Origin of the sequence: Pseudomonas sp. VE 267-6A (assembly GCF_024126555.1) — a bacterium.
GTDB lineage: Bacteria > Pseudomonadota > Gammaproteobacteria > Pseudomonadales > Pseudomonadaceae > Aquipseudomonas > Aquipseudomonas palmensis.
The window spans coordinates 170,557-226,301 of record NZ_JAMYBY010000002.1 but is presented as its reverse complement, the minus strand read 5'-3'; the positions used below and the strand labels follow the sequence as shown (position 1 = coordinate 226,301).

Here is a 55,745-nt window from a genome sequence, read left to right as displayed (position 1 = left end):
GCTGATCTGGTAACGCGCCATCAGGTCCACCAGCCAGTAAGGGTCCTGGGCAAACTCTTCGTCGCGCTTCTTGACGTTGTTCGACAACACCTGCCAGCCCTTGCCCTGCCAACGCGCACCACCGCCGATGGTCAAGCGGTCGAGCGCCCCCTTGAGCTTGTAGCTGGTGTAGAAACTGACCTGGTCCTCGGGCTCCCAGGTCGACACCTTCTTGCCCTGGTCATCGCGGATCACCTTGTGGGTGTACCCCCCCTGCAGTTGCCAGCCCTCGGCCAGTTCGCCGGAGATCTCTGCCTCATAACCCTTGGTCTTGGCCTTGATGCCTTCGTAGGCATACTCGACCGCCGGGTTGGTCGGGTTGCCGTTGTAGGCCCGGTCCTCTTCGCCCCGGCTGCTCTGGTGAATCTCGAAATACGCCAGGCTCGCATTCAGGCGCCCGTCCAGGAACTCACCCTTCAGGCCCACCTCGTAGTTCTGCCCTTCATCCGGGTCGAGCAGGCGGTTGTTGCGGTCGCGGTACCAGGCATCCTGCGGCATGAAGATATCGGTGTAGCTGGCGTACAGCGACAGGTAGTCATTGAGGTCGTACACCGCCCCCAGGTAGGGCAGCAGGCGATCGTCCTCGCGACCGTTGGCGGTCACGCCGTTGATGCGGTAGTTGGCCAGGCGTGCACCGAGCAGCAGCGTCAGATCGTCGGTGGGGTGCAGGCGGGTGGTCACGTAGGTGCCGGTCTGGCGCACGCGGTCATCCACGGTCTGGGTCTGCTCCCCCCAGTCCGGTTCGGGGGTGTTGCCGTTCCAGCTGCCGTAGTCGACGGAGTTGCCATTGGGGTACCGGGCGCTCCACCAGCCCTTGCCTTCCCAGTGAGACTGGGCAAACGAGGTACCGATCACCAGTTCGTGCTCACGCCCCAGCAGCTCGAACGGCCCGCTGGCGTAGAGGTCGGCCGAATTGCTCACGGTCTCGCCCGTGTATTTGGCCGAATAGAGGCTGGCGGTGCCGTCGGCGCGCGGGTAGTAACCCTGGATCGAGCCCAGCGGCGCGTCATAGCCGTTGATCTTGTGGTCCAGCTGCGCCTTGGCAACCCAGCCGTTGGCCAGGTGATGCTCCAGGCTGGCAAACACGGTGCGGGTGTACTGGTTCCAGTGGCTCCACTTGGCGCCGTTGTTGAAGTGGCGTGGCAGGTCGTTGCGGTTGCCCTGGGCATCGAACAGCGGAATGCTGCCCGACCAGCTCGAGCCTTCCGGCTTGTTGTCCTGGTAGTCACCGCCCACGGTGAGCAGGGTGTCCGGGCTCAGGTCGAATTCGAGGATGCCGTAGTAGACGTTGGTCTTGCGCTGGTAGTGGTCCATGAACGAGTGCTTGTCCTGGTAGGCCGCAACCGCACGGCCGCGCACGTTGCCGCTGTCGGTCAGCGGGCCGCCCACGTCGAGTTCGCTGCGGTAGTTGTCCCAGCTGCCGGCGCCCAGAGTGAAATGCCCCTTGAAATCGGCAGTCGGCTTCTTGCGCACCAGGTTGATCGTGGCCCCCAGCGACCCCGCGCCGGTGAGCAGGCCGGTAGCGCCCTTGAGCACTTCCACGCGGTCATAGATGGCCATGTCGCTCAAGGTGTTGCCGGCCGAATAGCCGACGTTGCGCGCCGTCGAGGGGATGCCGTCGTACTGGAAGTTGTTGATCGAGAAGCCGCGGGCATAGTAGCTGGTGCGGTCGCTGTCGAAGGCCGACACGGTGATGCCCGGGGTATGGCGCATCACATCGTCGATGTTGTTGAGCCCGAAATCGTCCATGTGCTGACGGGTGACCACGGTGATGGTCTGGGGCGTTTCGCGCGGTGTCAGCACCAGCCGTGTGGCGGTGGCGATGGTGCCTGGCGTGTAGGAGCCGCTGTCTTCGGTGATGGTACCCAACTGGTTGCTGGTGACTTCGGTCACGCCCAGGTTCAGCGCCCCGGCAGTTTGCGGCAGCGGGGCCAGGCTGTAGCGCCCGTCGTCTTCACGCACGGCCATCAGGCCATTGCCCTCGAGCAACGCCTGCAGGCCCTGCTCGACACTGTAACGCCCGTGCAGGCCGGCGCTGGTCTTGCCCGCGGTCAGGCTCGGTGCGAACGACAGCACCACGCCGGCCTGGGCGGCGAAGCGGTTCAGAACCTGACCCAGGTCGCCCTGGTCGAGGTTGTATTCGGTCGGTGTGGTGCTGTCGGCGTGCGCCATGCCCGGCATCGCCAGCGGCCACAGCAGGGTGGAGCACAACAGCGTGGTACGCAGCCTTGCCGCGACCGGTGATCGGGTATTCATCGGTTCTTTTCTCTTCTGGTTGGCAGTCAGGCCATCACGCCTGCATGCCTAGAAGTCGAACGAAGGAGCGAATACCTATCATTTACGAAAAATATTTTTCAGGTGGTGAGGGGTTCGATGCTTACCCAGTATTTTGTGCGCCGCTCGACCCGCACTGGCAGGGTCTTGCCGATGGCGCGCAGAATCTGCTCGGTGTCGTCGAGCTTGAAGGTACCGCTGATACGCAGGCTGGAAACCTCGTTGGCACAGTTGAGCCAACCGGGGCGATAACGCCGCAGCTCGGCGATGAATACCCCCAGCATCTGGTCGTTGGCAATCAGCAGCCCCCTGCGCCAGGCATCGCGGTCGGGCTCCAGTGGCGAGCCAAGCACGAACTTGGGGTGTGAAAACCGCACCTGATCCCCGGCATCGACCACCGCCCCCCCATGCCATCGCGCGGCATCACGCCCACCTGGCCCTGGTACACCGCCAGTTGCGTGCTGCTGGCGTCGCTGTCGCGGCGCACCAGAAAGCGCGTGCCCAGCGCTTCGACGGTGCCGTTGACGGTCTGCACCCGCAACGGGCGCCCGGCCTTGTCGGCGGCGCTGGTGATCATCACCTCGCCCTGGCGCAGTACCAGCAGGCGCTGCTGGTTGTCGTAGCGCACATCCAGGGCAGTGTCGGTGTTGAGTTCGAGCCGGGTGCCATCGGCCAGGGTCAATGCCTGACGCTTGCCGACGCGGGTATGGTAGTCCGCCGTCCACGGCCCGCTGCTCAGCTCTCGGTAGCCGGCCCAGCCCAGGCCGCTGGTGCCGGCCAGCACCAGTATGCCCTTGAGCACGCCGCGCCGCGGGATCGCGGCAGGCTGCCCGGCGATGTCCAGGGTACGCCCGGCCAGCCCGCCAGATAGCTGGCCAAGCCGCTGCTGAACCTGGACGACCTGTTGCCAGGCCCAGCGATGCTGGTCGTGGGCGTCCAGCCAGGTCTGCCACGCTTGCCGGTCGGTATCATCCGCGGCATCAGCATTGAGGCGGGCGCGCCAAAGCGCAGCCTGTTCCAGCGCGGCGCGCTGGAGAGGGTCGAGAGTAGCCATGGGGTCACGAGTCGGCTTGCAGGCTGTACAGCGTACAGTGGTGAAAGGCCTTGGCGATATAGCGGGTGACCGTCACCTCGGAAACCCCCAGCTCCTCGCCGATCAGCCTGTAGGTCATGCCATCGAGCTGCGACAGCAGAAAGGCCCGGCGTATGCGCGGGCCGAGCCCCGCCAGCATGGCATCCAGCTCGCACAGGGTCTGCAGCAGGATCAGCCGCTCCTGCTCGGATATCTCCACCGCTTCGGGCTGCTCGGCCAGTGCCTGCAACCAGGCCCGCTCGAGGCGGGCACGGCGAAAGTAATCGATCATCAAACGCCGCGCGATGGTGGCCAGGTAGCCGCGTGGTTCGCGTACCGCGCCTAGCCGGTCGCTGGCGTCCGGGGCGCTGAGCACCCGCACGAACACGTCCTGCATCAGGTCGGCCGCCAGGTGCCGACAGGCCACCCGCGGACGCAGCCAGCCCTGCAACCAGCGGTGGTGGTCCTGATAGATACGGCTGACCTGTTCGCGCAACGCGGGATCGGGAGTGGACATGGGCGACCGGGGGTACGAATGAGAATTCCTATCATTCTATGCCTAGCCGACGCTCAGAAGCAAAGCATCGCGGGCCTGCACGACCTACACGGCGGGCGATACCTGTGCCGATGCCGAACTCGGCAGCCCGAACACCCGATCGAACAGCCAGTTGTAGAGGAACGTGTAGCACGGGATCAGGATGATGAACGCCAGGTCCACCACGAAGGCCTCCCACAGCGAAATCCCCAGCCACCAGGCAATCAGCGGGATCAGGTACACCACCAGGGTCAGCTGGAACCCGATCGCGTGCGCCACGCGCCGGGCCACGCTGCGCCCCCGTGTGGCCTGGCGGCTCTCCCAGTACTCGAACAGGGTGTTGTAGATGAAATTCCACACCATCGCGATGGTGGTGATCATCACGGCCAGCGGCCCGGTGTTGCTGGGCGCGGTGCCGGACAGCAGCGCCAGCCCGAGTGTCGACAGGCACAGCCCGATACCTTCATAGGCCGTTACATACACCAGCTTGCGTTTCAGACCTTGCACCTTTTCACCCCTCGGCAAATCAAATTCGGCCGGCAGGATGCGTCAATCTTCTTGACAGAAAAAGTCAGCAGCTATCAGATCTACTGAAAGGAGAGGCTGATGAATTTTTCCAGCGACACTATCGAACTGTTTCTTGCGGTGCTCGACCGCGGCTCGTTCTCGGCTGCCGCCCGGGCATTGGGGCGGGTACCCTCGGCAGTCAGCATGGCCATCGCCAACCTGGAGGCGGAGCTAGGCTTTGCCCTGTTCGAGCGTACCCACCGTGAAACCCGCCCCACCCCGCTGGCCCTGGCGCTGGAGCCCCATGCCCGGCTGATCGCCGACCAGCTGACGCAGCTTCAGGTGCACGCCATCGAGCTTTCCCAGGGCCTGGAAAGCACCCTGGCCATCGGCGTGGTGCCCGACATCGATCACCAGCCGCTGCTCCAGGCCATCGGCCAGATCAGCCAGCGCCACCCGCTGCTGCAGGTGGAGGTGCTCAGCGCCCCGCAGGAAGATGCGCTGCACCTGCTGCACGAGGGTCGCGTGCAGCTGTGCCTGGCGTTTGCCGGGCTGACGGTCGACCCGCGCCAGCGCTTCGAACAGGTCGGCATGGAGTCGCTGACCGCCACCCTCTCGCCCCATCACCCCGCGCTGGGCGAGCAGGTGCGCTACCTCGAAGACCTGGTCAACGTGCGCCAGATCGTGGTGGCCAGCCGCGATTTGCCGATGCTCGACCCCCGCGTGCTGATCGGTGCCTCGCACTGGCGCACCGACAGCCTGAGCATGGCCATCGAGATGGTCGAGGCCGGGCTTGGCTGGGGCGACTTCCCGCTGTCGCGCATTGCCCCGCTGCTCAAGGCCGGGCGACTGGTGCAACTGGATTTTCGCAACACCCGCAATGAACTGCGCCTGCCGGTGCATGCCTTCTGGCTCAAGCAACAGCCGCTGCAACGCGCTGCCCAGGAGCTGGTGAGGTTGCTGAGACAGACCGCAGCCCTGGCCGACTGACCCCGCGTCAAAATGGTACGTAAATATTTCGTGGTTTCAGCCGATACCTGAAAGGTCAGTCGCGTGCAATTCACGATGGCGGTGCTCACAAGGCTCCGACCCGTGACGCCGTCACTTCCCCTATCTGGCTAAAGGTCTCGAAACATGAACCTGAAATTTCGCCACAAGATCCTGCTCAGCGCCGGCGCAGTCGTCGTGCTGGCCTTTGCACTGTTCACCCTCTACAACGATTACCTGCAACGCAACACCATCCGCCAGAACATCGAATCGTCGGTCAACCAGGCCGGCGCGCTGACAGCCAGCAGTGTGCAGAACTGGATGAGCGGGCGCATCCTGGTGCTGGAAAACCTGGCCCAGAACATCGCCCACCAGGGCGCCAATGCCGACTTCCCCGGGCTGGTCGACCAGCCCGCCTTCACATCGAACTTCCAGTTCACCTATGTGGGCCAGACCAACGGCGTGTTCACCCAGCGCCCGGACGCGAAAATGCCCGACGGCTACGACCCGCGCCAGCGTCCCTGGTACACCGCTGCTGTCGCCGCCGGCAAACCCATGCTCACCCCACCCTACCTGGCGGCTGTCGGCGGGCTGGTGGTGACCATTGCGATGCCGGTCAAGAGCAACGGTGAACTGGTCGGCGTGGTGGGCGGCGACCTGAGCCTGGCCACCCTGGTGGACATCATCAATGCCGTGGACTTCGGCGGTATCGGCCACGCCTTCCTGGTCGACCGCGACGGGCAGATGATCGTCAGCCCGGACAGCGACCAGGCCATGAAGAACCTCAAGGACATCTACCCCGGCAGCAACCTGCAGGTCGCCGCCGGCCTGCACGACGTGACCCTCAACGGCGAACAGCGGATCATCTCGTTCGCCCCGGTCAGCGGCCTGCCGTCGGCCGACTGGTACATCGGCCTGTCCATCGACAAGGCAAAGGCCTACGCCCCGCTGAGCCAGTTCCGCACCTCGGCCATCATCGCCATGCTGATCGCCGTGGCCGCCATCGCCGGCCTGCTGAGCCTGCTGATTCCGGTGCTGATGCGCCCCCTCACCACCATGGGCCGCGCCATGCAGGACATCGCCCAGGGCGAAGGCGACCTGACCCGGCGCCTGACCGTGGAAAACAAGGATGAATTCGGCGAACTGGCCGGTGCCTTCAACCAGTTCGTGGAGCGCATCCATGCATCCATTTCCGAAGTGGCCTCGGCCACCCGCCAGGTGCACGACCTGTCGGAACGCGTGATGAGCGCCTCCAACGCCTCGATCATCGGCTCCGAGGAACAGAGCCTGCGCACCAACAGCGTGGCCGCTGCAATCAACGAACTGGGCGCCGCCACCCAGGAGATCGCGCGCAACGCCGCCGATGCCTCGCAACATGCCAGCGGTGCCAGCGACCAGGCCAACGATGGTCGCCAGGTGATGCAGGAGACCATCAGCGCGATGACGGCGCTGTCGCAGAAGATCAGCGAGTCGTGCGAGCAGATCGAAACCCTCAACGCCAGCACCGATGACATCGGCCAGATCCTCGACGTGATCAAGGGCATCTCGCAGCAGACCAACCTGCTGGCACTCAACGCCGCCATCGAGGCAGCACGGGCCGGTGAAGCCGGTCGCGGCTTTGCCGTGGTGGCCGACGAAGTGCGCAACCTGGCGCACCGTACCCAGGAATCGGCCGAAGAGATCCACAAGATGATCACCACCCTGCAGGTGGGGTCGCGCGAGGCAGTGCACAACATGAACGCCAGCCAGGTGTCCAGCGAGCAGAGCGTGCAGGTCGCCAACCAGGCCGGCGAACGCCTGACCAGCGTGACCCTGCGCATTGGCGAGATCGACGGCATGAACCAGTCGGTAGCAGCCGCCACCGAGGAACAGACCGCCGTGGTCGAGAGCCTGAACCTGGACATCACCCAGATCAACGTGCTCAACCAGCAGGGTGTGGCCAACCTCAACGACACCCTCAAGCACTGCGATGACCTGGCGCGTCAGGCCGGGCGCCTCAAGCAACTGGTAGACAGCTTCAAGATCTGACCCCCGCCCTCGCCCATCGGCCGCCCAGGCGGTCGATGGCACCCTCGCCTGCTGCGTTACGGTTATAAACTAATAACGAACAAGTCTATTTGGCTATAAAAAAACCTTTATGCTGGCGCCATCCGATCACGGGCTCGCTGGGTGTTTAGGTATTTATGGATGTAGGTTCTTTTGGTTTCACCATCGCAGGCCTGGTTGTTGGGTTCATTGTCGGCATGACCGGCGTTGGCGGTGGTTCGTTGATGACCCCGATCCTGCTCTGGTTCGGCATCAACCCGGCCACTGCAGTGGGCACCGACCTGTTGTATGCGGCCATCACCAAGGCCAGTGGCGTCTGGGTGCACAGCAAGCAAAAGAACATCGACTGGAAGATCACCGGGCTGCTGGCCATGGGCAGCGTGCCAGCGGCGGCCTTGACCCTGTGGTTTCTGAGCACCCTGCATACCGACACCCAGACGCTCAACGGCGTGATCAAGCAGGGCCTGGCGGTGGTGCTGATCCTCACGGCGCTGGCCATCCTGTTCAAGTCGCGGTTGCAGGCGTTTGCCAGCAAGCACGCCGGTGACCGCTACCACCTCAGCGAACGCAGCCTGAACGCCCTGACCGTGGTCACTGGCGTGGTGCTGGGCGTGATGGTGTCACTGACCTCGATTGGCGCGGGCGCCCTGGGCACTGTCGCGCTGTTTCTGCTGTACCCGTACCTGGTCACCCGGCGCCTGGTGGGCACCGAGATCGCCCACGCCGTACCTCTGACCCTGGTCGCCGGCCTGGGCCATGCGAGCATGGGCAACATGGACTGGTCGTTGCTGGGCTACCTGCTGCTGGGCTCGTTGCCGGGGATCTACCTGGGCAGCCACCTGACCGGGCGCATTTCCGACAACGTACTGCGCCCTTGCCTGGCGGGGATGCTGTTGCTGATCGGGTACAAGCTCGCGTTCTGAGCGCATCTTTCCGACAGCGCGTCGACGCCATTCGCCGGCAAGGCCGGCTCCTACCGTGATCATGTAGGAGCCGGCCTTGCCGGCGAAGCTTTTTGCGGAACCACATATAGTATTTATACTATACATCACAGGTAGTACTTCCATAACAACCCGACATTGTTATATAAGATGCCCGGAGCCATCTGCGCTGCCGCCACCGACAAGGGGGCAGCTGACATCAAGAGCTAACAATCAGCCAACGGGTGCCACACATGTCGAATTCTCACCAGGGCCTCGCCCCTGCCTGTACGAGCCTGCTCAACCTCGGCTCACCCCCGCGCACGTTACCCCGCCCCGCGACCTGATCGCGGCGCGCCGGCGCCTGCCCCACCGCATTTACCGTCTGGCTGCGAGCCCTGCCCGCCGCCCTGACGCCCCACACCCGCAACAAAGTCGATGGCCCGCCCCAGGCAATAAAAACAACAAAGGAGCCCCACCCATGACGCACGCCCCAACCGATCACGCGCAGAGTTGCGACCGCATCCGCGCCAACCCCAAATTCCAGCAACTGGTGCGCACCCGATCGCGCCTGGCCTGGTCGCTCAGCGCCGCAGTGCTGGGTGCCTACTACCTGTTCATGCTGGTGGTAGCGTTCTACCCGCAGGTGCTGCACACACCGCTGGGGGACGGTCGCCAACTGACCCTCGGCATTCCCGTGGCCTCGGCACTGATCGTGCTGTCGTGGCTGCTGACCGGCTGGTACGTGCGCAGCGCCAATACCCGCTTCGACAGCCTCAGCGCACAGGTACTGGAGGAGTCGAAATGAACCGCACCGCACTGCTAGTGCTGAGCAGCCTGCTGCTGACCCCGGCGGCTTTCGCGGCGCCGCTGGTGGCCGACAAACAACCGGTCAACCTGCACGCCATCGCGATGTTCTTCGTGTTCGTGCTGGGCACCCTGGCGATCACCTGGTGGGCCGCGCGCCAGACCCGCTCCACCTCCGACTTCTACACCGCCGGCGGCGGCATCAGCGGTTTCCAGAACGGCCTGGCGATTGCCGGCGACTACATGTCGGCGGCCACCCTGCTGGGCCTGTCGAGCCTGGTGTTCGCCAAGGGCTACGACGGCTTCATCTACACCGTGGCGTTCTTCGTCGGCTGGCCGATCATCACCTTCCTGATGGCCGAGCGCCTGCGCAACCTGGGGCGCTACACCTTTGCCGACATCGTGTCGTACCGCCTGGACCAGACCCGCATCCGCACCTTCGCCGCCTTCGGCTCGCTGACCGTGGTGTGCTGCTACCTGGTGGTGCAGATGGTGGGTGCCGGGCAACTGATCAAGCTGCTGTTCGGCCTGGACTACAGCACAGCAGTGATGGTGGTGGGCGCCCTGATGCTGGTGTACGTGATCTTCGGCGGCATGATCGCCACCACCTGGGTGCAGATCATCAAGGCCGTGCTGTTGCTGGCCGGTGGCACCACCCTGGCGCTGCTGGCCATGGCCGAGTTCGGCTTCAGCCTGGAAACCCTGGCCAGCCGCGCAGTGAACGTGCACAGCACAGGCTGGAGCATCATGGGCCCCGGCTCGATGCTGGCCGACCCGATCAACGCCGCGTCGCTGTCGCTGGGGCTGGTGTTCGGCATCGCCGGGCTGCCGCATATCCTGATGCGCTTTTTCACCGTGCCCAACGCCAAGGAAGCACGCAAGTCGGTGTTCTACGCCACCGGCTTCATCGGTTTCTTCTTTCTGGTGGTGATGGTGCTGGGCTACGCGGCCATCGTCATCGTCGGCACCGACCCGCAGTTCTACGTGGACGGCGACCTCAAGGGCGCGCTGATCGGTGGCGGCAACATGGTCGCCATGCACCTTGCAAAGGCGGTGGGCGGCAACCTGTTCCTGGGCTTCCTGTCGGCGGTGGCCTTCGCCACCATTCTCGCGGTGGTGTCGGGCCTGGCACTGGCCGGTGCGTCGGCCATCTCCCATGACCTCTACGCCACCGTGTGGAAAAAGGGCACCGCCAGCGAAAAGGACGAGATGCGCGTGACCCGTATCGCCACCGTCGGCCTGGGCATCATCGCGATTCTGCTGGGCATCCTGTTCGAGAAGCAGAACGTGGCCTTCCTGGTGGGCCTGACCTTCGGTATCGCCGCCTCCACCAACTTCCCGGTGCTGATCATGGCCATGTACTGGAAAGGCCTGACCACCCGCGGCGCGCTGGCCGGCGGCTTTGCCGGGCTGATCACCGCGCTGGGGCTGGTGATCCTGTCGCCGGCGGTGTGGGTGTCGGTGCTGGGCAACGCCCAGGCGATCTACCCCTATGACCATCCGGCACTGTTTTCCATGCCGCTGGCGTTCCTGGTCACGGTGATTGTGTCCAGGCTCGACCGCAGCGCCCGCGCAGCCCGCGAACGTGCCGCCTTCGACGACCAGTTCGTGCGCGCACAGACTGGCCTGGGCGCCGCCACCGCCGTCAGCCACTGAACCACTGCAACCCCTGTCACGGGCCGCTACGGCGGCTCGTGCGGGCATCGCTGCACCTCATAAAAACAAAAAAGAGGATTTACCATGCACCGCACTTTCCCAGCGTTCAGCCTTGGCCTGCTGGCCACGGCAACACTCGCCGGCGTTTGCAGCACGGCCAACGCGGCCTTTGTCGATGACAGCAAGGCCAGCGTGGAACTGCGCAACTTCTACTTCAACCGCGACTTTCGCCAGCACGAGGCCCCGCAGTCCAAGGCCGAGGAATGGGCCCAGGGCTTTGTGCTGCGCTACGAGTCCGGCTTTACCGAGGGCACCCTGGGCGTTGGGGTGGACGCCATCGGCCTGCTCGGGCTCAAGCTCGATTCCAGCCCCGAACGCAGTGGTAGCGGCCTGCTGCAGCGTGACCGCGAGGCACCGCGCCGTGCCCAGGGCGAGTACAGCGAGCTGGGCCTGACCGCCAAGGTGCGCGCCAGTCACAGCGTGTTGAAGGTCGGCACCCTGATACCCAGGCTGCCGGTGCTGATGCCCAACGACTCGCGCCTGTTGCCGCAGACCTTTTCCGGCGGGCAGTTGAACGTGCAGGAGCTGGAGAACCTGAACCTCGACATCGGCCGGCTGCGCCAGGTCAACCAGCGCGACTCCACCGACTACGAGGACATGGGCGTGACCACGGGCGCGGCAAAAAACATCGTGGCCCGGCGCAGCGACAGCGATCGCTTCGACTTCGCCAGCCTTAGCTACAAGTGGACCGACAGCCTGACTACCAGCTACAGCTACGGTGCGCTCGACAACCTCTACCGCCAGCACTTCGTGGGCCTGAACCACACCTGGGCGCTGGGCGAGGGGCAGTCGCTCAAAAGCGATATCCGGTTCGCCCGCTCCAGCGACGACGGCGCCAGCAACGTCGACAACAAGGCGCTGGGGGCGATGTTCACCTATGGCATACAGGGCCACGCCTTCGGTGTGGGCTACCAGCGCATGCGCGGCGACACCGGCTTTGCCTACCTCAACGGTGCCGATGCCTACCTGGTGAACTTCGTGCAGATCGGCGACTTCGCCAACAAGGACGAAACCTCGTGGCAGGCCCGCTACGACTTCAACTTCGCCAGCGTGGGCCTGCCGGGGCTGACCTTCATGACCCGATACCTGCGCGGCGACGGCATCGACCTGGGTGCGGGGCGGCCCGATGGCAAGGAGTGGGAGCGCGACACCGATATCGGCTACGTGGTGCAAAGCGGCCCGCTGAAAAACGTCGGCGTGAAGTGGCGCAACGCCACGGTACGCTCCACGCATTTCGGCAACGACCTGGACGAGAACCGGCTGATCCTGTCGTACACCGTTGCACTCTGGTAATTGAACATTGGCCATTCGCCGATAAGACTCAGGCGTTGCTCGTGGTCCAGAGGGCAACGTCTGACGTCATCAAGCGACGAACAACTGGAAGTCGCGCTTGAAAAAGTCCCACCTTGGGACCAGAATGGGGCCTTATGAGAATCATTGCCATCAGTCACCTGAAAGCATTTTCCGAGAAGCATCCTGCATCCAAGCAACCCTTGCTCTCATGGATTGACGAAGCCAGGCAGGCAAGATGGTCCACGCCTGCGGATATCAAGGCGCAGTTCGGCAATGCCAGCATCCTCAAAAGTCGCAGAGTGGTGTTCAATATCAAAGGCAATGACTATCGGATCGTGGCTGCCGTGGCCTATCGCTTCGAAGCCATCTACATCAAGTTTGTCGGTACTCACGAACAATACGATGGCATTGACGCCGACACCGTTGAGATGGAGTGATCCTGTGAACATTCACCCAATTCATACCGAGCAGGACTACAAGGCCGCGTTGAACGCAGTGTCCGAGCTGTTCGACAACGAGCCGGAACCCGGCACGCCCGAAGGTGATTACTTCGATGTCATGGTCACGCTGATAGAGGCGTATGAGACCAAGCAGTTTCCGCTCGACCTGCCCGACCCCATCGAGGCTATTCGCTTCAGAATGGAGCAGTCCGGCCTGAGCGCCGCCGACCTGGTACCGGCAATCGGCCGGAAGAACCGGGTCTACGAAGTACTCAATGGAACGAGAGCGCTGACACTGCCGATGATATGGCGGTTGCACGAAATGTTCGGAATTCCGGCGCAAAGCCTGATAAAACCTCGACAAGTACAGGGCGTCGACACTACACGTTGACTGCTTGCGCAGCGCTATCGAGCCAGGGAGGCCCGGCATGTTGCACGTTCTGTTCCACCGTTTTCCACTTGCCCTGGCCCTGAGCGCCCTGCTCGTCGCCTGCGTGCCCTACCCGCGAGAGCGCCCGGCCTATGCCGACCTGTGCGAGTCGCGCCAGGTGTTCGAGGTGCCGACCGCGCACGGGGTCAAGACCTTCTACCTGTACACCTACCTCTACGACCATGCGCTGATGTGGAGAGATCGACCCTACACGCAGGGTTACTTCAGCGTGCCCCATGGCTCGCCACAGCGCGAGTTCTACGTGCAGGTGATCGGCTTCAACAAGAATCGCCAGCAGCCTCTCAAGGCAGGGTCGGGCGAAGCGCCCATCCCCATGCTGTACGACAGCCGCAAGGCCTACCTGACCTTCGAGAATGGCCAGCGCCTGGCGGCCCGCCCGGACCTTTACCTGGGCGCGTTGAACAACGACTTCCCGCTTTCGGGCAAGGACTACGTGCGCCCCTCACCGTTCGACATCAACAGTGACGAGGTGCACCGGCGCATTCCCAAGCTCACCAACAACAGCCGCTATGGCTCGGTCTACGTCGCGTTCAACACCCCGGACTTCAACGCCGACGCCAAGTGGACGATCAACCTGGGCACGTTGGAAATCGACGGGCAGTCGGTTACTGTGGCCCCACTGCAACTGTGCCACCACCCGAAAAAATCCTGGATCGGCGTCGAGCCGTTGATGCGGCCCTGAGCCCCGGTCCACTTCACGCCCACATTCAGCGAGGTTGCATGCAGATCGAGCTTCTGGAGGTTCGCGATCACCTCCACCGTTTCGCCCCTTTCGACGCCCTGCCCGAAGAAACCCTCAACGGCATTGCGCCACGTATCCAGGTGAGCTATTTCAAGGCCGGCAGCACCATCCTGGAAGCAGGCGCCAGCATCCAGGACCTGCACTACGTGCGCAGCGGTGCGGTGGAGATCTACCGGCGCAACGGCGAGCTCTACAACCGCCTGGGCGAAGGCGACATCTTCGGCCAGGCCGGGCTGCTGCGCAGCAACAAGGTGCGCTTTCCGGCCAAGGCGCTGGAAGACAGCCTGATCTACTTCATTCCGGCAGACCTGTTTGCCGAACTGTGCGAGCAGCACGACAGCTTTGCCGAGTTCGTCGAGGCCGAAGGACATTCGCGCCTCAAGTCCGCTGTCGAAGGCCAGGGCCGCGCCAGCGAGCTGATCCAGCTCAAGGCACGCACCCTGCTCTCGCGCAGCCTGGTGTGGGTGAGCCAGGACACTTCGATTCTGGACGCGGCGCGCCTGATGGCCGCCGAAAGCGTGTCGTGCGTGGCAGTGGTCGAACCGGTACCGGATGCCCCCGACAAACTGCTGGGGCTGGTCACCGACCGGGATCTGCGCACCCGCGTGCTGGCCGCCGACCTCAGCAGCAGCCTGCCCATCAGCACGGTGATGTCGAGCGATCCGGTGGTGATCCAGGCCAACGACTCGGTGTTCGAAGCCATGCTGTGCATGCTGCGGCGCAACATCCACCACCTGCCGGTGGTGCACAAGGGCCGCACGCTGGGGCTGATCAACCTGTCGGACATCATCCGCCACGAGTCCCAGAGCAGCCTGCACCTGGTCAACAGCATCTCCAACCAGAACAGCGTGGCCGGCCTGCGCTCGCTGCTGCGCGACCTGCGCGGCACCTATGTGCGCATGGTGCGCGATGGCGCCACCGCGCACATGATCGGCAGCGCGATTTCCGGCATCGGTCGCGCCTTCACCCAGCGCCTGCTTGAGCTGGCCGAACGCGACCTGGGCCCGCCGCCGGTGCCGTACTGCTTCATGGCGCTGGGCTCGATGGCGCGGGACGAACAGTTGCTGGTCACCGACCAGGACAACGCCCTGGTGCTGGACGACAGCTTCGACCCGGTGCAGCACGACGCCTACTTCCTCAAACTCGCCACCTTCGTCAGCGACGGCCTGGCCGCGTGCGGCTACAGCTACTGCAAGGGCGGGATCATGGCCACCAACGACCAGTGGCGCCAGCCGCTGCGGGTATGGAAGGGCTACTTCACCCAGTGGATCGACAAACCCAACGCGGCCACCCTGCTCAACAGCAGCATCTTCTTCGACCTCGACGGGGTGTATGGCCAGCTGGAACTGGTGGAAACCCTCAAGACCCTTTGCGCGCAGAAGTCCAGCGCCAGCCCCGCCTTTCTTACCGCCATGGCGCGCAATGCACTGAACCGTACGCCGCCGCTGGGGTTCTTCCGCACCTTCGTGATGGAAACCGACGGCCGCCAGAAACAGATCATCAACCTCAAGGGCCGCGGCACCGCACCGCTCACCGACCTGATTCGCGTACATGCCCTGGCCTGCGCCAGTACCGCGCAGAACTCGGTCGAGCGCCTGGAAGCCATCAGCGCCACCAAGCTGATGCAGCCGGCGGCCATCGAGCACCTGCGCTATGCGCTGGAGTTCCTGTCGATGGTGCGCATTCGGCACCAGGTGGACGCCCTCGAAAACGGCCAGCAGCCGGACAACTACATCGAGCCCGAGCGCTTCTCCAGCAGCGAGCGACACAACCTCAAGGAAGCGTTCCAGGTGCTGAGCCATGCGCAGAAGTTCCTGCGCTTTCGCTACCCTGGCATCGTGCGGCACTCGCGATGAAGCCGCGTGGTATCGACCGTATCGACTGGGCAACGCGCTTTCAGGCATTGGCAGCCCAGGCGCGCAACCCGCTGCTGAAGGACTTCTATGCCGCCGGCGTGGTGCCGGCTGGCACTCCCCTGGAGCAGGTGCCGTTGCTGGCGCTGGATGTGGAAACCACCGGGCTGGATGCGCAGAAGGACGCCATTGTCAGCATTGGCCTGATGCCCTTCACCCTGCAGCGCATCCGCTGCGCCGAGGCGCGCTACTGGGTGGTGAAACCGCGCACCGAACTGAGCGACGAGTCGGTGACCTTCCACCACATCACCCACAGCGACATCCGCCATGCGCCCACCCTGCCCCATGTGCTCAACGCGTTGCTGGGGGCCATGGCCGGGCATGTGATGGTGGTGCATTACCGCAACCTGGAGCGCGGGTTTCTCGACAATGCGGTGCGACGGCACCTGGGTGAGGGGCTGGAGTTTCCGGTGATCGACACCATGCAGCTGGAAGCGCTGCTGCACCGTGGCAAACGCAGTTGGCGGGACCGCCTGCTGCGCCGGCCGCCAGCCTCGATACGCCTGGCCGACAGCCGCGCGCGCTATCACCTGCCGCCCTATCACGCGCACCATGCCCTGACCGATGCGTTGGCCACGGCCGAGCTGTTGCAGGCCCAGGTGGCACATCGGTTCGAAGCGGGAATGGAAATCGGGCGGCTGTGGGATTGAACGCCAGCAAACTGGCTTTGTGCAGGAGCCAGCCTTGCTGGCGATGCCCGGCTACGCCGGGCCAGGGGCGCCATGCACGCCATCGCCGGCAAGGCCGGCTGCTACGCCCCCACAATAAAGTTGCTGCGCCGGGCGGGCTTTAACCGCGCGGCTCCGACATCAGTCCCTTGACCAGCGACACACAGCCGAGCAGCAACACGATGGCGAACGGCAGGCCGGTCGACACCGCCATCGCCTGCAGCGCAATCAAGCCGCCACCGAGCAACAGCGCAATCGCGATCACGCCCTGCATCACCGCCCAGAACACCCGCTGCGGCACCGGTGCATCCACCTTGCCACCAGCGGTGATGGTATCGATCACCAGCGAGCCGGAGTCGGACGAGGTGATGAAGAACACCGCCACCAGCACGATGCCGATGAACGAGGTGATCTCCTTGAGCGGCAGGCCGCTGAGCATCGCGAACAGCTTGAGCTCCAGCACGGCATCGGTCACGCCGGCAAAGTGCTGGTTCACGGTCTGATCGATGGCGGTGCCGCCGAAAGTGGTCATCCACAGTACCGATACCAGCGAGGGCACCAGCAACACGGCGATGAGAAACTCGCGCACCGTGCGGCCACGGCTGACACGGGCGATGAACATGCCCACGAACGGCGACCAGCTGATCCACCAGGCCCAGTAGAAGGCAGTCCAGCCCTGGGTGAACTCGGCATCCTCGCGCCCCACCGGGTTGGACAACGCCGGCAGGTACTCGATGTACGCCGTAAGGTTTCTGAAGAAGCCGGTGAAGATCGCCAGGGTCGGCCCGACCACGATGATGAACACCAGCAGCAGCAACGCCAGGCCCATGTTCACCTGGGACAGCATCTTCACGCCCTTGTCCATACCGGCCAGCACCGAGCCCAGGGCGATGATGCTGATGCCGATGATCAGCAGCACCTTGCTGACATTGGTCGAGGGGATCGCGAACAGGTATTCGAGCCCGGCTGCCGCCTGCTCGGCACCGATCCCGAGGGAAGTGGCCAGGCCGAAAAGCGTGGCGAACACCGCCAGGATATCGATCACATGCCCCGGCCAGCCCCACACGCGCTCACCCAGCAACGGGTAGAACACCGAGCGGATCGACAGCGGCAAGCCCTTGTTGTAGGTGAACAGCGCCAGCGACAACGCAACGATCGCGTAGATCGCCCACGGGTGCAGGCCCCAGTGATAGATGGTGGCCGCCATCGCCATGTCGGCCGCCACCTTGGCATCACCGCCTGCACCGCCCAGCGGCGCCCAGTCGGTACGCACGCCGTTGGCGTCGAGGGTGACCCCGCCCATGGCGGCCGAGAAATGCGACATCGGTTCGGCCACGCCATAGAACATCAGGCCGATACCCATGCCGGCGGCGAACAGCATCGAGAACCAGCCCACATAGGAATGGTCCGGCACCGCTTCGCGCCCGCCAAGGCGCACCTTGCCCAACGGCGAGACGATCAGGCCCAGGCACAGCAGTACGAAGATGTTCGCGGTGCTCATGAAGAACCACGCCAGGTTGGCGGTCAACCAGCTGCGCATGGCGCTGAACACCGGCTCGACTTCGTTCTGCAAGGCCAGGGTGAGGATGACGAACAGGAAGATGGTGGCGGCGGAGATGAGGAACACCTTGCCGTGGATATCCAGCGAGAAGGAAAACTCGCCCTTGAAATTGTCCTGGCCGACGACGTAGTCGGTATCGATCAGGTTTACTTCACCGCTGGGAGCTGGAATGCCGTCGACGGTCGGCGGCTGAGAATGCCCGGGTGTGTCGTTGGAGGGGGTTCTTCCCACGAAATAGCTCCTTGAATTGCTGGCACGCTTCGACGTGCAGTGATCTGATAGCCCCGCTGTTCCTATGGCAAAACGAGAAATGTGAAGGCCACAGGGTAGCAGGCCTGAGGTCGGACCGCCGCACCCGTCATCGGTTCAAGGCTTTTTGCCATTATTTGCATTCACCTTGCCGGCCCTTTATTGCACGACTCAAGCGAGCCCCCATGTCCCGATACGCCATCGCCGTCACCGCCGCCGACCACAAGCCAGGGATCGTCAAGCTGCTGCGCCAGTGGTCTGCCGACAGCATCGGCGAGCTGATGCGCAAGGTGGGCACGCAAACGCCGGTCGTGCTGTTCGATACCACGGACTTCGCCCTGGAGGTGCCCAGCGAGCAAGGCACGGTGACGCAGCAGCAAACGCTGCTGGCAATCATCGATGCGCTGGAGCAGGCCGGCGCCAGCCTGCGCATCACCCACCATGCAGGCACGCTGGTGGAGCCGCTTACGCGTGAGATGCTGGAGAACCTGTTCGAAAGCGAGCTGCTCTACCTGGGCCAGGAGCACGACTGAGCGTTGCTACGCCCCGCCGTGCCCGTAACGCTTGCGGTACTCGGCAGGTGTCACCCCCACGTGCTTGAAGAACGCGCGGCGCAAGGTGTCGGCGTTGGCGAAGCCGCATTTGGCGGCGACCTGCTTGGGCGCATCACCACCGGCCTCCAGCAGGGCGCGTGCAGCGGCCACCCGCGCCGACTCCACCCAGGCTGCGGGCGTGACGCCCACCTCGGCATGAAACAGCCGGGCAAAATGCCGGGGGCTGAGGCCGGCATGTTCGGCCAGTGCCTCGACTGTCAGCGCCAGCTGCGGGTTGGCGGCCACCCAGCGCTGCACTTGCTGCAACACCGAACGCCCGGCTGGCTGCGCCTCGCCCTTGCGGCTGAACTGCAACTGCCCGCCCGGGCGCTTGAAGAACATCACCAGTTGCGCCGCTACCCGCAGCGCGATTTCACGGCCCAGGTCTTCCTCCACCAGCATCAGCGCCAGGTCCAGCCCGGCAGTGACCCCGGCGGCTGTGCGCAGCTTGCCGTCGCGCACATACAGCGCATCCTCTTCCACGCTCAGGCTCGGGTAACGCTGTGCCAGGGCCTGTGCCGCGGCCCAGTGCGTGGTCACCCGCCGCCCATCCAGCAACCCGCTGGCCGCCAGCGCGAAGGCGCCGGTGCACACCGAGCCGAAGCGGCGCGACTGGCCCGCGCAATCGCGGATCCAGGCCAGCAGCGTGTTGTTCAGTTGCATCCGCGCCGCATCCGGCGCCCCGGCCACCAGCAAGGTGTCGAAGCACTGCCCGGGCTCACCTGCCACCAGGTCGGGCAACAGCCGCGCACCGGACGAGCTGTGAATGGGCCCTGGCTCGCACGCCACCACCTGCAACGTGTAGACCTGCCGACCCGCCTCGACATTGGCCTGGGCGAACACATCCAGCGGGCCCGACACATCGAGCAGTTGAACACCGGGCAGCGCGAGTACGGCAATGGTTCTGGTCATGGCGAAGGGCGAACCTCAAGGCGTCGTGATTTCACGTGAAATGGCAGTATATGGCGTATCACGCCATTTGAGGACAGCAGTGTCGAGCCTGACAATGGAGGCGAACCGCAACCCGGAGCCTGCCCCATGACACTCGACATCCACGGCATCAAGATCCCCGACAGCCAGCTCGCCCGCGAAATCACCGAGGTGGTACGCGATACGGCCTCGCCCCTGCTGTTCCACCATTCCAGCCGCGTGTTCTACTTCGCCGCCCTGGCGGGCCAGAAGCGCGGCCTGAAGTTCGACGCCGAGCTGCTGTACTGCGGCTGCATGTTCCACGACATGGGCCTGACCCATCAGCACAGCAGCGCCTGCGAGCGTTTCGAAGTGGATGGCGCCAATGCCGCACGCGACTTCCTGTGCGGCCACGGCATCGCCCAGCAGGACATCGATACGGTATGGACCGCCATCGCTCTGCACACCACCCCAGGCATACCGGAGCACATGCACCCGGTGGTGGCGCTGGTGACGGCAGGGGTCGAGATGGACGTGCTGGGGCTGACCCACGGCCAGTACGGCGCTGCCGAGCGCGAAGCCATCGTCAGCGCCCACCCGCGGGGCGAGCATTTCAAGGAAGACATCATCCAGGCCTTCTACGACGGCATCCGCCACAAGCCGCAGACCACCTTCGGCAACGTCAAGGCGGATGTGCTGGCCGACAAGGACCCCGCCTTCAAGCCCGGGAATTTCTGTGCGGTGATTCGCGGCTCGAAGTGGGCGAGCTAGGCACCTGCTCTACAGCGTCACCAGCATGCAGGCCACGGTGATGGCCATGACCCCGGTGGCAATCCACCCAAGCCAGCGCAACCGCGGCCTGATCACGTGCTCGCCCATCGTTTGCGGCCGCGATGCCAGCAGCATCATGACCACCATGATGGGCACGGCGATCACGCCGTTGAGCACTGCCGACCAGAACAGCTCCTTCACAGGGTCGGTGGGCGTGAAGCACAGGATCACCCCGCCGCTTCGGCCACGGCATAGGCTGCCGCCCCCGCGAGCGGGCGCAGCGCCTCGGCCGCCTGGGCCGAGGTCTGGATATCCGTGATACCGGCGGCACGCAGCGTTGCCGCCGTGCTCAGGATGATGAAGAACGCGATCAGATTGGAAAACGTCATGCCCACCACCGTATCGACCCGGATGCGCAGCAGGTGCCGGCGCACCTCGCGCCTTGCCGGCACCTGCTGGCCCGTGGTGGCGTCTTCCATTTCCTGCGCGGCCTGCCAGAAGAACAGGTAGGGGCTGATGGTGGTACCCAGCACCGCAACCACCATCAGCAGGGTGTCATGGTTGAATGCGATATCGGGAAACATGATACCCCGCGCTACCGCGCTCCAGTCCACGTGCACCATGAACGCCACCGCCACGTACGACAGCAGCGCCAGGGTCAGCCATTTGAGCCAGCTGACGTAGGCGCGGTACGGCATGAACACCTGCAGCACCAGGCACAGCAGGCCGAACGTGACGGCATAGATATGCGCCGACCCGCCCACCAGCAAGCGAAGGGCCTCAGCCATGGCTGCGATGTCGGCCGCCAGGGTTCAACGTATTGGCCACCAGCAGCATGCTCACCACGGCCCACAGTACGCTGGCGGGAGAGCTCTGCTTGATATTGACGGCCAGTCCGCGACGGGTGATGTAGCCGATGCGTGCGCTCACCAGTTGAATCGCGATCATCAGGGGCAGGGTCAGCACCACGGTCCACAGCATGGAGAAGCCAAACTGTGCGCCGGCTTGCGAATAGGTGGCGATACCGCTCGGATCGTCGTCGGCCGCGCCGGTGATCAACCCGGGCCCAAGCCGTCGCAGGCTGCGGCGCAATCCGATTTTCCTGACAGGCTTCATGGCCGCGCCTCGATTCACCTGCGAGGTGGGCCGAACAAAGACGCAGGCGACAGCAAACAGACTAGATCAGGTAATGCGGACCATGCGGCTTACGTATTGTCACCTCTAAACATGAGCCAACACACCATCTCCCACAATCGCTATAATCGTGCCCTTTCGCTGAGAAAATTGCTCATGCAAGGTGAACAATGGATATCTATGCAGTCGTAGGCGCCGGTGGGTTTGGTCGTGAGGTGGTGCCGATTGTCAGTGCCATGATGGGCACGACAAGAAAAGACGTTTTCAAGGTGATTTTCGTTGATGACAAACTCAAAGAAACCTTTGTTAATGGATATGAACTATTAGACACGGGGACATTCCTGAAACTCGAGGGAAATAAATTTTTCAATATTGCAATTGCCAACAGCAAATCAAGACAGACAATTTCAGAAAAATTTATTTCAGCCGGAGCAAAGCCATTTTCAATAACGGCTCACAACACCTTGACACTCAGCGACATCAAAGACAATGACAGCGCCATCCTTTGCCCTTTCACCACCATTGCTACCAACACAACAATTGGAACCTTCTTTCACGCCAACTTGCACTCTTATATTGGTCACGACTGCTCGATAGGAAATTATGTAACCTTTGCACCCAACGTTCATTGCAACCATGGTGTAACTATCCAAGACCATGCCTACATCGGCACGGGAGCGATAATAAATAATGGCACCCCCGACCGCCCGATAATTATTGGCGAAGGGGCTATTATTGGAATGGGAGCAGTAGTCACAAAAAGCGTACCTCCTTTCACAACGGTTTTCGGCAATCCGGCAAGACCGCTCCGCCGAATTAAGGCATGAAATTGACAGCGAAATTGAAAGTTTCTGTTATCGGCTCTGGAACGATGGGCAAAGGAATTGTCCAAACGCTCGCGCAGGCCAAATGCGTGTCTTCCATTATCTGGCTTGGCCGTTCCATTGAGGGATGTAGTTCCTCAATGAATGAACTTTCCCTTCATTGGGAGAAGATGGTCGGGAAAAAACGGATCATAACGGAAGACGCCGCCGATTTTTTAGCCAAGATAACGGTTACCGAGGACTATAATGAGATATCTGACTCGTCTCTCGTCATTGAAGCGGTGTCAGAAAACATGGATATCAAGCATACGCTGTTCAAGAAAATATTCTCCGCTGCAAACAGACAGGCGATCATCGCATCGAATACCTCGTCACTATCAATCACTGAACTATCAAGCTTGTCTCCCAATCCCGACCAATTCATCGGGCTTCACTTTTTCAATCCAGCCCCGGTAATGCGGTTGGTGGAAGTGGTCGCTGGCGTGGCCACCTCTTCAAGCACGATTGACTGGTCACTGAATTTTGTCAGGCAACTTGGTAAAGACCCAGTCGTGGTAAATGAAGCACCAGGGTTCATTGTAAATCGCATGTTGATCCCGATGATTAACGAGGCAATCGGTATTTTGGCAGAGGGCGTAGCCAGTGCAGAAGAAATAGATAAAGCCATGCGTTTTGGGGCCAACCATCCTATTGGACCGCTCGCCCTGGCCGATCTTATAGGTAACGATGTAAACCTTTCAATTATGGAGACGCTCCACAATGAAACTGGCGATCCAAAATACAGGGCCCACCCCCTGTTGCGGAAGATGGTAAGAGGAAAAAAACTTGGGAGAAAAACAGGCTCGGGCTTCTTCGATTACTAACGACGGAAATCAAGAACAAACAGCTTGACGCCCTCCGCAAGATAGTGCCAACTGAACTGGCGCTATCCTAGGAGGACAGGAAGAGATACAAATCGATGCAATGACAGCATGCAATAATAGCCTTCGCTGCATTATTTAGATTAGCAAAGTAAACATAGCAAAAGGATATCGAATGGTCAGGTACGCAATTTACGGATGCGGGGGCTTCGGCCGGGAAGTGGCCCCTTTGGCACGCGCGCAGGCTGATGCCCTGAATAAAAGCATTGGCATTATTGATGATAGCTCAGTCGTCTTTGTGTCAGATGATGAAATCGAAATTGGCACCACCATCAATGGTATCCGCGTGCTCGCTTTCGAAGAACTGTTGAAGCAGTTTCCTGACGCGGGTGTCGTTATTGCCGTGGGCTCATCGCTTGTCCGCCGCAAGATCGCTGGTCAGTGCGACGCGGTGGGACTATGCTTCGGCAACATTTTTGCCCCCACAACACAGCGCCTGGATGCTGTTGACATTGGCCAAGGATCCATTTTCTGCGATTTTTCGATGGCGACCTCGAACATCAAGATTGGTAAGCACTTTCACGCCAACATCTATTCCTACGTGGCACACGACTGCATTGTCGGGGATTTCGTGACACTTGCACCCAAAGCCTGCATTAACGGAAATGTGATACTCGAGGATGACGTGTACGTCGGCAGCGGTGCAATCATCAAGCAGGGTACACGCGAAAAGCCACTACGTATTGGCAAAGGTGCCGTGATTGGTATGGGGGCAGTCGTGACCAAAGATGTACCTGCCGGGGTAGTGGTCGTCGGTAATCCAGCCAGGCAACTGGAGCGGTAAACGGGTGACTTCAGAGGTTCCGCCCCTGCGCCGCCACAGCGCCTGTCATGCGGCAGACGTAAACGGTGCATGTGCAACAATCTTGACGTAGTCCCCTGCCCGCACCTGAGCGAATAAACCAATCGCATACGCCTTCCGCACCGAGGCATAAAGCTCCATGTGAGCTTGAAAGGATTTGGTGCGCTGATGTTGAAGCATCCCTGCGACGCCACTTATATGATCACGAGTATGGAGGCTACGCTTAGAAGCAGCATATGGACAAGTATTGGGAGGCCGCCGCCGGCCTCAGTGAATGCGTGTAAAAGCTAAGCGAAGAACGCGACGGCCTCATTGCCCAGGACAAACCAGAGGAAGCGACCCAGATCAGCAAGTCTCTGAGCACACTCGAACCCGCGATTGACCAAATGACTCTGTTCGGCGCTACTTTCACGAAGCACAGAAGCCTACGCACTCCCTATGGCAGGCCAGCATCAGAACAGCTCTCCACAGCGCAGCTGGTGACCAATTCATGTTCACCAGTTAACTCAGCCTTGCCCTACTACCGATCGACGGCTCAACGGCATATCTTCCTTCCCGGATAGCTTGCTTGTGAACGAATGTCCAGTTCTCTTGGTAGGCTAGCTCCTTGTCGCGGTTGCGGATCTACTGCCATCGTCCCCTTACGCCCCCTGATCGCTGCCATGCGGAATTGAGACACGGCGATTTATAATGGGTACGTCCTATCAACCGCTTGGTAAATATACCTCTCTGAAACGGTACCAAACGCGGAACCAAAAGTAAGCGCTCCATGAACCCCACATTCAAAGCCGCCGCTTGATCCCGGATGCTGTGCTCCCGATTTCTTTCTGGAGCCCGCCGCTATGATGCGTCCCGACGCTAAGGTCGAAAAAGTCTATCTCTACCCCAAACCCGTCGACTTCCGGAAACCCATTGACGGCCTGGCTGCGTTGGTCGAACTGGCTATCAAGGTCGCGGTGTTTGACCCCGTGCTTTTTGTCTTCCTCAACAAACCACGTAACCGCGTGAAGATCTTGTACTGGGAACGCAACGGCTTCTGCCTTTGGATCAAATGTCTGGAGTCCGAGCGCTTCAAAACGTCGCCCGACGTGACGGATGAAGCGATTGTCCTGACTGTCCAGGAACTCAACTGGATGCTCGACGGTTTTGACCTCTGGCGTAACCGTCCTCATCAGGTTTTGACGCCGCGATTCGTGGCCTGATTCTGTATAATCCAGGGCATGAATTCTGTGCCCGAAAACCTCCCTGACGATCTTCAACTTCTCAAGCAGATGCTTGCGAAGATGCAGTCGCGGGTCGGTTTTCTTGAAGAAGAAAACGCGCTGCTGCGCCAGCGCTTGTTCGGACGCAAGTCCGAGCAGACAGCTGATCCTGCTACGCCTCAGCTAGCCCTTTTCAATGAAGCAGAAAGCATCGCCGACGTTGCCGACGAAGACACTGAAGAAGAGGTCGTCGCACCCGTCAAGCGCCGTGGCAAGCGCAAGCTGCAGCCCGCTGACCTTCCGCGCATCGAGGTCATCCACGAACTGCCCGAACATGAGCTGACTTGCACCTGCGGCTGCCGCAAGCATGCCATCGGCGAGGAGATCAGCGAGCAGCTTGAAATCGTCCCGATGCAGATCCGTGTCATCAAACACGTCCGCAAAGTCTATGGTTGCCGTGACTGCGAAGCCGCTCCGGTCACTGCGGACAAGCCAGCTCAGTTGATTGAAAAAAGCATGGCCAGCCCGAGCGTTCTGGCGATGTGGCTGACCACCAAATATGTGGACGGCTTGCCGCTTCATCGATTTGAAAAAGTATTAGGTCGCCACGGCATCGATATCCCGCGCCAAACCTTGGCTCGCTGGGTTGTCCAGTGCGGCGAGCACTTCCAGCCATTGCTGAATTTAATGCGTGACAGCCTATTGGCCAGCCAAGTCATCCATTGCGATGAAACGCGGGTACAAGTGTTGAAAGAGCCTGACCGCGAGCCAAGCAGCCAGTCGTGGATGTGGGTGCAAACCGGCGGCCCACCCGATAAGCCGGTGATCCTTTTTGAATACTCCACCAGTCGAGCGCAGGAGGTGCCGACGCGCCTGCTCGAAGGCTATCGCGGTTACGTCATGACCGATGATCATGGCGGTTACAACGCACTGGGCGCTCAAGCTGGAGTTGAGCGTTTAGGATGCTGGGGTCATGCGCGTCGCAAATTCGTTGAAGCACAGAAAGTGTAGCCCAAAGGTAAAACGGGGCGCGCAGATATTGCGCTGAATCTGATCAACAAGCTTTACGGCATCGAACGCGACCTAAAAGCTTGCGGCGACACTGCACGTCAGATCGGTCGTCACGAAAAAAGCCTGCCGATACTGGCTCAGTTGAAAAGTTGGATCGAAAAGACGCAGCCACAGGTCACCGCTCAGAATGCCCTGGGCAAAGCCATCAATTACCTCGCCAGTAACTGGAGCAAGCTAGAGCGATACGTCGAAGAAGGCTACCTGCCACTCGACAACAACACCGCCGAACGCGCAATCCGCCCCTTCGTGATCGGAAGGAAGAACTGGCTGTTTAGCGACACGCCCAAGGGCGCGAAAGCCAGTGCTCAACTTTACAGCCTGGTCGAGACTGCCAAAGCCAACGGCCAGGAGCCCTATGCGTGGCTGCGCCATGCACTCGAACACCTTTCAACGGCGACATCGGTTGAAGATTACGAAGCCTTGCTGCCGTGGAACTACTCACCCGCATCGCCTAGCTGAGCGCCCCACCCATATTGAGTTCAGTGGGGGTTTATGGAGCGCTTACGACCTGCACAGCCACCCGGACGAGCGCGGCACGCCAGAAACCGAACCCTGCTCGGGATGCGGAACCCCAGGCTGGACAGCCGCATGCGATAAGTGCGTCCCCTACTGAGGTCACCATCATGACAATTCTTAAGCTCTCCGGCTGCTGCCTGACCGGTGCGCTGATATGGCTGTGCCCGATCGGCGGGGCCGGGCTCCCGAATGAGCACGCCGAACGCTTCCTGATCTAGATCTGGGCCGTCGCCTTCCGGTCGAACGCTTGGCTTTCCTGATAGACTGTCTCACCCTTTTTTACGTTCCGGATCTGCACAATATTCGCTGTCCATCCGTCCTTGCGCTTGCTCTGCGTGATGGTTCCCATGGGGCTTTGCTATATGACTGTTTGAGGTTGCTCACCTTGTAGCGACAAGCAAAGCAAAACCAGCAAGAACCGGAATAATTCGGCATCAATCAGAGATACAGAAATGCAACAGATTCAAGCGGAAAACCCAACAACCCCAGGCAATACGGTAGTCAGGAGGTTTTCTGTTGCACCGATGATGGATCGGGTCGATTAAACGAAGGGGCCCAATGATTACTGGGCGTTTAGGACGCTTGAAGATTTGCTAAAGCAAAAATTCAGCAAGAAAGGAAGGATGACCATTGAGTTGGTCATTTTTTGGACAGTAAAAGGCAGCACTGCGGTCTAGCACTGCCGGTGTTTCTCACGGCCTCTGGATGCCGTCAATAACCGCCTCACACGCCAGCCCCGCTATTCGACTTCGCTCAAGCGCTGCTGCGCAGCTGCCCGCCATTCTGTCAGCGTCTTCAAGCAATCCCCCGAGCACCACGACGGCAGAGGCTCCTGTCTGGCGCTGCTGGGCAGCGATGGCATTGCAGGTGGTTGCGTGGTGATGGACATGCGTTTTCTACATCCAAAAAAACGCGCGAGGCGGGCTTGAATTTATGTTCGACTAATGGGCGACTGGTGGCTCATCTCCAGTCCAATATCTTCGGTATGAATCAACTTTCAAAACATCGCCTGGCGCCATCGTAAGTTTCTCTACAGCTATCGGATACTGCTTTCGAGATGACGATATATCGACCACCCCCGCCAGCGAAATAACATCGCCGTTCAGAGTGGCACGCTGAACACCAATTGTCTGGCCAAATTTAAAGGTAGACCACGCAATCTTTTGCGAAGACTGGAGTCCATACGAGCGAAAAGGCTCTGGAGGATCGGTAATATCAATCCACGCCCCATCTCCCACTCTCTGCATCAATCTGGTGTTCTGGTAGTTAATAGGGCCACCCTGAGCACCAGGCATTGAGAATGATCGGAGTTCCTGGTAGGCCTTCACCGTTGTATGAACAAGGGTGTCGCTGCCCATGAAGGTATAGCGAACTGTTACCCTAGCCACCGCACTCTTATCGGGTGTAGGCGAGAGAAGTTCGTAGGACTCGCTGACGGTCAGCTTCGGAACGGGACGGAATTCCTTGCCCAAGCTGCGAAACATTCCGGCACTCACAGACCTGTATAGGCGCTGCACAGAGGGGTAAACCTGGGCCTGGGATTGGCCTTCGATGGCTATGGATTGAGAGCCGTCAACCTCGGAAAGACTTCCGCGCGCTGCCAGCTTGAACTGCCAGCTGCCTTTCTCGCCCTGCTCCTCAGAAATAAATGTGGCTGACTGATTATCAGTTGAAACTACTCGGAATTTCGTGCCATCCGCATCTTTCCAGGCGCTATCAACCTGAATTTTTTGGTTGACCGGTACGCGCGTAGCGAAGAATGCGCCGTGATTTGCACCGATGTATGTGCCATTGAATTTGACAGGAGAAATATCATCTTGCTCCTGTGAGACGACGTATCCACGATCGAATGCGACATCACCTACCGACGAGACTATACGAGCACCGGCGAAGTTTATTACTTGGTTCCCGCGACCAAAGCTCTTGATGTCGATCTTTCGAATCATGTATCTGTTGGGGCCGAACTCGGATCGGATAAAAACGGAGTCACCGACGACGGCGGCCTCCGTTTTTACATCACTGCCATGCGCGCTATATGAAGCGGCAAGAAACATCCCTATTCCAAAAAATAACCGCTTCATACACCCTGCTCAGAACCAGTTTGTTGCATCGTGATATGGGATTGTCGCATAAAGCGAGCAAACCGTGGGAGCCCCTGTGATAGTCGGGTCAGGCCGATAAACGACGGCGCCGCTTGAGGTGATAGTGAAAAGTCCATTTTTGCCAGTTGGGTCAGGGTTAGACTTGAAGTTGGCACCAGCAAAGCCGGGGAAATCCTCAACGGGGATAGTGCCCAACGTGGTGAGTACAGCCGGAACAGTAGCTAGGTTGACGACTATCTCAATGCAGTGGTCGCTGATGCGATAGCCAGTGAAGCGTCCGGGGATCGTCGAGTTATTTGCAAACCCGCTGCCGCTCATGTCGAGCGCTTTCCACATCGGATCACGCAGAACTGCTTGTTTCTTCGAAGTGCAGGACAGGCCAAGCCGCTGGGCCAGCGTCTCCGCGATCAGGCGGTGACCAATTTCCTCCGGGTGCACGCCGAGCGACAGACCACGCTGGTTCCGTTCTGCTTCGGTGTACTGCGCACCCGAAACCGTCCACACCTGGTCCGCTTCGATCAATATGGCGTTCGGGACGCTTGCCGCACCCCTCCGCAAAGAAACCCGCAGGCCGTGGCTGTATGGCATGTTGTAGAGGAAGTCGATGAACACAACTTTTGTTCTATTTTGCGATGCGGCGGTAATAATCCAATCGATCCGTTGGTCGTACGCGGCCTGTGCCGCCTCGTCGTAGTTTGTAATGTCGTTCGTGGCAAGGGCCCAGATAAATGCGTAGCAGCCGGCGCTCGCTTTGTTGATCACATCCTGACCTACATACCGACCTGCGCGACCATCCCGGCTGAAATTGTTAACCCTGAAGCTATTTCCAGTCGTGTCGTTAGTGAACTCAAGACCTGTAAGGCGGATGGTCCCAGACTTACAGCGCAATGTGAATTTAACGACACCTTGATTCGAAGCGACAAGGTTTCCTAGCTCCATCGCCGGGCCTCGGTCGTAACCAGTCCCTGCGCTATTCGTGGTGATTGTTTGCACTACAACACTATTGATTACAACTTCAATCTCTCCAGTAACTGTGCCGTCGTACCAGACCCTCATATATCTCTGACTTAGCGGTGCTTTCAAATTCTGAGTACTACCTGGAACTACCGACTGAAGTGCAAAACCAAAGGGGATATGCTGCGCCGCTGCGTTGGTCAGAGAAGTCCAGGTGCCGGTCTGACTACCAGAAGTGCTGAAGTACTGATTAAATGGATCTGAAGGTGAACCAGAACCTGAGATGATATTTAACAGCCCTATATTGGACTGACCAAATTCAATGTTGAGCATCTTCTTCAACAATCCGATGTAACTATCACGCTCGATATTCGTGCAGTTCGCACCAAAGCTTATAGAGTCTCCAAAGACATTGATGCATCGTAGACCCCAAGGGTTTTGAGCCGCCAGATTACCATTTACAGATAAGTGCCCTTTGGTCGAATACGCATTCTGGCGTGCGAATCCGACAGATGTTTCAGAGCGCAGATCAGATATGTACGTATCGTGCTCGATAAGCTTAGATCGGACAGTTGTGCCGTTGTGGCCGATCATCGCTGAACCCTTGGCAGAGTCCGCATTGTTCGCCAGGTCAATGGCAAGTTCGGTTCCAGACCCAGAGGACGGGAGCACGCCGATGGGGTTCCCCTCGTTGTCGAAGCCCATCACCTTGTTTGCTCGAGAAGATGCTCCCGGCAAGCGCTCAGGCTCGGGGTCCGAATCTGGAACTCGAAGCGCCCTACCCAGCTGGCTTTCACTCTGCTGATCAATCATCGTTAAACGATCGAATACAGTCTCATGGGTCTCGGCCAGGTATTTCCCCTGGTTCCGCAGATCGGTAGGCTGAACGATTGGCACCACTCTCGATACCACCAGCCGCTCTCCAACCAGGAGCGGAGCGGTCAGGATAACGGACCCACCATTTTGCGCCCCGGCGCCAGTGACCGTGTAGTCAGGCCCAAGGACAAGGGTGTGGTTATCCCCATAAATGTTGATCCGCGTTACGACAAGGTGAGTGGCATCCAGAAAGCGGAAGCCGAACGGGAAAACTGTCGCCCCGTTCCCGTTGAAAGTTTGAATGCTATCAGTAGTCGATACGGTCAATTTTCTATGCTCCAGAAATGCGAAAGCCCCGCACTTGACGGGGCTCACTGTTGGGATGCTTGGTTGTTACCTGGCGATACCCAGCGGGTCTTGATAGCTCTGTGATGGCCTGACCAGGAACTCTTGTCCGTTCTCCTGGCGGATTCGATCCTCGGTCCTTCGCAGCGACCCAGGGTTTAGTGCTTCCTGCACCGAGAACATGAACAGGTGATCCATCGCGATTCGCGCGTAGAACAGGTTCATGAACGGTGTGTTGTTTTGAGCCAGGCGAAGCGCTGATGCTGCAGTGTCGTCACCCTCCTTGGCCCTGGCCCAGAGGTTGATCAGGTCGGCGGCGGTGCCCAGGGCAGGCCCTGCGGCTGACTCGAGCGCCGTGTTGCCGAAGCGGTTGGCCTCACCGAACAGGTAGTCGCCGAAGATACCCAGTCCGCCGCCCTGCACCATCGCCGCCAGCCAGGTCTTGGGATCATCGGCCGGACGAGGCTCACGCCCTTTTGTGACGTCCTTCGATGCGGTCGACAGGTAGCCGAAAGCCGTGGTCCACAAGATCAGTTGTGCCAACGCCAGTCGCTCGCCGTTGCCGTTGCGCAGCGCCTGCACCAGGTCTCGCCCGCCACGGAAATCATTGCCCAGGGCCGTCGGGGTATACCCGCGGCCATACAGGTCGCGACCGAGTGTCTTCTGCATGTAGGCGGCCGGGAAGCTCTTGAACTGGGTGATGAAGCGCAGCAGGTCACCCGGGACGGTACCGGGCTGGGTGCCCTGGTTCATGATCGAGCGTGTGCGGGCGTCCGGCTCCAGCACTGCATAGGTCACCCGATCGTTGACGTAGGCGCGCAGACTGCGCTCAAGGTCTTGGCGGGCTTCGCGAATAGCGCCTTCCGACACTGGGCGATTGCGCTCTGCAAGGTACTGGCCTATGCGCTCGTCACTGATCGCCGCAACCCCGTCTGGGGTCATGTACTCGCGGCCATCGGCCATACGCATATCCATTTCGCGCAGCAAGTCCCACTTGCCAGCGTCCAGGTCGTACAGGCCCAGGGCGCGCTTGAAGTCAGAATTCAAGGAGCCCCAACCCTTGCCTTTGTTCTGAGCCAAGTTGTGCGCCATCATCAGGCCGGCGCTGGCCTTGTTGGCGTCAGTCCACCAGGACAGACCGTTCAGTCGGAAGAAGTGACTCATGCCGCGGGACATCTTGCCGCCCACCGAGTCGTCGGCGGAGAACCGGCGCATGATCTCCCCGCGCATCGAGTCGGCGAAAACACCGTAGGAGGACAGTATCTGGCGCTGCTCAGCGCTGCCCCTGCCCTTCAGTAGGCCGGCGCCCATCTCTGCCAGGCTGCCAAGAAAGCTCCGCCCCTGATACTTCATCTCGCTGGCGGCCACCGGCAGGTCAGTGAAGCTGGACAGAAGCGCGCCGCCGAGCTTCGACAGGGACTGCCATGCGCGGACGTTGGCCGCCACCCGGGCCTGTGTCGCATTACCTGGAATGCGCGTTTGGCCACTGACTTCCTTGAATCGGTTCTCGATTACACCGCGCCGAGCGGTGTTGAAGTTGGCAAGAGCCGTAGGATCGCCAGTCTTCCGCACATCCTCCTTGATCACGTCCATGGCCATGTTCAAGTTGGCCTCTGGATTGGTGCCGAGGCGGCGCATCATCGCCGTGTTCTGCCCCGATAGATCCAGCCCACGTAGCACAGCCTCGCGCAGGTTGCCTGTGCCGAAGAGCTGGTTGTACTCATGCCAGGCCACGCCATCCTTGAAGTGCAGGACGCGATCTTGGCTGATCTTCTTGGCCAGATTGGCCGGCCCCCTGAACCCGTTCGGCTGCTGGCCTGTTGGTGACTTGAGGTGATCACCGGAGACCAGGCCGTCGTAGACCCCCTTGAGGAATGCCATGGGGTCGCCACCTTCGCGGAAGGTAGCCTGGTCCAAGCGCGGCAGAATCTCTTCAGCCCAGCGCTCGAAGCCAGCGACTCCAATCTTCTCGCTGTCGTGGCTCTGGCGGGCGATGTAGCCAGGCATCTTTCCGATGCTGGCGCCGGCACGGTTGGCATCGATGCGGGCCCCCTCCTGGTAGCGTTGGATGATTCGGGCAATCTCGACCACCTGCGGGTTCAGGTCCTTGGTCTCGAGGTCACGGCCAACCCGCCAGAGCGCATCGGCGATGTCTTGGTCGGAGTCGCCCCGGGCAAGCACGGCGGTCAGGTCGGCGCGGTCCAGATCGGCCAGCATTCCTCCAATGTAGGCGTCACCCAGCGCCTTCTGCTCGGCAGCGACCGATAACCGGGAGCCCTGGCGCGCCAAGTTGGTACCGACCAGGAACGACTCGACACCAAGGTCTGGACGGTCGGCGAACTGATCGCGGACGAAGGCCACCAGCCGTGCACGGGCTCGCACGTTGATCAGCGCGTTTCGCCGCTCAATGATGGCGGCATGTTCGGCCTGCTTGGCCAGCTCGTCAGCCGCACGAAGGTAAGCCTGCTCGCTGCCCAGAGCTCCTTCGCGCGCGATGATCTCCTGGGTTCGCCCGCGCAGAAGCTGGAATATTTCCTGAATCTCGTTCGGCTCCATGTCGCCGGCTGCGGCCCTGACCGCGTCGGCGCATGGGCTGATTCCCGATGGAAGTGCCATCAACCTCTCCCCAGTTCGCAGATGGCCGCGGCACGATAGGCCTTGGCGTATTGTTGGGCCTTCGCGGCTTCTGCATCTGCCGCTGCCATTTCGTCTCGACCCAGCGCCTCAACCTGGGCGCGCTGATCGGCTGGCAACTGCTCAAGCATCTCTCGCGCCAGCGCTTCGTCCTCGGCTAAGGCCGCCCGCGCGTCTTCAAGATCATCGACCGACTTCGGCTGCCCATCGATGCGCCGGCTCTCGACTTGCCCTTCTGGGTCAATGCGGCGGCCCTGCGGACGCTTCAAGTACTCCAGAGCACTGGCTGCCTTGGCGGGATCCTCCAGCTCGAACAGCTTGGCTACATCGATCTCCCGCCCGCTCATAGCCTGGGCCACGGCGGTGCGAAGGGCATTCTCGCGAATGGTCCAATCTGCTCCCTCGGCGGTTTCACGAGCAGTGCGGATGGCTGCGCCCAGCGGGCGCTGCTGGTAGCCCTGCATGATCTGCCTGGCCCTGGCCTGTACCTGCGGCTGTAAGCGCTCTGGAACTTGCCCCCGCTCAATCATTCCTGCGTCGCGGCGATCCAGCTCGCCGGCCCGGTTACGCTCCAGCAGGGTGTCGATCTCGCTGGTGCGCGCGCGAATTTGTTCGCGCTCTACCGCTATGGCGTCGCGGGCTGCTCGCTCTGCCTGCTTGCGGGTCAGGCGTTCGCCCTGCAACGCCTTCGCCCGGTCGCGATAAGTTGCGTCAAGGGCCATATCCTGAGCCACAAGACCTACCCGCTCGGCCTTGAGGTCAGCAACATTGCCAACGCGCTCGCCGGTAAGTGCAGGCCTGATTTCGTCCAGCGCCTGCTGCTCGGCCGACCGATACAGCACAGCTCGGTCGGTATCGAGTTGCCTGGCGAGGCCAGAGCGCAGCGCAGCTTCAGGGTCTTCATCGAACAGGCGGGCGAGATCCATGCCCCTACCTGAATCACCCGACCGAGCGGGTGCACCAGCACTCAGGGCGGTATCGACCGGCGTAGCTTCGGTGGCAAGCCGGCGGCGAAGTGCATCACTCACCGCGCCACCAATGGAGTGCAGGCCACCACCAAGTACCCCACCAAGTGCGATGTTGGCCAGAGAGTCGGAAAGTCCATACTCGGTCTGATCAGCCTGGGCAGCCAGCAGCGGTAGCGGCTCAACTATGGCAGCGCCGACCGAACCCTCCACAGCGCCAACACCACCACGCACTGCTGCCCGCCCCATTGGTGTAGCGGCGCCTGCCAGCAAGCGGGCGTACCGCGCCTCGCCAACAACAGGCACAAAGGCCGAAGCAATGTTGAGCGGATCGAGCAGGGATGCAGCAAGGCTGGCTGTAATCTGGGTTGGCATGTTGCCACCGCCCGCCCTGGCCATGATCTGCTGGCGCGCCAACTGCTCGCGATGCCGCTCGATCAAGACCTCCAGCGCTCCTTGGCGAATGCCCTGGTCGGGGATCTTGATGTCGAGCCCTGCCCCTGCAACCTGCTCGCGCGCCTGCTCGGCGCCCAGCAAGGGCGTCTCAGGCTCAAGCCGGCCGGCATTTGGCGCGAAGTATGATTCCGGGCCCATGACGACGGCGCGACCTTGCTCTTGCTGGTTCAGCTCTTCCAGGCGAAACGCCGACGTGCTGGGGTTGGTCGAGAACGCCTCGTCGAATGCCGCGCCGAACACATCCCCGCTGTTCGCCGGCACGTCCAGTAGCGTGCGCTGGTCAAGCGCCGGGGCATCGCCTGCATAAATAGTCAATTGTTGATCCCCAGGCCGCGCACGCGACCGATCTGCGATGCACTGCTATCCCGCTGTTGCAGCCCCTGCTCTGTCAGTTCATCCCAGGTTCTGGTGATCGGCTTGCCATCCTTGCCGAGCAGGCGATACCCGTTGAGCGTTAGCGATAGACCCGACTCGTCGTTGTTCGGCACCCACTGGCCGCCATCGATCACAGCTTCGCGCAGTTGCTCAAGGTTCACGTCGTCTGGAACGCCACGGATCCCAGGCAGCAGCATCAGGTCGTCAGCGCTGATGCTTTCCAGCGCCTGGCTGGCGCCACGCTTCACTGCGGCGGTATCAAGTGATTTGGGCACTCGGTAGGTGCCGAAGAATTCATACTTGTCGTTCACCATGCCGTTCACCACCCGCTGGGCGGCCTTGTCCGGCGCCATGCCTTGGCGAACGTAGGACAGGGCCGCCTTGTTGGCTGCCTGGTACATGGTGTTGAACGTCTCGATACCACCGACCTGCCCCTGCAGCGACTGCGCGAAGGGCGCCATGCTGGACTGGACTGCGGCCTCCACGTTGGTCGCCACCCCTTTTTCCAGGCCCTTTTTCAGCTCAGCCTCACTGAGCGAGGCGACCGACGCCATGCGCTCAGCAACATCTTTCGGCAGGCCGGTGGCGATCACCTGTGCTTCTGGCGGTAGTTTCTTGCCGAGCTGCTGCGCGATCAGCGGAAAGTTTGCCCCCCACTGCGCCTGCTGCTGCTCGATCAATGTGGCGGCGCTCTCGCCGCCGGCCACCTGGCTGTTGAAGCCAGCAGCTATTTGGTCCGCCGCTGCATCCGGGAGAAGCCTTGGGGCCTGGACGCCTAAGCGGCGCTGCTCTGCAATGGTGGCGTCGGCATATGCCTTGTAGGCCTCTGGCGTTCCGGCCTGCTGGGCTGCTGCAAAGGCTTCGCGGACAGGACTGCTGTAGGTCGCAGCGTATGCAGCGGGATCCGCCTGCTGCTGTTTCATGAGGCCGGTGGCAACGGTCGCCAGCCGCCGGTAGAGCTGGTCGTCTTCGGCAAATCCTCTGCCCGCCACTGGTCTGCCGTTGGCATATTGCTTTGCCTGGTCCTCATGCAAGGCCTCTGCATAAGCCGTGGCGTTCTCCGGAGTGTCGAACTTGCCCAGGTTTCGACCCGTCTTCAGGTAGGTGTCGATCGCCTCCTGGTCGCTCATGATGCGGCCATCTTCGCTCACGGTGGGCAACAGTACCTCTTGGCCGTCAAAGTTGACCGACATCGAGCGGACCGTACTGATCGATCCATCGGGGTTCTTCACCTTTGGCCTGCTGTTCAGATCGATATTGCCCTGCTCCAGCAGTCCTTCCGCTTTCGGCCCATAGGTTGGCCCCGCCTGCTGCGCAGGTGCTGGATTAAAACGAGCAAGGATCTGCTGGCGCTCTGCGGGCGTTGCGGTGGCGAATTCGCGGATGGCAGGCGCAACTGCCTGAACCTTTGCGAACGACTCATAGGCCTGTCCGCCCTTATCGCCGTATGCCGCGTTGAAGTCGGCACGGCTCGGCGGGTTGTCGAATTCGAACCCCTGAAGGTATGCGGACTGGGCATCCTGAACACGCGACTGCAGCTCTACCCGGGCAATGGCCTGAAGCTGGCGCGCCTCAACTTGGCGCTGCCGGGATTCTGCTTCCTGACGCCTGAAGCCTTGGTCAATGCCGTTGCTGGCCCGAATCTGATCTTCGGCCGTCATGCCGCCTTTGAATTGCTCGTACAGCCCCTTCGCTTTCTGTGGTGAGTCCACCAGCATGCGCTGTATCACCGACTGGGAAAGGGTGCTGTTCATGCGCTGGCGCTGCGCCTGCAGCTCCTCTGGAGACCAGCCGTTGCGAGCTCCGCGTGCCTGGATGACCGCGTCCATTTTGGCCCGGTTCTGCTCGATGGCCTGCGGGTCGTTGTAGTTCAGCGCTGCACTGTCCAGCGAGAGCTGAATTGACGACTTGTCGACGTCATCCTTGTAGGCCTGCTGCTCGCGAAACTCGTAGGTGCCGAGCTTGCCTTCAAGGCTGGTTCGACGCTGCAGCGAAGCTTGGCGGAACATCTGGCGCTGCTGTTCGCTGGCCAGGCCGTCATAGATCGCCTGCTGCTGCTTGTCGAACTCGCCCAGCACAGACTGGCTGATGTTCAAGGCAGCACTGCCCTTGCGGGTAAACGCTCCATTCTCAGGATCGTACAGGGCCTTGTTTTGCCAGGTGCCGAGCTGATTGTCGGCGTTGAGCAGCGCCGTTTGGTTCGCGTCCTGGACCTCGCGTTGGTAGACCTGATCCAAGTCGCCGGCCAGGCTCGACAACCCTCGACCAAGGCCAGACGCATCGGTCGATGCCTGCGCAACGCGCGGGGCGGCAACTGCCTCCGGCCCGACGCGGCGTTGGTAATCTGGAATTCTCGCCATGGTCAGCCCCTGCTGTACATGCTGTAGGCCTGGCCGCCGCCGGTGAGCAGCGAGCCGAAGGCGTTGAGGCGTGACGTGCGTTGATTGGCCTTGGCCTGGCGCATCTCTTCGTTCCCCTGGGTTACCAGACCCATGGCCTGGTTGAAGGCGTTGCGACGCAACTGGTCCGCATCTTGTCTCGACATGTCGAGCGTGCTCTGCTCTACCCGGCCGGCAGAGCCCTCGCCCACCACAACGCCATTGCCTGCGAAGCCGGCCCGCTGGCTTGCCGCTGTCTGCCGGCCTTGCTCGTTCGTCAGGTCCGCGGCGAAGTCACCTTGGTTGATCACGTCGCCGGCCTGCTCGTTCAGGTACCGCTGCTGGCGCTTGGCGGCCTTCACCGAGTCCTTGCCGGCCTGGATCTGGGAATACGCGCTCAGCAGGCCACCACCTGCTGCTGCGCCAGCACCTGCTGCTGCGCCCATCAGAACCCCCTCAATGTCATTGGATGGAACAACTCGCCGTTGACCCCATAGGGCACGGCCTCATGCATGTGGAAACCGAGCCAGCGCAGCCAGCGCAAGGCCTTGGTGTAGCGAGCATCGGTGTAGTTGATCAGCACCTGGTGGCGCTGGCGCATGGCGGCAACCTCGCGGTCGCACTCGATGAGGAATGCCCGGCGGTGCTGGTCAATTGCGCTGGTGCTGATGAGCCACGGCACACCGATGCGTTCGTCGTACTTGATGTCGCCGAACATCGCCACGACCCTGCCGTCGACGACATAAGCCCGGGGGGTGATGCTGCTGGCCACAGAATCGCGAAGCTCGGCCTCTACGCTCAGCCCGCGCAGGCTCTCGAACTCAAGCCGGTCTTCCGGCCGCACGGCCGCAAGTACTTCGGCGATCAGCCGGTCATCAACCGGCAACATTTCAGCCGCCGGACTGGACATTCGGAATGACCCCCAGGATGGTCAGCGGCAGAGGGTCGGATTGGCGAATCAACAGCCGCCCGTATGAGTCCCACTGACATTGCACATCCATTTCGGCCCGGCCGGTCAGCAGTTCGATGGGCTCGCCGTAGTTCTCACCCGCGCGCTGCTTGAACTCGTCCAGGTGATCGGCGTCAGGGCCGGCAAAGATGCCCCGGCTTTCCTGGCACAAGACCACAACCTGGTTGATTTTCTTCTTCGCCCCGAGGAATGCCTGGTTGTTCTGCAGGGTGATGTCCAGGGTTTCGAAGTCGGCGGTGATCGGAAGGCCTACGTGGACGACCAGCGTTGGACCATCGAGCGAAATCGAACCACCGGTTACGACCGCCTGCGGAATCACGTTGCCATCACCCAGGGCGCTCACCTTCTTGCCCTCCAGGTGATCCAACCCCGTCACGGTCGTCACGGCCAGACCCCAGCGGGTTGCGGACTTGCCACGCAGCGACTGAGGCACCACCGTCTGCGGCTCGACAGTAACGACCGTGGGTGATGTGTAGCCGATGATCTTGACTGTCAGCAGGTCGCCGATTGACGTTTCGGTACCCGCGCCGTACATGATCACACTACGTCCAACCATCCCGGCCTCGAACGTCGACCCGCCCACAGTGAGGGTCAGTGGGCTCGGGTATTTCCAGTCGGTGCCACCGGTCAGCACCGCGGTGCCGGTGCGACGCCCGTCGTACGTCAGGCCGCAATCGACGAAGAAAGCACGATCAAACCAGTAGTCGCCACTCCCCCACTTGGTCAGCTGCCGGGTGGCCATCCGCTCGATGTAGCGCTTCGTCACGCCGTTGATCGTGCGCCTAACTACCAGGTAGAGCGCATCTTCGTCACCTTCCGGGACGCTGGCGACAGACTCGACCTGGCCATCGGTGTCGTGCCAGCTCCAGCCATAAACCTCCTGATCAGGCAGGAAGGTGAAGCCCACCAGCATGCCGTCGTTCCTGGCCATCCACAGCACGCCGTTGGGCGCCAGAGCAAAGGCCTGGTCTTGGATGGTGAAGCCACGCAGCAGGTGCGACGACAGCACACTCACGTCCTGGGGCTGGAAACCGTCCGACACGTAGTTATAGGCCAGGGTCGACAGCTTCCCGCCACGGGCCTGGATGTACAGCGCGGTGTTTGCGTAGATGGCCGGCAGAACCTCGCTGCAGCCGAAGTAGCTCTGCTCGACGGCAGAGACATTCGCCGGCGTGACCCCAGAATCGCTGGAGCCAGTGATTGTGATCTCGGCACCAGAGGTCAATGCCAGCAGCTCGCGCAGCGACACCAGGTGACGGATCTGGTTGACCTGCCGGCTGGCAATGACGAACTCGATGCCGTCATCGTCCTTGTTCGGGTCGGAATAGCCGAAGTTGTGGAAGTCACCAGTGCGGGACATCCAGACCGTCTGCGGGTTGGCCCGGCTCGCGGCGAAGGTCATGCGCTGCTGATAGTAGCCAACCACCGACGGGTTGTTGCCATCGGCGAACGGGTTGTAGCCAATCGGCACGGTGTTGTCGGTTGCCGGCGTGATGTTGATGTCGTTGAAGGTTGTGCCGGCCGATTGACCGATGAACCCGAACACGCCGGACGATTTGTTCTTGTAGACGTTGTAGTGATCGGCGCCAGCTACTGCCGTCCACGAAAGGGTGGCGCCAGGTTTGTTGTCCCAGCTGTTTACGGTGGCCGTGTTGCTTGCCCAGGACTCAACCGATCCTGCCGCGATGCCGCTGACTGCCGTCACCTTGTACTGGTAGGACGTGGTGTCCTCAGTTCCGCCAGCACGGGGCGCTGCGGTGAGGCCTGTTGGTGCAGCAATTGCTGGCTCGAACTTGATCGTGGTCAAAGTCCAGGACGTGGGTGCCAGGCGCGCCAGCTCGCGTGGCGCGTGGTCCGGGTGAACGATCGTCAGCACGTCAGCCGACTGTGTGAACTTCAATCCCGGCAACTGGGCGGTGGTGTACGGGGTGGCAATTTCGTATGGAACTGCCCCGCTCACAACCTGGCCACCATTGCTGATGAAGCGTATGTACAGGTTGCCGAACTCAAGGATATAGGTCTGCTCGGTCGAAAACTGGAAGGGAATCAACCGCGTGCGGGCGTTGCTGGATTTCACTTCAGTGATGTAGCGGGTGCCAGCGCGGTTCTGCGCGCCGCCTTCTGGCAGCACAACGAAGTTCCTGCAGGTCTTGAGCGCCGTGTAATACCGACCCAGGTCGACCCGGGCATAGGTGGCCGGGGAAATCTCGCCGGCGGCGAATGAGGGCTGAATGACTTCGGTCATGCTCCGCGCCCCGTGATGAATGAGGATTCACCCTGATACTGCGTCACGCCCTCATTGAGCGAGGCGGCAGCAGCCATGCGGACCTCGTCCTGGTATTCGGCTTTGCACGCCTGGGCGATCGATGCCTCTTTTGCGAGAGGCCCTGCGATCTGGCTGGCCAGGTACCAGGCCAGGGCCGAAACGAAGATCGGGTCGAACATTTCCGGCGACTCAACCTTCAGGGTGTACTCGAGGGTTGCCGGCGACACGCTGGTGCTGATCAGGCGCTGACTGGCGCCGTTGATGATACGGAACGGGATGCGCTGGACCTGCGGTGCATTACAGTCCAGGCCGGCGGGCCATGCGCCCTGCGGCCAGCCTGGGTTCACAATTCGGCGAACGCGCATGCAGTCGGTAGGAACGGCATACGCATGGCTGTATTCGGGGCTCGGGTTGTCGACGACTTCGGCCAATTGAACAAAGGCTGTGGCAAACCCCCAGTCGCAGTCGGCGCGCAGCACGTAGTCGCGACTGCTCTCGTAGAACTGCTTGCAGATGCGGGCTGGTTGGCTGTTCTCTTCCAGGTCATCGATACGGGCGCCGTTGCCGATGCGGAAGATCGCCATGTTGCAGATGTCGATTACCGAGGACATGAATCTGGCTCCATGAAAAAGGGCCCCGAAGGGCCCTTGGTGGGGGATGTCGAATCAGGCGTCCGGGCCGTCGTCGTCATCGTCTGGGTTGCCGCCATCGTCGACAGCAGCGCCGCCCTGGCTGCCGGTGGCGGTGTCGGCGGGTTTCACGTGCGGCTCACCACCAGCGATCAGTCGATCTGCTTCGGCCTGGGCGTCGTCCTTGCTCGCGCCCACGAAGTCACCGACCTTCTCGCCGGTGGCATCGATGACAACCCAGCGGCCACCCCCGTTGTGCTTCACGGTGAAGGCAGGCTGTGAAGCACTGCCGCCCTGGCTGCCGGTGGCGGCCGCGTGCCTGGTCATATGGGGCAGGCTGAGTGGCTTCAGATTGGAGCCTGGGGAGTCAATCTCCAGGACAATCACAGCGCCTGGCTCGTAGAGTCGCCCGTTGATAAAAGAGCGTTCCAGCACTTGATACTCAGCCATTGGTCTGCACCCCTGCTACTACGCCGGCGGTGACCTTGCCAGTGGTTGGCGCGGTGCCGGTCACGGTGTAGTTCAAGCGCAGGAACCGCTCGGTTTTCTTCGGCAAAGTGATGATGGGAGTCTGATAGCCAAGCTTAAGATCGGCCAGCGGGACCACGATGGAGAACAGGATGCGCGGCGAACTGAACGCAGAATTGTCGTCGGTCTGCATTTCGATGGTGAGGCTGGTGAGTGTGTTGAATGCCTCAACCACTTGAATGCACAGCGGGATATCGCCAGCGCGCCCCACATCCTTTTGGTCGCCTCGGTCGATGACGTTGGTCGAAGCCGCAGAGGCGGTGATCGCCTGGGCGCTCGACATCAGCAGTTTCTTGTCGAAAAGCATGATGATCTCCTTAGACCACGCGGGATTCGGTGTTGAGCAGGGCGTCGCAACGCTTGATCGGGATGCCCAGCAGCTCCGGGATCTTGCGGCCAGCGTATTCACCCAGGGTCAGGTTGACGTTCTTGGCGTTCATTGCCTGCTTATGCAGGAAGGTCTGCATGGTGCGGTTGCAGTAGATGATGGTCTTGCCTTCACCCTGCATCGGGTTTTGGATGCGGTAGTAGGCATCAATCATCAGATCAATGAGGTCAGCCCCGGCGGATGCGTCCTTGGTCAACTGGCTGACATCGATGTTGGCAACACGAGAGTTGGCGCGCCAATCTCGGCAGGACATGCCGATATCCCATTTGAAGTGATCGCGATAGGCCTGGTAATCGCCACCATCTTCGTCCCTGACCGTTTGCTCACCCAGGAAGCGGTGTTGGAAACCAGCGACGCTGCCCTTCGGGTACAGCAGGTGGGTCGCCAGTTCGCCCCAGGTGATGAACCAAATCGAGGCGTTGGTCGACCCGGTGCCGCCGGCGTTCACAACGTTTTCGCCAGATTCCGCACTCAGGTCGTTGTAGCGTGGAGCCATGCCCAGGAACGCCTGTGGCTCGCTAGCCGTGTTGCCGTAGAACATGTAACGCGAAGCCTTGTTGTTGAACCCCTGCAGCTTCGCAATGTTCTCCGAGGCACGAAACGCATCAGCGTTGCCACTGAGGTCCGCCAACGCTTTGTCGACGACCCCGTAGTCTTCCATCATGCCGGTGGTGTCCAGAACCGGTACGGTGGTCGATTTGCTCGGCTGGATGCCCTGGTTAAACATCCGCCAGGCCGGCTCAGGGATACCCGAGCGCATGGTGGTTTTGTGCTTGGAGCCGTCGTTGCACTCCATGTACTCGGCGTCCATGAGAATGTCGTTCTGCTTTGCCATCAGCTCGACGATCTTCATGATCTTCTGGGTGCCGTCCTGACGACTGAACTTGTCGATCAGGGTTGGCATGGTCGATGTGAGAATTGCCACTTGCTACTCCTTGGCCTTACCGGAAGGCATCAACGATGGTCATTTCTTTTGCCGGAGCTGCACCGGAGTGCAACTGGCCCTCGGCCAACTGCTGGCCGATCCGGTGGAAGAGCCGTACAACTTCGGGGTGGGAGCCCAGGCCGGACTCCTTGAGCATGGTGCTCAGCTCGGGCGTGCCGAACTGGGCCAGGGCCTTCTGGGCCACACCGACGTTTGCGTCGAAGTTGGCACCGCCGAAGTCCGCGTCATCACGCAGGGACTTCTCCCAGCCGGTGACCAGACCCTGGCGCTGTTGCAGGCCGGCCTGCTCGGCAGCCAGTGCGCGCTGCGCGTCGAAGGCAACCAGCTTGTTGGCCTGCTCCTGGGTCAGGTTCAGTTCCTTCAGCAGCGGGGTTACCTCGGCCAACTGTTCGGCGCTGAGTTCGTAGCCTTCGGGCAGCTCGGCGAAGGTGTAAGCCTCAGGCACAACAGGCTTTTGCGCCTGATCGCCCTCGCCTTCAGTCTTCTGGCCCTGCTGCTGGCCTTCCGGCGCCTTCTGGCCCTGCTCGGCCTGCTGTTGCTGCTGGCCCTGCTGTGCAGCAGGAGCACCGCCGAGGATGTTGCTCTGTGGCTCGCCAGTGGCCTGGGTGGTAGCTGCGCCGCCAGCATCAGCACCATCGGCGCCGGCTTCGTTCATGAGGAAGTGGCCCAGACGGCCGTGGATGAAGATGTTCATGCGTTTACCTCGTCGGGATTTGTGGTGTTCTCCTGCACCATCACCAGGTACAGGTGCGGGCACAGGGTGTTGATGCGTTCCAGCAGCCACAGACCGTACTGGCGTCCACCCTCGTTGAAGGCCATCTGGCTGGGGTTCTGGTCGAAGATCGGGTGGAAGACGCGGGCACGGGCCAGGTCGGCCCACACCAGCCGGCGGCCGCGCGGGTCGGCCATCAGCCAGGTGAAGTCCTGCTCAGCCTGCAATTGCAGCAGGTGCCGCTGTTCCTCCTGCTTCTGCAGGATCTCGGCGTTCTCGTCCATTTAGGCTCCCAGCATCTGCCCCAGGACGTTGTCCGGGGTGACTTCGGTTTCGGATAGGAGCTTGGCGCCCTGGATGGCTTGGCCCATGGCCTGCTGCGCCTGCTCGGCCTGCTGCTGGCGCGCACGCTGCTCGCGGATGGCCGCGACCTGATCGGCACCACGGACAACGGTCGGCACCACGCCGATGGCATCGGCGTATTCCTCGACGAGCTGGTCGGAGTCGACTTTGTCTAGGACCTCGGGGAATGCACCCGAGAGGTTGCCGGCCAGGGTCGCAAAGCGCTCCAGCCCCAGCACGTTCTGCGACTTCTGGGCCTGGGCCAGGATCGATACGTACACCGCCTGAATCTCGCTGTTCGCGTTGATCAGCTCTTCGGGCGGTGGCGGCAGCAACGGGTCGCCATCGATGATGCCGGCCCAGATCGGGACCGACTGGCGCAGCATGATGTTGAAGGTCCGGTCGATCAGCGGGTCAAGTAGGTCATCGTTGATGCGCTCCAGCACCGGCCCGAGCATCAGCATCTTCTCTTCCTTGCGCGCCGCGATCTCGGTAGCGGTGCGCACGGTGTCTAGCTGGCTGACCATCAGGAACAGATCGACGAAGAACGCCTCGTTGATGCGTGCCTCATGCTCCTTGATCTTGCTCTGGATGGGTGCCAGCCAGGCCGCATTCGGCTGATAGATCGGTGCCATCTGGTTGTGGCCGCCAACCATTGGCACGTACGTCACGCCGCCCGGTATGGTGCTGCTGGGTTGGCCCTTGAGCTCTGCGGGAGCCTGTAGGGGTGGGTTCGCCCCAGTCTCGGTCATGCGTGCGGCCTGGCGCTCGTACAGCTGCAGGGCCTTCACGTCGCCCAAGCAAATGCGGCCAGGGCCGGTACCGTAGGCATCACCAGGCAGCAAGTCCCAGCGAAACGCCATGGCCGGGAATTCGTGATAGCCGCGGTGCTCGAGAACCTGGTCACCGGGCGCACCAACTTCCCAGGTGAGCGCGCTGAACGGCAAGCTGCGGCCGTCTGCGCGGTCTGGGTTCGCGTTCATGTTGAGCTCAACCCGCTGAGCGCAGCTGATGAACTGGTCGCCGCTGCCTGCATCCAGCATTGACTGTGCTGTGGGGCTCAGCGACGCACTGCCGAACTTCTCGGCAAGCTGGTTCACGGTCCACTTGAATTCGCGGTAGATCGCGTTGCAGCGGCCGTCTGCGCCGTTCGCCAGGTAGTACTCGCCCCAGGTGAACGCCTCGCAACGAATCACGGTGTCCGGACTTTCATCAACCCAGATGCAGCCGGTGCCGAATGTGGCGCCTTCCTGGTAGCAGGTCGGAAGCACCTGGTACAGGTTCGAGCGCAGAAACACGTCGCGCATGCGCTGGGTGCACTCGTAGAACCACGACTTGACTGGGCCAAACTCCATGATGGTTCGCGCCACGGGCGCAAGGTTGAACCAGGGGCGGGCCGGCGACGTGATACCGCTCATCATCCCCGACGCCGTAGTGCGGCTGGCCATGGTCGCCCGATTGTTGATGATCTTGTTGTTGCGCCGGTCGCCGCGGTTGGTGTCGTCGGACATCACCCGGGAGCGCATGGGCAGAATGAAGTCGGAGATTTCCTTGGCGTTCACATCCCAGGACGACCGCTCATTCTTCAGTGCCAACAGCCGCTTCTCGGCCAGCTTGCGTGGGCTGTCGGTGGCCATGGTTATTGCCCCAGCAAGGTCTTGGTGGTGGTCGGCGCTGCTGCCGCGCTCGCACCGCCCAAGATGGTGGACGAGATGCCAGCAGCCTTGGCGCGCCGGCGCTTGTCTGCGGCCAGTCCCTCAGCATCTGCGGTGGACACATCGTTGGTGTTGACCTGCTCAGCAGTGGTGTCGTTGCTTTTCGGCGTGCTGAATGAGTCGCCGAGCACGGCGTCGCTCAGGCCGAGCGTTGCAACGCTGGCCACTTTCTTGACTGCTCCACCCATGGGGGAAGTCCTCAGTTGTTGAATGGGTCGTAGTCGGATACGTGGCTGCTGCCACCCCGCCCGGCCTGGTACTGGCTCTTCATCACCGGCATGGTGAAGGTCAGGGCCAGCGCGTCTCCGTCGTCTGGACTGATTCCCAGGCGCTTCTTGATGTCTTTCTTCTTCTCCAGCGCGATCTGGTCCGACGCGTTGTGGTCGTACTCGGGGCTGGTGAGTTCGGTTTCGAGCTCGGTGTCGCTTTCAATGGCCAGGCCTGCCTTGATAGCCTCACGCATGCGCCACCAGATGTAGGTCCGCATGTTCGCGTAGTGCCGGTCGGGCGCCTGGCTGGCGAAGTTCACGTCGATGATCATCACGCCGGGCAGCAGGCGCCGAAGCTGGTCGGCGACCGGGCCGCCCACCCCGGTGGAGTCGACGAACACCGCATCAGGCCGGTGCTCGACCACCAGGGTGCAGACCTTGGCAATGAACGGTGTGGTGTCGCGCGTCTCGCTGCCGGGGATCTTGATCGGCTTGATGCTCTTGGCATCCATGCCGCGCCGGAACCGGATGACGTTGTTGTCCATGCCGCCGCGGGCAATGTCGATGCCGCAGACCAGGGCGTCGTCCATGCCGAACACGCCTTCGCGCCGCATGGCCTCGGCCACCCAGTCGGTTGGGATCAGCTGCAAGTCGGAAGCCCTCGGGAACATGCCGCGAACGCGGATACGGACGAAGTCGCTGTCTTCGCCGTAGTCGGCGATCCACTTGGCGATCTGCGTCTTGTTTGTGCCGTCGACAGTGCGGCTGTCGACCTGGCGGTGCCGCCAGCGGTGCTTGAACTTGGTGAAGCACTCGCGGAATCGGCCGCTGTTACGGGTCGGGTTGCCGAAGGCAGCCCAGATGATTTCGGTGTCGGCGTCGGTCAGCGCGCCTTCTGCCACTTCCCACACCAGGTCGGCGATGGCCGATGCCTCGTCGAAGATCAGCAGGATGCGCTTCCCTTCGTTGTGCAGGCCGGCGAAAGCCTCGGTGTTGGTGTCGGACCAAGGCACCGCGTCGATGCGCCAGTTCTTTTCGTGGCCCGGGTCGGTGCTGATCAGCGCGGTGCCGGTCAGCTTGAACCAGTGGGCGGTGATCGAAAGGCGGTTCCACTTGGCCACCTCTGGCCAGGTCTTGGTGCGCAGCTGGCTTTCGGTGTTGGCCGTGACCACCCCACGGGTGTCGACCTCGGTGTCTAGCGCCCACTTGATGATCCAGGACACCAGCGCAGACTTGCCGATACCGTGGCCGCTGGCCACAGCTTCGCGAATTACCTCGCCGCGATCTCTGGCGCCGGCACGCAACTGCTCACCGATCGAATCCAGCACCTCGCGCTGCCACTTTCGGGGGCCGGTCTTGTTGGCCAGCTCTGTGCCTTCCTCTCCCCACGGAAACGCATACAGGACATAGCCCAGCGGGTCGTCAGTGAAACTGGCGATGTCGTCCGCCAGCTCCTGCTCGTAGTCAATCTCGGCTGGAGCGGTCACGGGCACGCGCCTTGGCCTTGGCCATTCGGTCGGCGAGCCCGGTCACGTTCACCTCAACCTGCTCCTTGAAGGCGTTCACGTTGACGTGCTTGCCCAGTAGCTCCAGGTTTCGGACCTTGTCGGGCCACTTGATCTTCTTGAGGATGCCGACCATGTCCCGCTCCTTGCCCTGGCCCTCGAACATTTCCGCCAAGTCGAAGCCGACCAGGTACTGGCGCCAGGCCTTGGGCCACTGCTTGAGCGGCTTGAGGGACAGGTCGTCCTCCAGAATGTCGATCACGTCGAGCTGGTCGATCTCGACGAGCCGCTGCAGCACGTAGTCGGCATCTACCTTCAGGCGCTTGCTGCGGTCGCCCATGGCCTGCTCTATGGCTGCCTTGACTGCCGGACGCTTCATCAGCTGGTAGGCCTGCTCGCGCGCCCTTGCTGGGGCATACCCGGCCCTGATGGCCGCTTGCGTTGCGTTCAGGTCGACCAGGTACTCGACGACGAAACGCTGCTGCTTTGCGGTCAGGGCCATCGGTGGATCACTCGCCGGTTGCGGCCGGGGCTACAACCTCGCCGCTGTTGGTTGTTTCGCTGGTGCTGGTAGTGCTCGAGCTATCGGCAGGCTGATCGACAACGGCCGGCACCAGGCGCATCCACTCGAACCTTGGGAATATCGCTGCGGTGCCGCCGGCTGCCGCATACAGGGTCAGGCCGAGCGAGTCGTTGACATGGGTTACGGCCTCGATACGGTGCACCACACCATCGGGTGTCTTCACTTGGTACTGGGTCATTGCGCTGGTCCCGTGCAAGCCGTGCGGACATAGTCCTGCAAGGCGTTCAGTTGGCGGATGGCGTCGTCGCCGTCGTTGGCGATTCGGACAATTCGTTCAGCAGCCGCTGGGTCAAGTTCGGCTCGCGCTTCTGCATGGCCCACGCCGGCGGCGGTGGCAGATCCAGTAGCGGTGCAACTGGTGGCGAGGACTGACAGCCGGCGCTTGCCAGCAGCGACATCAGCACGAAGGCTGGCATTGGTCTGGTTCGCACGTTCGCGCTCCTGGGTGTGTTGGGTGTCGAGGTCGGCCAGCAGCTTGATGGTGTTGCGGCGCGACTCTGCGGCGCGCTGCAGGGTGTCGATGTCCTGGGCCTGCTGATCGAGCTGGCCGGTCTGGTGCTGGATCTTCTGCCAGCCGCCGTACATGAGTAGGCCGCAGGCGACCAGGGCGGCTATCAGGTAGCGGGTCATTGCTGAGCCGCCATGCACTTGGCGTGGCGGTCGAGCTGGCGCTGCCAGACGCCCCAGCAGCGCTTGTTGGGCTGGCCGTTGACCTTGGTGCTGCAGTCGTAGCCGGCGGCGAACCGGTACTTGAGCAGGTCGTGGCAGGCCTGGACGTAGTTGCCGGCCAGCAGGTCGCGGCGGGGCGAGCCGGCGCGCCAGGTGCCCATGCCGTACTGGCCGACGAAGTCCATGTACAGGTCGAACTCGTCCTGGAACAGATTCACGCCCGGCAGGCTGGCGGCGAATGCTTTCTCGTCCTGGGTCAGCAGGTTGCGGGCCAGCACCTCGGCGCGCTGGCGGGTGATCGTGTCACCCATGCGGACCCTGGTGCCGTCCTCGTAGCGGGTGCTGCCGTGGCCTATGGTGGGCACGTCACCCTTGGTGGGGATGACCGCCACGTCGGTGAACCCCTCGCTGGCCTTCCAGGTACCGAAACCGGCAGCACTGACAGCCAGCAGGCCTACAGCAATGCGCTGGCGGACGCTCATCGCTCGCACTGCTCACGCAGGGCCCGGAGCCGGGCGGCGCTTTCGGCTGACTCGCGGCGGTCCTTACGGATCTGGAACCACGTGTTGACCAGGAAGCCCAGGGCGGCCAGCGCCACACCGATGATCCCGATCCAGTTCACCTGGGACAGCCAGCCGGCCAGGCCCGCTGACGCCCCCACCAGCATGCCTTTGTTCGCCACCGAGGCGCCGACTGCTTCAACGATGCCTTCCGGTTTCGACATGCTGCTACTCCTGCTGGCTGGGGCTTTCATAGGGCCTCCAGAAACGACAAACCCCGCTCGATGGCGGGGTCTGGATGAATTCGTGGGCAACAAAAAACCCGCTCGGTGGCGGGTTTATTTAGGTTCGGGTGCTACTGCACAACTTGGGGAAATCTTGCCAAAACCCGCACATCGCTGTCAAGGCATTGATTTTCCAACCTCGGCCGCCGCCCTGACAATTGCGCGGCGAGTTGCTGCTTGCCGGTCAGGCTTTGCTGGCTCGCTGAAATTCCCATGGCTGCATGCGTAGACATCGCTCTCGGTAACTTCAATGTTCATGCACAGCTGAACTGCCAAACGCAGGGCATCACCGTCATCGAAGAGCGGGTCCCAAGCGCGCCACTGCAGAAAACCCTGCTTGGCGATAAAACCACCAGTTGGCTGATGCTCTTCGACTCTGTATCCAGCAGCCTTCGCGGCCAGCTCCAGCAGCTCTCGATCAGTCATGAGGGTCTTGAGCAAGTCGTTATGCTCGCCGACAGATTTTTCAATGATGCCCTTCATGTCGCTCATGCGGCCTCCCGTTCATCGCTCAGCACGCGCCCAACTGGACGCAAGCACATGCCGTCGATGATACCAGCCTGATCGAACATCATCTGCACCAGCCAGCCCCAGTTGCGCGCCCAGTTGCGGCTGTCGAGCTCGACGCCGTGCTCGTCGGCCAGCCAGGTGCGGAACACCCACGGGTCACTCATCGGGTCAGGGTTGGCGCCCATGCCGCCCTGCACCATGTGCCGGTACCGGGTGAGTACGCCACGGGCCACGTACCACTCCCGGCTGCCGAAGTCGCACAGGCGCTTCTGCCCGCGTCGCTCCAGCTCCAGTTCCACAGCACCCGCCAGCAGGGCAACGGCCGCCTCTTCCCAGTTGTTCGAAGTCGGCGTGTCCACCACCGGGGCGTACAGGTGATGCCCGAACACCTGGTACATCGGCGGCAGACTGGAAATCGCGTGCTGCACACGGCCGGCCAGTGCCATGTGAGCGGTCTTGCCCAGGTTCTCCCACCGCTCGGGCCGTGTCTCGTTGGCCACAAAGCCTCGCATGGCCAGCTTCGCCCCCTCCAGGCCGTGGTGCATGACGCTGTCCCAGGGCGTGTAGAACGCGTCGTGCCATGCGAGCCTTGCACTGAAAAGCTTCATACCGCCCCCTTGCGTAGTTCTGCGTAGATCGTTGTGTTGCGGGTCAAGCTGCACTCTCCAGCGGCACAATCCGGACGTGAACGCCCGGCACTTCGCCGTAGCGCTTGCGCACGAACGCATCCACGACCTGCACGTCGTCCTTCCACACAACGCCGTTGAGGCCGTCGTAGATGGCCTTGATCACGTTGTCCATGTCGGGCTTCTTGGTCGGGAATACCTCGCCGGCCAGGGCCTGGGCCTTCCACTTTTTCGACTTGGATTGAGGAACGGCCATCACGATGCGCAGCTCGACCAGCACAGCGCCTTCCAGCAGCGTGCGGCCGGCCATTGCGGTGGTGCCGGCCATGGCGATGAGGCCTTCGTAGCCGGCGGTCTTGGCCGGTGTGTACATGCGGGCATGCCCGGCGATGGTGCTGACCCGTGGTCTGCCCTTCCCCACTGGTTCGCCCGGTACCAGGAACGAAACTGGCTTGAGGTCATTCATTGGCTGCCGCCTTACCCAAGGCATCACGGGTATCGAGCAAGCGGCGAATTTGCGCCTGTATCTCCCCAGCGCGGTCCAAGTGGACGTTTGCTCTTGCGACCTCTTCGGCCTGCTCGGCTAACAGTTCGTCAATACGTCCATAGAAATTCTTTGCGTCATGCATGGTTGTCTCTCCGGATGCCCATCTTGGCCAGCAGCAGAGCGCGCGCGGCCTTCGGGTCGGTTGGTATGTTCTGTGCGGCGATCAGGTCGCGGGCTTCCTGGTGGGTTCGAGCCAGTTGGGCCTTCATGCCGCATTCGCGCTCGATGCCCTTGGCGATCTTCCCGTCGAGGGGCTGTGCGTTCTGGGCGCGGCGCTGGACGATGGCGTAGTTTCGTTCGAACTGCTGGAACAGCCCTTTTTCCTTGCCGGTTGCTGCGCGAAGATCGAACGTGCCGGTCGCTTCGGCTGCGACCCTGACAGCCTCGTGCGAGTACTTACCGCTCAGCGCTTCCCACCAGGCGTCTTGCACGTTCGGCATGTCGTCGACACGCTGGCAGAGCTCCAGGAAGTCACTGGGCGATGGCGGAAATTTGCATTCCTTGACCATGCGGTGCAGGCCTCGGTCTACGGCTTCGTCGCCCAGTTCGCTGATGGTCTCGCGCCATACGCGGCGGGCCAGGTGTTCGGCGCGCTCGTCGCCGTAGTGTTTCTCGTACCAGGCCGGGAACGTGATCTTGAGCGTGGTGAAGATCCGGCGAACAGCATCCCGCAGGGCCTGTTCCATGGGCGTCACGTTCTCGGGTACCGGTTCACCAATTGGGGTCTGTGAGGATGTCGTGAGCGTTGCGCGTGCTGCGACCAGGAGTTCGTCCACCGGTTTCATGGCGTGTGCCCTCTGCTTGCTGGATTCGGGATTGGCGTTTCAGTTGCTGCGCAAGTGCGTGCTCCCACTGGGACTGGGTCTTGTGGTCACCGGGGCGGCTGATCCAGTACGAACGGAATTCCAGCAGTTGGTCGGCGTTGAACCGTTGGTTGGCCATGCCGTTGCGAGCAAGGACTGCGGTGAACGAGCGGGATTCGGGCTCCCAATCGTCGGTCATTGCGAAGCGAGGACGCGCGGTTTGGTCCTCGATCAGCGCTGGAGGCGAATCGTTCGCCTGCGCGGTATGTGTGTTTTCTTCTGTATCTGTATCTGTATCTGGGGGCGTTACCGTAACGTTACGCTGCTGTTTCTTCTTTGCTCGATGCGCTGCAACCCTTGCCTTGCTTGAGTCGGAGACGAATTGCCTCTTGTCCCACGCGTTCGGCTGGCAGTCTTCCGTGATGAGCCCCTTGCTCAAAAACAGCGCTTTCGTGGCCTGCCACTGCTCATCGGTAATGCGCATCTGAAATGCGATTTCCGTTTCATGTAACGTTACACCTTCGTTACTGCAACGCAGGCAAAGCAGCATGATGAAGCGCCGCTGGTCGGCCTCGCTCATCATCTGCACTTTGGGGTCTGTGGCGAACTCGCCATACATCCGGAACCAGTCCACGGGTCAACCCTCCTCGAGCTGGTCCAGCCCCTGGACGTGCTCCATCCAGCGCTTTGAACCGTGTATGAACATCTCGATGTCGCGCTCGTTGAAGCATCGCATTTCGCTGGGCACGACCTTGAGGCCAAGCACTGCAAGGATCTGCGCGAACTGTTCGAACTTCTCCGGGCGCATGCGGCTGATGGTCGCCTCGTCGCAACCGACTGCAAGCGCGATGGGCGCGTTACCGACGGAGGTCACCCGCTGCAAGATGAAGTGCAGATTCTTGCGGGCTCTTGCAGCCTGTTCCGGGCCTAATTTGGTCGTCGACATGGTCAGGCCGCCAATCTTGAGGCTTCTGCCTCTTTGTGCATGGCTTCAATGGCTTTGCCAGTCTCGTAGCCGATTCCGGAACCCTTGCTGGCTCGATGGATAGTCGGCTGAGTTGTGCCGACCTGCTTCGCGATTGCTGCTTGGGAGAACCCCCAATCAGCGAGGTCTGCAAGCATTTTCTGGATGGTCATTCTGCTCACCAATTCGTTTACGTATTGATCGATAATACGCAAGCGGATTGAAGGCTGCAATAGACTCCTTTTTCAATACGTTTTTCTATGGGTTACAGAATGAAGATTGGCGATAGGCTTGCTGGGGAAATGGAGCGCCAAGGCATGTCGGAGGGCGAGCTGGGAAGGCGCTCAGGCGTCAATCAGCCTACGATCCATCGCATTGTCACTGGAGAGTCGAAGAACCCTCGGCAGGACAATGTCGAGAAAATCGCAAGGGCGCTTGGAGTTACATCTGATTGGCTGTGGCGTGGAGGCGACCGTGAGAAGGGATCGAATGTCGTCGAAGGGAACTTTTCGCCAAGAGCGAAAGGTGACATCAGTATTCCTCAATACGACGTGAAGGGATCTATGGGGCCAGGACAGGTAATTCCGAGCGACTACATCGAGACGATCCGTAATATTACCGTGCGAACCGAATACCTGCGTGAACAAGGGATAAGTTATAGCCGGCCAGAAAATCTTGCGGTCATCACTGGTTTCGGTGAAAGCATGGAAAAGACATTCACCAGCGGGGATCCACTCATAATCGACAAGGGTGTACATGAGGTTCTTGTTGATGGAGTTTACTTGTTCACATTGGACGGGGTTCTGTACATCAAGCGACTACAACGGCTGCCTAAAATGATCCGAATGATTTCGGATAACGACGCTTTCCCAGCATTCGATATCAAGGGTGCTGACCTAGAGACGCTAACCATTCACGCAAGGGTACTTCTGGCATGGAACGCACGAAAGCTCTGATGGAAGTACTGGACAGACCGATAAAAAGGATAGGATTCACCATACTTCTACTTGGCCTGGCACTTTCTGTAGTCGGTGCATTTCAGATTGCATCTGACTCTTACCGGGCAAGTGTATTTTTCGAGCGCTGGGTCGGGACAATATTTTTTGAAAGATACGCGTATAAAAATTACCCAGCGACCAAATTCGGCTTTTGGATATTTTTGATCGGCATTTTATTTTCGTTCCTTTACGATCGTGTGATAGGAAAATTTTTCGATTGGATAGCGAATGGTGGAAAGAAAAATAAGATAATAGCGGCAGAAAAAAACCATGCAGAACTTTATTTTAAAGATGCAAAAAGTGTACTTGAGTACTCATGCAAGTACATGGACACAAGCCTGAATGAAGGAGAGTTCACTCCCTGCATTGTGGTCGCCACCAGCTCATCTAGGACGGCTGGAACATTTGCCGTTATCGACATTCCTTCGGATCAAGGTATTAGGCGTGGGGTTGCTGCATTTTCAACTCAAGATACCCCCTCTGATGTGGTTGGAAAGCTGTGCGCAGCAATGATAGGCCCCATGATTGATGAAACTGGATCTCCTGGGCTCCTGCTTTTCGCCGAGCTTGAGCCGACCTGGCAAAATGGGTCGTGGAAGGTCAAGCGCCACTTCTGATTAACCTGCCCCTCCATTTTGAGGCCCGCCACTGAGCGGGCTTTTTCATGCCCGCAAAAAAACAAATGCATTTACGTATTGACTGCATCAATCCGTTTTCGTATTGTTCGCTCATCCGAACCGCACCTTGGTGCAACGGATGGCAGCGAGCCGAATGCCTCAATTCGGTACAGGGGAAGCCTCACCCCTGGTGCGCAGCGTCGAGCACCGCATAAACGAGAGCCGACAGCATGCAGAGCGTGGTCGGCTGTCGGGCTCTCAGAGCCCCCGAGATGAACTACCGAGAAATCCTCGGTAGTTCGGCCCAGCCCACCGTGGCGTGAAACGGAGGCCAGCTCCAAGGAACATTCCACTTCTGCACCTGGGCGACCGGGTGCAGCGGGGAATCAACCGAGGACACCACCATGTTCAACCCAACCGCCCTACCCCTGTTCAATGAACGTGTTC

General features: G+C 61.2%; 60 protein-coding genes and 2 pseudogenes (2 of these 62 only partly in view). 21 read left to right on the top strand and 41 right to left on the bottom strand.

Annotated features, from left to right (window positions below):
- The 5 genes from NJH59_RS02930 to NJH59_RS02910 all read right to left on the bottom strand — a co-directional run.
- Nucleotides 1-2,220, bottom strand: the 5' portion of a protein-coding gene (locus NJH59_RS02930; protein WP_253086401.1) for a TonB-dependent siderophore receptor. The gene continues 132 nt to the left of window position 1, outside the view; 2,220 of the gene's 2,352 nt are visible here — the first part of the coding sequence; the start codon lies at nt 2,218-2,220; its stop codon lies off the left edge, out of view.
- Between the two features lie 173 nt (nt 2,221-2,393).
- Nucleotides 2,394-2,690, bottom strand: coding sequence for a hypothetical protein (locus tag NJH59_RS02925; protein WP_253086365.1), 297 nt, complete (start codon nt 2,688-2,690; stop codon nt 2,394-2,396).
- On the bottom strand, nt 2,612-3,367 hold the full coding sequence (locus NJH59_RS02920; protein ID WP_253086364.1) for a FecR domain-containing protein: 756 nt from the start codon (nt 3,365-3,367) through the stop codon (nt 2,612-2,614). The genes NJH59_RS02925 and NJH59_RS02920 overlap by 79 nt, the downstream gene beginning before the upstream one ends.
- 4 nt (nt 3,368-3,371) lie before the next feature.
- The gene (locus tag NJH59_RS02915) at nt 3,372-3,902 is read right to left on the bottom strand and encodes a sigma-70 family RNA polymerase sigma factor (protein ID WP_043864521.1); all 531 of its coding nucleotides are present in this window, start codon (nt 3,900-3,902) and stop codon (nt 3,372-3,374) included.
- An 84-nt stretch (nt 3,903-3,986) separates the two neighbouring features.
- A complete protein-coding gene (locus NJH59_RS02910; protein WP_043864659.1) occupies nt 3,987-4,427 on the bottom strand; it encodes a PACE efflux transporter in 441 nt (146 codons plus the stop codon).
- A gap of 99 nt (nt 4,428-4,526) precedes the next feature.
- On the opposite strand from NJH59_RS02910, the gene NJH59_RS02905 reads away from it, so the two are divergent.
- From NJH59_RS02905 to NJH59_RS02855, 11 genes are all read left to right on the top strand, one after another.
- The gene (locus NJH59_RS02905) at nt 4,527-5,417 is read left to right on the top strand and encodes a LysR family transcriptional regulator (protein ID WP_043864522.1); all 891 of its coding nucleotides are present in this window, start codon (nt 4,527-4,529) and stop codon (nt 5,415-5,417) included.
- Nucleotides 5,418-5,561: 144 nt separating this feature from the next.
- Nucleotides 5,562-7,442, top strand: coding sequence for a methyl-accepting chemotaxis protein (locus NJH59_RS02900; protein WP_058541318.1), 1,881 nt, complete (start codon nt 5,562-5,564; stop codon nt 7,440-7,442).
- Nucleotides 7,443-7,597: 155 nt separating this feature from the next.
- On the top strand, nt 7,598-8,383 hold the full coding sequence (locus tag NJH59_RS02895; protein WP_043864524.1) for a sulfite exporter TauE/SafE family protein: 786 nt from the start codon (nt 7,598-7,600) through the stop codon (nt 8,381-8,383).
- 478 nt (nt 8,384-8,861) lie between these two features.
- Nucleotides 8,862-9,188 (top strand): DUF485 domain-containing protein, encoded by a 327-nt coding sequence (locus NJH59_RS02890; RefSeq protein ID WP_043864525.1) that lies wholly within the window; start codon nt 8,862-8,864, stop codon nt 9,186-9,188.
- On the top strand, nt 9,185-10,843 hold the full coding sequence (locus tag NJH59_RS02885) for a cation acetate symporter (RefSeq protein WP_058541320.1): 1,659 nt from the start codon (nt 9,185-9,187) through the stop codon (nt 10,841-10,843). The genes NJH59_RS02890 and NJH59_RS02885 overlap by 4 nt, the downstream gene beginning before the upstream one ends.
- 84 nt (nt 10,844-10,927) lie before the next feature.
- Nucleotides 10,928-12,196 (top strand): OprD family porin, encoded by a 1,269-nt coding sequence (locus tag NJH59_RS02880; RefSeq protein WP_253086363.1) that lies wholly within the window; start codon nt 10,928-10,930, stop codon nt 12,194-12,196.
- A gap of 134 nt (nt 12,197-12,330) precedes the next feature.
- On the top strand, nt 12,331-12,633 hold the full coding sequence (locus NJH59_RS02875; RefSeq protein WP_054915303.1) for a type II toxin-antitoxin system HigB family toxin: 303 nt from the start codon (nt 12,331-12,333) through the stop codon (nt 12,631-12,633).
- Nucleotides 12,634-12,637: 4 nt separating this feature from the next.
- Nucleotides 12,638-13,027 carry a type II toxin-antitoxin system HigA family antitoxin gene (locus NJH59_RS02870; protein WP_043864529.1) on the top strand — a complete coding sequence of 130 codons (390 nt, stop codon included), beginning with the start codon at nt 12,638-12,640 and terminating at the stop codon, nt 13,025-13,027.
- A 37-nt stretch (nt 13,028-13,064) separates the two neighbouring features.
- Nucleotides 13,065-13,769: a hypothetical protein gene (locus tag NJH59_RS02865; RefSeq protein ID WP_058541322.1), complete on the top strand. Its 705-nt coding sequence runs from the start codon at nt 13,065-13,067 to the stop codon at nt 13,767-13,769.
- A gap of 38 nt (nt 13,770-13,807) precedes the next feature.
- On the top strand, nt 13,808-15,685 hold the full coding sequence (locus tag NJH59_RS02860) for a DUF294 nucleotidyltransferase-like domain-containing protein (RefSeq protein WP_043864531.1): 1,878 nt from the start codon (nt 13,808-13,810) through the stop codon (nt 15,683-15,685).
- Nucleotides 15,682-16,392, top strand: coding sequence for a 3'-5' exonuclease (locus NJH59_RS02855; protein WP_100633171.1), 711 nt, complete (start codon nt 15,682-15,684; stop codon nt 16,390-16,392). Before NJH59_RS02860 ends, NJH59_RS02855 begins: the two co-directional genes overlap by 4 nt.
- A 139-nt stretch (nt 16,393-16,531) precedes the next feature.
- Here NJH59_RS02855 and NJH59_RS02850 read toward each other — a convergent pair whose 3' ends face one another.
- Complete coding sequence (locus NJH59_RS02850) at nt 16,532-18,202, bottom strand: BCCT family transporter (protein WP_054915306.1); 1,671 nt, start codon at nt 18,200-18,202, stop codon at nt 16,532-16,534.
- 203 nt (nt 18,203-18,405) lie between these two features.
- Between NJH59_RS02850 and NJH59_RS02845 the strand changes: the two genes are divergently transcribed.
- A complete protein-coding gene (locus NJH59_RS02845) occupies nt 18,406-18,753 on the top strand; it encodes a hypothetical protein (protein ID WP_058541323.1) in 348 nt (115 codons plus the stop codon).
- A 6-nt stretch (nt 18,754-18,759) separates the two neighbouring features.
- Here NJH59_RS02845 and NJH59_RS02840 read toward each other — a convergent pair whose 3' ends face one another.
- Nucleotides 18,760-19,725 (bottom strand): GlxA family transcriptional regulator, encoded by a 966-nt coding sequence (locus NJH59_RS02840; RefSeq protein ID WP_054915308.1) that lies wholly within the window; start codon nt 19,723-19,725, stop codon nt 18,760-18,762.
- A gap of 126 nt (nt 19,726-19,851) precedes the next feature.
- On the opposite strand from NJH59_RS02840, the gene NJH59_RS02835 reads away from it, so the two are divergent.
- Entirely contained in the window at nt 19,852-20,493 is a 642-nt protein-coding gene (locus NJH59_RS02835; RefSeq protein ID WP_043864536.1) for an HD domain-containing protein, read from the top strand.
- Nucleotides 20,494-20,502: 9 nt separating this feature from the next.
- Here the strand turns inward: NJH59_RS02835 and NJH59_RS02830 are convergent, their stop codons facing one another.
- The 3 genes from NJH59_RS02830 to NJH59_RS02820 are packed head-to-tail and all read right to left on the bottom strand — an operon-like array spanning nt 20,503 to nt 21,585.
- Nucleotides 20,503-20,724 carry a divalent metal cation transporter gene (locus NJH59_RS02830; protein ID WP_253086362.1) on the bottom strand — a complete coding sequence of 74 codons (222 nt, stop codon included), beginning with the start codon at nt 20,722-20,724 and terminating at the stop codon, nt 20,503-20,505.
- Nucleotides 20,721-21,281 (bottom strand): divalent metal cation transporter, encoded by a 561-nt coding sequence (locus NJH59_RS02825; RefSeq protein ID WP_253086361.1) that lies wholly within the window; start codon nt 21,279-21,281, stop codon nt 20,721-20,723. The genes NJH59_RS02830 and NJH59_RS02825 overlap by 4 nt, the downstream gene beginning before the upstream one ends.
- On the bottom strand, nt 21,274-21,585 hold the full coding sequence (locus NJH59_RS02820) for a divalent metal cation transporter (protein WP_253086360.1): 312 nt from the start codon (nt 21,583-21,585) through the stop codon (nt 21,274-21,276). The genes NJH59_RS02825 and NJH59_RS02820 overlap by 8 nt, the downstream gene beginning before the upstream one ends.
- A 212-nt stretch (nt 21,586-21,797) precedes the next feature.
- On the opposite strand from NJH59_RS02820, the gene NJH59_RS02815 reads away from it, so the two are divergent.
- The 5 genes and pseudogenes from NJH59_RS02815 to NJH59_RS02795 all read left to right on the top strand — a co-directional run bounded on the left by NJH59_RS02815 (nt 21,798) and on the right by NJH59_RS02795 (nt 26,905).
- Complete coding sequence (locus NJH59_RS02815; protein WP_253086359.1) at nt 21,798-22,454, top strand: acetyltransferase; 657 nt, start codon at nt 21,798-21,800, stop codon at nt 22,452-22,454.
- Nucleotides 22,451-23,314, top strand: a complete 864-nt coding sequence (locus NJH59_RS02810; protein ID WP_253086358.1) for a 3-hydroxyacyl-CoA dehydrogenase family protein — start codon at nt 22,451-22,453, stop codon at nt 23,312-23,314. Before NJH59_RS02815 ends, NJH59_RS02810 begins: the two co-directional genes overlap by 4 nt.
- 172 nt (nt 23,315-23,486) lie before the next feature.
- Nucleotides 23,487-24,155: an acetyltransferase gene (locus tag NJH59_RS02805; protein WP_253086357.1), complete on the top strand. Its 669-nt coding sequence runs from the start codon at nt 23,487-23,489 to the stop codon at nt 24,153-24,155.
- An 860-nt stretch (nt 24,156-25,015) separates the two neighbouring features.
- Nucleotides 25,016-25,375: an IS66 family insertion sequence element accessory protein TnpB gene (gene tnpB, locus NJH59_RS02800; protein WP_253086356.1), complete on the top strand. Its 360-nt coding sequence runs from the start codon at nt 25,016-25,018 to the stop codon at nt 25,373-25,375.
- 18 nt (nt 25,376-25,393) lie between these two features.
- Nucleotides 25,394-26,905, top strand: a pseudogene (locus NJH59_RS02795) (IS66 family transposase).
- 749 nt (nt 26,906-27,654) lie between these two features.
- Here NJH59_RS02795 and NJH59_RS02785 read toward each other — a convergent pair.
- The 31 genes and pseudogenes from NJH59_RS02785 to NJH59_RS02635 form a co-directional block, all read right to left on the bottom strand.
- Nucleotides 27,655-27,831: pseudogene (locus tag NJH59_RS02785) on the bottom strand (DUF2514 family protein); the annotation flags it as partial.
- A 72-nt stretch (nt 27,832-27,903) separates the two neighbouring features.
- The gene (locus tag NJH59_RS02780; RefSeq protein WP_253086355.1) at nt 27,904-29,043 is read right to left on the bottom strand and encodes a hypothetical protein; all 1,140 of its coding nucleotides are present in this window, start codon (nt 29,041-29,043) and stop codon (nt 27,904-27,906) included.
- A 9-nt stretch (nt 29,044-29,052) separates the two neighbouring features.
- On the bottom strand, nt 29,053-31,161 hold the full coding sequence (locus tag NJH59_RS02775; protein ID WP_253086354.1) for a hypothetical protein: 2,109 nt from the start codon (nt 31,159-31,161) through the stop codon (nt 29,053-29,055).
- A 66-nt stretch (nt 31,162-31,227) separates the two neighbouring features.
- Nucleotides 31,228-33,795: a hypothetical protein gene (locus tag NJH59_RS02770; protein WP_253086353.1), complete on the bottom strand. Its 2,568-nt coding sequence runs from the start codon at nt 33,793-33,795 to the stop codon at nt 31,228-31,230.
- Entirely contained in the window at nt 33,795-35,549 is a 1,755-nt protein-coding gene (locus tag NJH59_RS02765; protein ID WP_253086352.1) for a hypothetical protein, read from the bottom strand. The genes NJH59_RS02770 and NJH59_RS02765 overlap by 1 nt, the downstream gene beginning before the upstream one ends.
- Nucleotides 35,546-37,969: a hypothetical protein gene (locus tag NJH59_RS02760; RefSeq protein WP_253086351.1), complete on the bottom strand. Its 2,424-nt coding sequence runs from the start codon at nt 37,967-37,969 to the stop codon at nt 35,546-35,548. Before NJH59_RS02760 ends, NJH59_RS02765 begins: the two co-directional genes overlap by 4 nt.
- A gap of 2 nt (nt 37,970-37,971) precedes the next feature.
- A complete protein-coding gene (locus tag NJH59_RS02755; protein ID WP_253086350.1) occupies nt 37,972-38,433 on the bottom strand; it encodes a hypothetical protein in 462 nt (153 codons plus the stop codon).
- Complete coding sequence (locus NJH59_RS02750) at nt 38,433-38,876, bottom strand: hypothetical protein (protein WP_253086349.1); 444 nt, start codon at nt 38,874-38,876, stop codon at nt 38,433-38,435. The genes NJH59_RS02755 and NJH59_RS02750 overlap by 1 nt, the downstream gene beginning before the upstream one ends.
- A gap of 1 nt (nt 38,877) precedes the next feature.
- Nucleotides 38,878-41,202 (bottom strand): hypothetical protein, encoded by a 2,325-nt coding sequence (locus tag NJH59_RS02745; protein WP_253086348.1) that lies wholly within the window; start codon nt 41,200-41,202, stop codon nt 38,878-38,880.
- Nucleotides 41,199-41,834: a hypothetical protein gene (locus NJH59_RS02740; RefSeq protein ID WP_253086347.1), complete on the bottom strand. Its 636-nt coding sequence runs from the start codon at nt 41,832-41,834 to the stop codon at nt 41,199-41,201. The genes NJH59_RS02745 and NJH59_RS02740 overlap by 4 nt, the downstream gene beginning before the upstream one ends.
- Before the next feature lie 54 nt (nt 41,835-41,888).
- Entirely contained in the window at nt 41,889-42,179 is a 291-nt protein-coding gene (locus tag NJH59_RS02735; protein ID WP_253086346.1) for a hypothetical protein, read from the bottom strand.
- 115 nt (nt 42,180-42,294) lie between these two features.
- Complete coding sequence (locus NJH59_RS02730) at nt 42,295-42,687, bottom strand: Bbp16 family capsid cement protein (protein ID WP_253086345.1); 393 nt, start codon at nt 42,685-42,687, stop codon at nt 42,295-42,297.
- A 10-nt stretch (nt 42,688-42,697) separates the two neighbouring features.
- Nucleotides 42,698-43,693: a major capsid protein gene (locus NJH59_RS02725; protein ID WP_253086344.1), complete on the bottom strand. Its 996-nt coding sequence runs from the start codon at nt 43,691-43,693 to the stop codon at nt 42,698-42,700.
- A gap of 16 nt (nt 43,694-43,709) precedes the next feature.
- Nucleotides 43,710-44,408 carry a hypothetical protein gene (locus NJH59_RS02720; RefSeq protein WP_253086343.1) on the bottom strand — a complete coding sequence of 233 codons (699 nt, stop codon included), beginning with the start codon at nt 44,406-44,408 and terminating at the stop codon, nt 43,710-43,712.
- A complete protein-coding gene (locus NJH59_RS02715) occupies nt 44,405-44,710 on the bottom strand; it encodes a hypothetical protein (RefSeq protein ID WP_253086342.1) in 306 nt (101 codons plus the stop codon). Before NJH59_RS02715 ends, NJH59_RS02720 begins: the two co-directional genes overlap by 4 nt.
- Nucleotides 44,711-46,405: a portal protein gene (locus NJH59_RS02710; protein ID WP_253086341.1), complete on the bottom strand. Its 1,695-nt coding sequence runs from the start codon at nt 46,403-46,405 to the stop codon at nt 44,711-44,713.
- 2 nt (nt 46,406-46,407) lie between these two features.
- Nucleotides 46,408-46,671 (bottom strand): hypothetical protein, encoded by a 264-nt coding sequence (locus NJH59_RS02705; protein WP_253086340.1) that lies wholly within the window; start codon nt 46,669-46,671, stop codon nt 46,408-46,410.
- 11 nt (nt 46,672-46,682) lie between these two features.
- Complete coding sequence (locus tag NJH59_RS02700) at nt 46,683-48,179, bottom strand: terminase (RefSeq protein ID WP_253086339.1); 1,497 nt, start codon at nt 48,177-48,179, stop codon at nt 46,683-46,685.
- On the bottom strand, nt 48,157-48,699 hold the full coding sequence (locus NJH59_RS02695) for a terminase small subunit (RefSeq protein ID WP_253086338.1): 543 nt from the start codon (nt 48,697-48,699) through the stop codon (nt 48,157-48,159). Before NJH59_RS02695 ends, NJH59_RS02700 begins: the two co-directional genes overlap by 23 nt.
- Before the next feature lie 7 nt (nt 48,700-48,706).
- Nucleotides 48,707-48,958 (bottom strand): hypothetical protein, encoded by a 252-nt coding sequence (locus NJH59_RS02690; protein WP_253086337.1) that lies wholly within the window; start codon nt 48,956-48,958, stop codon nt 48,707-48,709.
- On the bottom strand, nt 48,955-49,410 hold the full coding sequence (locus tag NJH59_RS02685; RefSeq protein WP_253086336.1) for a lysis system i-spanin subunit Rz: 456 nt from the start codon (nt 49,408-49,410) through the stop codon (nt 48,955-48,957). Before NJH59_RS02685 ends, NJH59_RS02690 begins: the two co-directional genes overlap by 4 nt.
- The gene (locus NJH59_RS02680) at nt 49,407-49,931 is read right to left on the bottom strand and encodes a lysozyme (RefSeq protein ID WP_253086335.1); all 525 of its coding nucleotides are present in this window, start codon (nt 49,929-49,931) and stop codon (nt 49,407-49,409) included. The genes NJH59_RS02685 and NJH59_RS02680 overlap by 4 nt, the downstream gene beginning before the upstream one ends.
- Nucleotides 49,928-50,173: a holin gene (locus NJH59_RS02675; protein ID WP_253086334.1), complete on the bottom strand. Its 246-nt coding sequence runs from the start codon at nt 50,171-50,173 to the stop codon at nt 49,928-49,930. Before NJH59_RS02675 ends, NJH59_RS02680 begins: the two co-directional genes overlap by 4 nt.
- A gap of 177 nt (nt 50,174-50,350) precedes the next feature.
- On the bottom strand, nt 50,351-50,725 hold the full coding sequence (locus NJH59_RS02670) for a hypothetical protein (RefSeq protein WP_253086333.1): 375 nt from the start codon (nt 50,723-50,725) through the stop codon (nt 50,351-50,353).
- Nucleotides 50,722-51,351 carry a hypothetical protein gene (locus tag NJH59_RS02665; RefSeq protein WP_253086332.1) on the bottom strand — a complete coding sequence of 210 codons (630 nt, stop codon included), beginning with the start codon at nt 51,349-51,351 and terminating at the stop codon, nt 50,722-50,724. Before NJH59_RS02665 ends, NJH59_RS02670 begins: the two co-directional genes overlap by 4 nt.
- 43 nt (nt 51,352-51,394) lie before the next feature.
- The gene (locus tag NJH59_RS02660; protein WP_253086331.1) at nt 51,395-51,835 is read right to left on the bottom strand and encodes a RusA family crossover junction endodeoxyribonuclease; all 441 of its coding nucleotides are present in this window, start codon (nt 51,833-51,835) and stop codon (nt 51,395-51,397) included.
- Complete coding sequence (locus NJH59_RS02655; RefSeq protein ID WP_253086330.1) at nt 51,828-51,998, bottom strand: hypothetical protein; 171 nt, start codon at nt 51,996-51,998, stop codon at nt 51,828-51,830. Before NJH59_RS02655 ends, NJH59_RS02660 begins: the two co-directional genes overlap by 8 nt.
- Nucleotides 51,991-52,602 carry a replication protein P gene (locus NJH59_RS02650; RefSeq protein ID WP_253086329.1) on the bottom strand — a complete coding sequence of 204 codons (612 nt, stop codon included), beginning with the start codon at nt 52,600-52,602 and terminating at the stop codon, nt 51,991-51,993. The genes NJH59_RS02655 and NJH59_RS02650 overlap by 8 nt, the downstream gene beginning before the upstream one ends.
- 25 nt (nt 52,603-52,627) lie before the next feature.
- A complete protein-coding gene (locus tag NJH59_RS25580) occupies nt 52,628-53,353 on the bottom strand; it encodes a DnaT-like ssDNA-binding domain-containing protein (RefSeq protein WP_253086328.1) in 726 nt (241 codons plus the stop codon).
- Nucleotides 53,354-53,356: 3 nt separating this feature from the next.
- Nucleotides 53,357-53,665, bottom strand: coding sequence for a CII family transcriptional regulator (locus NJH59_RS02640; RefSeq protein ID WP_253086327.1), 309 nt, complete (start codon nt 53,663-53,665; stop codon nt 53,357-53,359).
- Between the two features lie 2 nt (nt 53,666-53,667).
- Nucleotides 53,668-53,856, bottom strand: a complete 189-nt coding sequence (locus NJH59_RS02635) for a hypothetical protein (RefSeq protein ID WP_253086326.1) — start codon at nt 53,854-53,856, stop codon at nt 53,668-53,670.
- 99 nt (nt 53,857-53,955) lie between these two features.
- Between NJH59_RS02635 and NJH59_RS02630 the strand changes: the two genes are divergently transcribed.
- From NJH59_RS02630 to NJH59_RS02620, 3 genes are all read left to right on the top strand, one after another.
- Nucleotides 53,956-54,639 carry an XRE family transcriptional regulator gene (locus tag NJH59_RS02630; protein ID WP_253086325.1) on the top strand — a complete coding sequence of 228 codons (684 nt, stop codon included), beginning with the start codon at nt 53,956-53,958 and terminating at the stop codon, nt 54,637-54,639.
- On the top strand, nt 54,639-55,298 hold the full coding sequence (locus NJH59_RS02625; RefSeq protein ID WP_253086324.1) for a hypothetical protein: 660 nt from the start codon (nt 54,639-54,641) through the stop codon (nt 55,296-55,298). Before NJH59_RS02630 ends, NJH59_RS02625 begins: the two co-directional genes overlap by 1 nt.
- Nucleotides 55,299-55,702: 404 nt before the next feature.
- Nucleotides 55,703-55,745 carry the 5' portion of a hypothetical protein gene (locus tag NJH59_RS02620; RefSeq protein WP_253086323.1) on the top strand. It continues 209 nt past the right edge of the window, so only the first 43 of its 252 coding nucleotides appear in the window; it begins with the start codon at nt 55,703-55,705; its stop codon lies off the right edge, out of view.

Coding starts and splice junctions, on each gene's coding strand:
- NJH59_RS02920 (WP_253086364.1), bottom strand. CDS start 3,367: ATGGCTACTCTCGACCCTCTCCAGCGCGCCGCGCTGGAACAGGCTGCG.
- NJH59_RS02915 (WP_043864521.1), bottom strand. CDS start 3,902: ATGTCCACTCCCGATCCCGCGTTGCGCGAACAGGTCAGCCGTATCTAT.
- NJH59_RS02905 (WP_043864522.1), top strand. CDS start 4,527: ATGAATTTTTCCAGCGACACTATCGAACTGTTTCTTGCGGTGCTCGAC.
- NJH59_RS02900 (WP_058541318.1), top strand. CDS start 5,562: ATGAACCTGAAATTTCGCCACAAGATCCTGCTCAGCGCCGGCGCAGTC.
- NJH59_RS02895 (WP_043864524.1), top strand. CDS start 7,598: ATGGATGTAGGTTCTTTTGGTTTCACCATCGCAGGCCTGGTTGTTGGG.
- NJH59_RS02890 (WP_043864525.1), top strand. CDS start 8,862: ATGACGCACGCCCCAACCGATCACGCGCAGAGTTGCGACCGCATCCGC.
- NJH59_RS02885 (WP_058541320.1), top strand. CDS start 9,185: ATGAACCGCACCGCACTGCTAGTGCTGAGCAGCCTGCTGCTGACCCCG.
- NJH59_RS02880 (WP_253086363.1), top strand. CDS start 10,928: ATGCACCGCACTTTCCCAGCGTTCAGCCTTGGCCTGCTGGCCACGGCA.
- NJH59_RS02875 (WP_054915303.1), top strand. CDS start 12,331: ATGAGAATCATTGCCATCAGTCACCTGAAAGCATTTTCCGAGAAGCAT.
- NJH59_RS02865 (WP_058541322.1), top strand. CDS start 13,065: ATGTTGCACGTTCTGTTCCACCGTTTTCCACTTGCCCTGGCCCTGAGC.
- NJH59_RS02860 (WP_043864531.1), top strand. CDS start 13,808: ATGCAGATCGAGCTTCTGGAGGTTCGCGATCACCTCCACCGTTTCGCC.
- NJH59_RS02855 (WP_100633171.1), top strand. CDS start 15,682: ATGAAGCCGCGTGGTATCGACCGTATCGACTGGGCAACGCGCTTTCAG.
- NJH59_RS02845 (WP_058541323.1), top strand. CDS start 18,406: ATGTCCCGATACGCCATCGCCGTCACCGCCGCCGACCACAAGCCAGGG.
- NJH59_RS02840 (WP_054915308.1), bottom strand. CDS start 19,725: ATGACCAGAACCATTGCCGTACTCGCGCTGCCCGGTGTTCAACTGCTC.
- NJH59_RS02835 (WP_043864536.1), top strand. CDS start 19,852: ATGACACTCGACATCCACGGCATCAAGATCCCCGACAGCCAGCTCGCC.
- NJH59_RS02825 (WP_253086361.1), bottom strand. CDS start 21,281: ATGGCTGAGGCCCTTCGCTTGCTGGTGGGCGGGTCGGCGCATATCTAT.
- NJH59_RS02815 (WP_253086359.1), top strand. CDS start 21,798: ATGGATATCTATGCAGTCGTAGGCGCCGGTGGGTTTGGTCGTGAGGTG.
- NJH59_RS02810 (WP_253086358.1), top strand. CDS start 22,451: ATGAAATTGACAGCGAAATTGAAAGTTTCTGTTATCGGCTCTGGAACG.
- NJH59_RS02805 (WP_253086357.1), top strand. CDS start 23,487: ATGGTCAGGTACGCAATTTACGGATGCGGGGGCTTCGGCCGGGAAGTG.
- tnpB (WP_253086356.1), top strand. CDS start 25,016: ATGATGCGTCCCGACGCTAAGGTCGAAAAAGTCTATCTCTACCCCAAA.
- NJH59_RS02780 (WP_253086355.1), bottom strand. CDS start 29,043: ATGAAGCGGTTATTTTTTGGAATAGGGATGTTTCTTGCCGCTTCATAT.
- NJH59_RS02770 (WP_253086353.1), bottom strand. CDS start 33,795: ATGGCACTTCCATCGGGAATCAGCCCATGCGCCGACGCGGTCAGGGCC.
- NJH59_RS02760 (WP_253086351.1), bottom strand. CDS start 37,969: ATGGCGAGAATTCCAGATTACCAACGCCGCGTCGGGCCGGAGGCAGTT.
- NJH59_RS02755 (WP_253086350.1), bottom strand. CDS start 38,433: ATGGGCGCAGCAGCAGGTGCTGGCGCAGCAGCAGGTGGTGGCCTGCTG.
- NJH59_RS02750 (WP_253086349.1), bottom strand. CDS start 38,876: ATGTTGCCGGTTGATGACCGGCTGATCGCCGAAGTACTTGCGGCCGTG.
- NJH59_RS02745 (WP_253086348.1), bottom strand. CDS start 41,202: ATGACCGAAGTCATTCAGCCCTCATTCGCCGCCGGCGAGATTTCCCCG.
- NJH59_RS02740 (WP_253086347.1), bottom strand. CDS start 41,834: ATGTCCTCGGTAATCGACATCTGCAACATGGCGATCTTCCGCATCGGC.
- NJH59_RS02735 (WP_253086346.1), bottom strand. CDS start 42,179: ATGACCAGGCACGCGGCCGCCACCGGCAGCCAGGGCGGCAGTGCTTCA.
- NJH59_RS02730 (WP_253086345.1), bottom strand. CDS start 42,687: ATGCTTTTCGACAAGAAACTGCTGATGTCGAGCGCCCAGGCGATCACC.
- NJH59_RS02720 (WP_253086343.1), bottom strand. CDS start 44,408: ATGAACATCTTCATCCACGGCCGTCTGGGCCACTTCCTCATGAACGAA.
- NJH59_RS02715 (WP_253086342.1), bottom strand. CDS start 44,710: ATGGACGAGAACGCCGAGATCCTGCAGAAGCAGGAGGAACAGCGGCAC.
- NJH59_RS02710 (WP_253086341.1), bottom strand. CDS start 46,405: ATGGCCACCGACAGCCCACGCAAGCTGGCCGAGAAGCGGCTGTTGGCA.
- NJH59_RS02705 (WP_253086340.1), bottom strand. CDS start 46,671: ATGGGTGGAGCAGTCAAGAAAGTGGCCAGCGTTGCAACGCTCGGCCTG.
- NJH59_RS02695 (WP_253086338.1), bottom strand. CDS start 48,699: ATGGCCCTGACCGCAAAGCAGCAGCGTTTCGTCGTCGAGTACCTGGTC.
- NJH59_RS02690 (WP_253086337.1), bottom strand. CDS start 48,958: ATGACCCAGTACCAAGTGAAGACACCCGATGGTGTGGTGCACCGTATC.
- NJH59_RS02685 (WP_253086336.1), bottom strand. CDS start 49,410: ATGACCCGCTACCTGATAGCCGCCCTGGTCGCCTGCGGCCTACTCATG.
- NJH59_RS02680 (WP_253086335.1), bottom strand. CDS start 49,931: ATGAGCGTCCGCCAGCGCATTGCTGTAGGCCTGCTGGCTGTCAGTGCT.
- NJH59_RS02675 (WP_253086334.1), bottom strand. CDS start 50,173: ATGTCGAAACCGGAAGGCATCGTTGAAGCAGTCGGCGCCTCGGTGGCG.
- NJH59_RS02670 (WP_253086333.1), bottom strand. CDS start 50,725: ATGAGCGACATGAAGGGCATCATTGAAAAATCTGTCGGCGAGCATAAC.
- NJH59_RS02665 (WP_253086332.1), bottom strand. CDS start 51,351: ATGAAGCTTTTCAGTGCAAGGCTCGCATGGCACGACGCGTTCTACACG.
- NJH59_RS02660 (WP_253086331.1), bottom strand. CDS start 51,835: ATGAATGACCTCAAGCCAGTTTCGTTCCTGGTACCGGGCGAACCAGTG.
- NJH59_RS02655 (WP_253086330.1), bottom strand. CDS start 51,998: ATGCATGACGCAAAGAATTTCTATGGACGTATTGACGAACTGTTAGCC.
- NJH59_RS02650 (WP_253086329.1), bottom strand. CDS start 52,602: ATGGAACAGGCCCTGCGGGATGCTGTTCGCCGGATCTTCACCACGCTC.
- NJH59_RS02640 (WP_253086327.1), bottom strand. CDS start 53,665: ATGTCGACGACCAAATTAGGCCCGGAACAGGCTGCAAGAGCCCGCAAG.
- NJH59_RS02635 (WP_253086326.1), bottom strand. CDS start 53,856: ATGACCATCCAGAAAATGCTTGCAGACCTCGCTGATTGGGGGTTCTCC.
- NJH59_RS02630 (WP_253086325.1), top strand. CDS start 53,956: ATGAAGATTGGCGATAGGCTTGCTGGGGAAATGGAGCGCCAAGGCATG.
- NJH59_RS02625 (WP_253086324.1), top strand. CDS start 54,639: ATGGAAGTACTGGACAGACCGATAAAAAGGATAGGATTCACCATACTT.